Source organism: Cetobacterium sp. (assembly GCF_051653945.1).
Classification (GTDB): Bacteria; Fusobacteriota; Fusobacteriia; order Fusobacteriales; family Fusobacteriaceae; genus Cetobacterium_A.
In genome coordinates this window covers 1-57671 of the sequence record NZ_JBOFXD010000112.1, presented here as the reverse complement: position 1 = coordinate 57671, position 57671 = coordinate 1, and the positions used below count along the sequence as shown (strand labels likewise).

Sequence of the window (57671 nt, the reverse complement as noted above, 5' to 3'; positions counted from 1 at the left end):
AAGGGAGAGGAGTTGCCTCTCCCTATTTTAATGGAGGTGTCACAGAGATGTTTAAATTAAATTCAAAATATAGTCCAACAGGAGATCAGCCAGAAGCTATTAAAAAACTAATTAAAGGGCTAGATGAAGGTGTAAAGGATCAAACTTTATTAGGAGTAACTGGATCAGGAAAGACGTTTACAATAGCTAATATAATAAAAGAAAGTGGCAGACCAGCATTGATATTAGCTCCAAATAAAACATTGGCAGCACAGTTATTTGCAGAGTATAGAAGTTTTTTTCCAGAAAATGCGGTAGAATATTTTGTTTCATATTATGATTATTATCAACCAGAAGCCTATATAGCAACAACAGATACTTATATAGAGAAAGACTCCTCGATAAATGATGAGATAGATAAATTTAGAAATGCGACAACAGCTGCTTTGATAAATAGAAAAGATGTTATAATAGTTGCTTCAGTATCAGCAATTTATGGACTTGGATCACCAGAAACTTATAAAAATTTAACTATAGCAATTGATAAAAAAACAGGTTATAGTAGAAAAAAATTGATATCAAAGTTGATAGAGTTACGATATGAAAGAAATGATATTGCTTTTGAAAGAGGTAAGTTTAGGGTAAAAGGCGATGTAATAGATATATATCCATCTTATATGGAAAATGGTTATAGAATAGAGTTTTGGGGAGATGATATTGAGGAAATCTCTGAAATAAATACATTGACAGGTCAAAAGATAAAAAGAAATTTAGAGAGAGTTGCAATCTCTCCAGCTACTCACTATGTAACAGAAGAGGGGGAACAAGGAAGGATTATAGAGGAGATAAGAAAAGATTTAAAAAAAGAAGTTAAAGAGTTTGAAGAGAAAGGAAAACTTTTAGAAGCTCAAAGATTAAAGCAAAGAACGGATTATGATTTAGAGATGATAAGAGAAGTTGGGTATTGCAAGGGAATTGAGAATTATTCAAGATATTTGACTCATAAAAATCCTGGGGACAAACCAGATACTTTAATGGATTATTTTCCTAAAGATTTTATTGTTTATATAGATGAATCTCATATTGGTGTTCCTCAAATAAGAGGAATGTATAATGGAGATAGAGCAAGAAAGACAGCCTTAGTTGAAAATGGATTTAGATTAAAATCAGCCCTAGATAATAGACCTTTGACCTTTGAAGAGTTTAGAGAAAATTGTGGCCAAACAATTTTTGTTTCAGCTACTCCAGGAGATTTTGAGATAGAAAAATCCAATGGTCACATAGCTGAACAACTTATTAGACCAACAGGAATTTTAGATCCAATTATAGAGGTTAGAGAAACTAAAAATCAAGTAGATGATCTATTAGATGAGATTAGAAAAAATGCTTTAAAAAAGGAAAGAGTGTTGATAACTACTTTAACTAAAAAGATGGCTGAGGAATTAACAGAGTATTATATAACTTTAGGTGTTAAAGTAAAATATATGCATTCAGATATAGATACTTTAGAAAGAATTGAGATTATTAGAGGACTAAGAAAAGGTGAGTTTGACGTTTTAATTGGAATAAATTTATTGAGAGAGGGTCTTGATATACCAGAGGTATCATTAGTTGCTATTTTAGAAGCTGATAAAGAAGGGTTTTTAAGGAGTAAAAGATCTTTAGTTCAAACAATAGGAAGAGCAGCTAGAAATGTTGATGGAAGAGTAATATTGTATGGCGATGTTATGACTGATTCTATGAAATATGCTATTGAAGAAACTAAGAGAAGAAGAAGGAAACAAGGGGAATATAATTTATTAAATAATATAGAGCCTAAAACAATTATTAGAGAAGTTTCAGAATCTTTATTTAATTGGGAAGCTGAAGAGGAGAAAATAGTTGAAACTAAGCATTTCACAAGTAAAGAGGATATTGAAAAAGAGATAAAAAAATTAATCAAGGAGATTAAAGTATTATCTGAAGAGTTAAACTTTGAAAAAGCTATAGAGAAAAGAGATGAGATGAATAAATTAAAATTGATGTTATTAGAGATGTAGGAGTGAACTATGGAAGAGAAAATTTATAGTGTAACAGAGTTTAATAAAATGGTAAAAGGATATATGGATGAAAATCCAAACTTTCAAGAATTTTTTTTAAAAGGAGAGCTTTCAGGAGTAACATATTATAAAAGTGGTCATTTATATTTTACTTTAAAAGATAAGCAGAGTCAGATAAAATGTGCAGCGTTTAATTATAAATTTAAAAGAATATCTGAAGATTTAAAAGAGGGAGATTCTGTAAAGATATTTGGAGATGTTGGGTTTTATGAAGCTAGAGGAGATTTTCAGGTATTAGTTAGACATGTACAAAAAGAAGATAAGCTTGGTGAGATGTTTGCAAAGTTAGAAAAGTTAAAGAGGGATTTGGAAAGAGAGGGTTTATTTTCGCCATTATTTAAAAAAGTTTTACCTAAATATCCAAAGGCAATAGGAGTTGTAACGGCGTATACAGGGGCAGCATTTCATGATATAGTAAATACAACGAGAAAAAGATTTGAAAATGTAGATATTTATATCTACTCTGCTAAAGTTCAAGGTGTAGGAGCTAAAGAGGAGATTATAAAAGGTATTGAGACATTAAATAAAATACCAGAAATAGATTTAATTATTGCTGGTAGGGGTGGAGGAAGTGTTGAAGATTTATGGGCCTTTAATGAGGAAGAGGTAGCAAGAGCATTTTTTCAAAGTGAAAAGCCAATAATATCAGCTGTAGGACATGAGATAGATAATTTATTATCTGATTTAGTAGCAGATGTTAGAGCAGCAACTCCAACTCAAGCAATAGAAATATCTATCCCTGTAAAAAAAGAGATAGAAAAGCAGTTATCAGAAAAAGAAAAAAGAGTAAAGGATAGTATCAATAGAGTAGTAAAAAAGAAAAAGGATGAAATGGATCAATTGCAAAATAACTATGTATTAAAGAACTTTATAAAAACTGTAGAGGGAAAAAATCAAATCTTAATATCGAAAGAAGAAAGAATTGAAGATATTATGAAAAAAATATTTAAAAATAAAAGTCACGAATTAGAAGTATACACAGAAAAAATAATTGCTTTAAACCCCTTGAATGTTTTAAAAAGAGGTTATAGTATAACTAAAATAGATAATAAAGTAATAAAAGAAAGTTCACAAGTAAAAGTTGGAGATTTAGTTGAAACGACTATAAAGAATGGAAAAATAATTAGTAGAGTAGAGGAGATTATTTAAAATGAAAAAATTAATAGGAGTATTATTTCTTTTTTTTAGTTTAATAGCTTTAGGTGATCAAAGACCATCATATATTCAAAGTCTAGAAAGTCAAATAGCGAGAGAGGATGATAGGGATAAAGCAGCAGTTCTTTTAAAAGAGTATGAAAAATATTTTAAAAGTTATATAAACTCTATAAGTGGAAATGAAAATCAGGTTTTCTATTTGGGAGATCAATATTTTAGAAATAGAAAGTATGAAAGAGCAGCTCAAATTTTTAGTAGTAACATAGATAGTTCTAGAAATTTATTTGGAGCAGCGACAAGTTATAGATTTATTGGAGATTACAACAAGGCAATAGATTTTTATAGTGTTGCAATCAGTATTGAACCTAGTATGAAAGAAGCTTATCTAGGAAGAGGATTGTCGTATAGAAATTTAGGAAGATACAATAAAGCGATAGATGATATTCAAATATATATGAATTATGCACCTAGTATAGAAGGATTTTTAGCTTTAGGAGATATTTATTTAGCTGAAAAGAAGATTGATAGGGCAAGAGAAGTTTTACAAGAAGGAAGAAGATTATACCCACAGTCAAAAGAGATAAGTAACATGTTAACATCTACATATTCTAGATAAAAGAGGTGAAAGATGGAGTGGTATCGATTGAAATTAATGGGTTTAAAAAATAGTAAGATTAGAGCTTTGATGTCATATAATAAGCGATATAAAGATATTTTTACTGATTTAGATAAATTTACAAGTACGTTAAATTTAACCACAGAGGATACCAGCTTGATAGAAAATTCAAAATACTGTGAAAAATATTTGGAGGTTATGGATTATTTAGAAAGAAATAGGATAGGACTAATTAGTATTAATGATTGTAGGTATCCAGATAGTTTGAAAAATATAGCGAAACCTCCACTTTTTCTTTTTTATAAAGGAAATATAGAACTTTTAAGTAGAAATAAAATGATTTCTATTGTAGGAACAAGAAGAGCTACAAAATATGGAGAACTTTGTTGTGATAGAGCAGTTAAAGATTTAGTTGATGGAGAAGTAGTGGTTGTAAGCGGATTAGCTTTAGGAATAGATTCTATAGTTCATAAGGATGTATTGAAATATAAAGGGAATACTATTGCTGTTTTAGGATGCGGAATAGATGTACTTTATCCAAGAACAAATATCAAATTAAGAGAAGAAATAGAACGAAAAGGATTGGTAATATCAGAATTTCCCATAGGGATGAGACCAACACCTAAAAATTTTCCAATAAGAAATAGAATAATAGCTGGTTTATCCAAAGGAACTGCAGTTGTTGAAAGTTCTTTAAAAGGAGGAAGTTTAATAACTGCAAGTATATCTTTGGAAGAGGGAAGAGATGTTTTTGCTTTTCCAGGAGATATAACATATCCTCTATCAAAAGGATGTAATGAGCTAATAAAGTTATCCCAAGCTAAATTAATAGAATCTGGCGAAGATATATTAAAAGAGTATGGTTGGTTAAAAATAAATGAAGATGGAAAAAAATTAAATAAATTAATTGGGATAAAACTGAAAATATATAATGTATTAAAAACGAAAATGCATTTAGAGGAAATAAAGCAAGATGTTTCTTGTGAAACAAGTGAATTATTAAGTAATTTAATGGAGTTGGAAATAGAGGGTTACATTCAAAGCTTACCAGCAGGACACTACAGAAGACGTTTATAAATGGGAAACTTGATGCCCTTGGTTGATTTTTTTATTAATTTCTAATATAATTAAGAGCGAATAATGTATATAGAGAAAAAATTAGGGGTGAAAATAGTGGCGAAAAAAAATTTAGTAATAGTGGAATCACCTGCAAAAGCGAAGACTATTGAAAAAATATTGGGGAATAATTTTCATGTTACAGCTTCCTTTGGACATGTAAGAGATTTGCCAAAAAGTAAAATCGGAGTAGATGTGCAAGATGATTTCAAACCAAGCTATTCAACGATAAGAGGAAAGGGAGATGTAATAAAAACTTTAAAGGATCTTGCTAAAAAATCAGATAAAGTATATTTGGCATCAGACCCTGATAGAGAAGGGGAAGCTATTGCGTGGCACATAGCTCAAACATTAAAATTAGATGAAAATGAAGCTAATAGAATAGAGTTTAATGAGATAACAAATGGAGCAATAAGAGAAGCCATAAAAAATCCTAGAAAAGTGGATATAGATAGAGTTAATGCACAACAAGCAAGAAGAATACTTGATAGATTAGTTGGATATGAGATAAGCCCTCTTTTATGGAAGTCAATATCTTCAAATACAAGTGCTGGAAGAGTTCAATCGGTTGCTTTAAAATTAATATGTGATTTAGAAGATAAAATAAAAAAGTTTGTTCCTGAAAAGTTTTGGGATATAAAAGGTGAGTTTGAAAATAAAATGAATCTTTCTCTTTATAAGATAGAAGGAAAAAGATTTGAAAGAGTTACAGACGAGGATATTGTAAAAAATGTTCAATTAACATTGAATTCAGAATATGCAGTTATTAACTCTAAAGTAACTAAAAAATCTAAAAATCCACCACTGCCATTGAAAACAAGTACATTACAGCAATTATCATCATCATATTTAGGATTTTCAGCGTCAAAAACAATGTCTGTAGCCCAAGGGTTATATGAAGGTATAAGTATAGATGGAAACCAAAAAGGTTTGATAACTTATATGAGAACAGATTCAACAAGAATATCTGATGAAGCTAAAGAGATGGCAAAGAGCTATATAGTTGAGACTTTTGGAAAAGAATATTTAGGTAAAGAAGGGGTAAAAAAGAAAAAAGATGAAAAAATTCAGGATGCCCATGAAGCTGTCAGACCAACAGATATCTATTTAGAGCCTGATAAAATAAAGAAAGATTTAGCTCCAGATCAATATAAGTTATACAAATTGATATGGGAAAGGTTTATGATATCTCAATTAGCACCAATGCAATATGAGCAATTTGAAATAATTTTAGAAAATGGCGATTATCAATTTAGAGGGACTTTAAACAAAATAATATTTGATGGGTATTATAAAGTATTCAAGGATGAAGAGGAGTTACCTTTAGGAGAGTTTCCAACAATAAATGAGGGCGATTTCTTAAAGTTAAATAAATTGAATATAAAAGAGGATTGGACAAAAGCTCCTTCGAGGTTAACAGAGTCATCTTTAGTTAAGAAACTAGAAGCTGATGGAATAGGTAGACCATCTACATATGCCTCAATAATTGAAACTTTAAAGAAAAGAGAGTATGTTACAATTGAAGGTAAAAGTTTTATTCCAACAGAATTGGGATATGAAATAAAAACAATATTAGAGAAAAACTTTAAAGATATAATGGATGTTAAATTTACAGCCTCTTTAGAAGATGGTCTAGATTTAGTTGAAGAGGGAGAAAGGGATTGGATTGAGATATTAAAAGATTTCTATTCGAAACTTTCAAAAGATTTAGAACTTTATAAAATTAAAGTTGAAGAGGAATCAAGTAGAATAATAACTTCAGATGTTCCGTGCCCTTGTGGAACTGGGAATATGATTATGAAAAATGGAAGATTTGGAAGATACCTATGTTGTACAGATGAAAATTGTAAAGAGAAATACTCTTTAAAAGGGATTGAAATTCCATTAGAGGATATCAAAAATGGAGACATAAGAGTAAAAGAGTTATTAGAAGAGCAGCTAAGAGTTAAGCAAGGAAAATTAACAGATGTATTTTTAAGTAATGGAAGCAGATTACTTTTAAAGTTAGGACGTTTTGGTAGTTATTTAGAGAGTGAAAACTTTAAAGAGGATAATGAAAGAGTTTCTTTACCTGGAGAAGTAAAAAAACTTCTTATGAATGGGTCAATTGAAGAAAAAAATGGGATAGTTCAATTAAAATGGATTATGGATAAAATTCAGAAAGAAGAGGAAGAGATTCTAAAAAATGCTGGAAACTGTGAAAAGTGTGGAAAACCATTTAAAATAGGTAGAGGAAGATGGGGGAAATTCTTGGCTTGTACAGGATATCCTGACTGTAAAAATATAAAAAAATTAGAAAAAGATAAAAAAGAGTAAATAAAAGGACTCGCCTTTATAGGCGAGACTTTTGTATGTATAAAAAAAGGAGAACAGATGACAAATAAAGAAGTAGTAGTAATAGGAGCAGGATTAGCAGGATCAGAAGCAGCATATCAATTAGCAAAAAATGGAGTTAAGGTAAAATTATATGAAATGAGACCAAAAATTTCAACAGAAGCTCATAAAAGTGAGAAGTTTGCTGAATTAGTATGTAGTAACTCTTTAGGAGGGGATCATTTAGGAAATGCTTCTGGATTAATGAAAGAAGAGTTAAGAAGAATGGGTTCTTTACTTATTGAAATTGCAGATGAAGTTAAAGTTCCTGCAGGACAAGCTTTAGCCGTAGACAGAGAAGGATTTTCGGAGAAGGTAACACAAAAGTTACACTCTATGGAGAATATAGAAATAATAAATGAGGAGTTAAAAGAGATTCCAAAAGACAAAATAGTTATCGTTGCTAGTGGACCATTGACATCAGATGAACTATCTAAAAATATTGGGGAAATATTAGAGCAAGAATATCTTTATTTTTATGATGCAGCAGCACCAATTGTAACGTTAGAATCGATTGATAAAGATAAGGTGTTTTTCCAGTCAAGATATGATAAAGGAGAAGGGGAGTATATTAACTGCCCAATGAATAAAGAGGAGTATGAAGCTTTTTATGAAGCTTTAATATCGGCAGAAAGAGCACCTTTAAAAAAGTTTGAAGAGGAAAAACTATTTGAGGCATGTATGCCAGTTGAGAGAATAGCACAAAGAGGATTTAAGACCTTATTATTTGGACCATTAAAACCAAAAGGCTTAATAAACCCGAAAACTGGAAAAGAAGAGTTTGCAGTAGTTCAATTAAGACAAGATGATAAAGATGGAAAATTATATAATTTAGTAGGATTCCAGACGAGTTTAAAGTGGGGAGAGCAAAAAAGAGTATTCTCAATGATACCAGGACTTGAAAATGCAGAGTTTGTAAGATATGGAGTTATGCATAGAAATACATTTATAAACTCAACAAAATTATTGACACCAGCATTAAATTTAAAAAATAATGAAGATATCTATTTTGCAGGACAGATAACTGGTGGAGAAGGATATGTTTGTGCTATCGCTACTGGGTTAATGGCAGCAACTAATATTCTTAGAAAAATGGATGGAAAATCACCATTGATACTAGATGATAGAAGTTCAATTGGAGCAATTATTAAGTATATTACAGAGGAGAAGAAAAATTTCCAACCTATGGGGCCTAATTTCGGTGTAATAAAATCTTTAGATGAAAGAATAAGAGATAAAAAAGAAAAATATAATAAGATATCAAAGATAGCTTTAGAATATTTAGATGAAAAGTTAAATCAAGAGAAGTAAAAGGAGTTTGAGATGGATACTCTTAATTTATTAGGGGATATAAAAGAGTTTTTATATCATTGTGAGTTCGCAAAAGGAAAGAGTTTAAATACGATAAAGTCATTGAGAATAGATTTATATAGATTTAATGAATATATTATAAAATGTAATGATTTAAAAACAATTTCTGATATAGATGGATTTAATTTTAGAGAGTTTTTAGTAGAACTTCAAGGATGTGATATAGGAAAGAGGTCTTTAAACAGAAAGATTTCGTCTATAAAATCATTTTTTAAATATTTGAAGGATACGGGGAAAATAAAAAGTAATCCAGCTCAATTAATAATAGCACCAAGTTATGATAGAGGAATTCCTGAAGTTCTTGAATTAGAAGAAATAGTAAGATTTAGAAAGGCAATAGAATTAAAAAATTATCACAGTTTAAGAGATAGGTTGATTGTAGAACTTCTTTATTCAAGTGGAATAACATCACAGGAGTTGTTAGGTTTAGGAGAAGATGTTTTTAATTTACAAGATAGAGAGGTTGTTGTAACAAGCTTTAAAAAACATAGAACTGTATTTTTTAGTGAAAGAACAAAAAATTTTTTTAAAAGATATATAATGGCTAAAAAGGAAAAGTTAGGATCTAAATATAATAAAGAGATACTTTTTGTTAATGGATCTGGTGGAAGATTAACTGATCGTTCTTTAAGAAGACTTATAGATAGGTATGGTGTTAAAGCTGGAATAACAAAGGAGATAAGTCCGCATAGCTTTAGACATACATTTGCTGTTCATATGCTAGAGAACGGGGTAAGTTTATTACAGTTACAAAAATTATTGGGACATTCAAATTTAGATTCAACAAAAATATATTTGGAAGCTTTAGAGAAAAAAAGAAGAAAAGAACTGTCTAAAGAGATAGAAATCAAAGGATAGAAAATATTAATATTATAAATTGAAGGAGAGTTTATGACGAAAAAATGTATAGGGTGTGGAATTGAACTTCAAGGAGAGAATCCTAATTCCAATGGATATTTGCCGAAATCAGTTTTAGAAGGAGACAATAAAGAGTTACTTTGTCAAAGATGTTTTAAGATAAAAAATTATGGACAGTATATTCCTATAAAAATGACAAAAGAGGATTATAGACAAGAAGTTAAAAAAAGTTTAGCAGAGGCAGATGTAGCGATACCTGTTTTTGATATTATCGATTTTGAAGGTTCATTTGATGATGAAATTCTTGATATTTTAAGAGAGATGGAATCTATTGTCGTAATTAATAAATTAGATTTAATACCAGATGAAAAACATCCATCAGAAGTTGCAGATTGGGTTAAAGGAAGATTAGGGGAAGAGGGTGTTGCCCCATTAGATATAGCTATAGTAAGTTCTAAAAATGGATATGGAATAAATGGAATATTCAAGAAAATTAAGCATTTTTATCCTAATGGAGCGAAAGCTTTAGTTTTAGGAGTAACAAATGTTGGAAAATCAAGTATTATAAACAAGCTTATAGGTGCTAAGAGAGTAACAGTATCAAAATTCCCAGGAACAACTTTAAAAAGTGTTAAAACAGAGATTCCGTTCTCAAAAATAACTTTAATTGATACTCCAGGATTAATTCCTAGTGGAAGATTCTCTGATTTTGTATGCCAAGAGTGTAATCAGAATATAATTCCTGCAAATGAGATTTCAAGAAAGACATATAAAGTTCAAGAGGATAGAGTTATATTAATTGGTGGAATGATTCAAATGAGAGTTTTAAATGATGATGATTTAAAACCAATATTTTCATTATATGCATCTAAAGATGTAACGTTCCACGAAACAAATGTTGAGAAAGCAAAAGAGTTAATGCAAAAAGCAGACTTTTTAACACCGCCGTGTGAAAAATGTAGAGATGAATTCAACTCTTTAGAAAAAGATGTAGAAGTTTATACAGTAGAAACAGGAGAAGAGCTAGTTTTTAAAGGTCTAGGATGGTTATCTGTAAAAAGAGGTCCTTTAAAAGTGGAGATAACATCGCCAAAAGGTGGAGAAATAATCATCAGAGAAGCTTTTATAAAGCCAAAAAGATAAAAATGAGGTTCTAAAGGGATGGAAAAAGACGGAAGAATAACTACTCTAAATTGGATTATAAATATAGCAGTAACAATTTTATTTATCTATCTTGCTATGAGAGGAATTGACGATTTAACAGGGACATACAAAATTGATGAAACAGTGAGAAGTACAAAAGAACTTAGAATAGCTTTAGAGAAATACTATCAATTGACAGGGAGTTATCCTGAGTTAACAAAACCAGGGGTAAATATGAACTTACACCTTTTAGATTATGTGAATGAAAAAGGACAAAAAATATCTTTTGCAGATATTTATGGACGAAAAACTTTGGCTAAAACTTATGGTAGTAACTCAATAGTTGCATCAAATGAAGTTTATGATGTACAGGATTTTGAAAATACAAATAAAAATGGTGGTTGGAATTATAATTATTCTCAAAGAACAGGAGAGATTCATCCTAATTTACCTGAGGATATTTATATAGAAAAAGTAAACTGGATTAGACAGTAGAACATGAATGGAGGAAAACAAATGTACGATATTATATTTTTAGGTGGAGGACAAGCTGGGGTTTTTGGAGCTTACGAAGCAATTAAGAAAAATAAGGATTTAAAGATTTTAGTTTTAGATAAAGGTAGAATGTTAACACAAAGAGTTTGTCCAAAAGAAAAGTTAGGAATATGTGTAAAATGTCCAACTTGTGCAATAATTTATGGAGTTTCAGGAGCGGGAGCTTTCTCAGATTCTAAATTCAATATGGATTATAGAGTTGGTGGAGATGTTCATGTTTTAACTGGAAAAGTAATTGTAAATGAAACTATTCAATATGTAGCAGATATATATAAAGATTTTGGATTCGATGAAAAACCGTCTGGTTTAGAATACAACCAAGTTATGTTAGATTTAAAGAAAAGATGTATTGAAAATAATGTACAGTTAGTAGATACACCAACAATGCACTTAGGAACAGATGGATCAAGAGAACTATATACAAAATTAGTAAATTCTTTACTAGAAAAGGGTGTAGAGTTTGTAACTGAAAGATCAGCTGAAAGTTTGATAATAGAGAATGGTGAAATAAAAGGAGTAACTGTAAGAAATAAAAAAGATGAAGTAGAAAACTATTTTGCAAAGAATGTTGTAATTGGACTTGGAAGAAGTGGTGCAAAAAAACTGATGGAGATGTGTGAAGAATCAGGAGTATCATATGAGACAGGTGCAGTTGATTTAGGTGTAAGAGTAGAGATACCTGATTTAGTAATGAAAGATATCAATGAAAATTTCTATGAAGCAAAGATGATTTATCATACAACAAAATATAGAGATAAAATGAGAACTTTCTGTTCAAATCCAAGTGGATTTATAGCTGCAGAAAAGCATAGTGATGATGTAGTACTAGCAAATGGTCATGCATATAAGGATAAGAAATCTCAAAATACAAACTTAGCGTTGTTATGTACAAAAACATTTACACAACCATTTAAGCAACCATTCGAATATGCAACAGCTATAGCAAAGATGTCATCGATGCTAACTGGTGGTAAAATATTAATGCAATCTTATGGAGATTTAAAAGTAGGAAGAAGATCAACAGATGAATCTATAGCTAGATTAAATATAGTTCCAACAACAGAGGATTATGTAGCTGGAGATATAGCTTTAGCGTGTCCAAAGAGAATTTTAGATAATATTATAGAGTTTATAGAAGTTCATGACAAAATAACTCCTGGATTTGCATCAAGTGATTTATTACTATATTTCCCTGAGATAAAATTTAGAAGTACAAGAATAAAAATAGACGCTAATATGGAAACTAATATAAAAGGATTATATGCAGCAGGAGACAGTTCAGGATACGGAAGTGGATTAAATATAGCTGCAGTAATGGGGATACTGGCTGTAAGACATATAATTTCTAAATAATTTGGAGGACTATAATGGGATTTTTTAATAAACTTTTCGGTAGAAAAAAAGAGGATAAAATCGAAGAGCAAAAAGAAAAGTTAGAAAAAGAAGTGGTAAAAGAGGAGTTAGAATCTCTTGAGGAACAAAAAGAAGAAAAGATAGATGTAGAAGAGAAGATAGATGAAGCCGTAGAAAAAGCCATTGAGGACGAAGAAAAGGAAGAATCTATAATAGAAAGTGAAAAAGCAACAGATGAGGTAACGTATGTAGAAAAACCAAAAGTTGAAAAAAGAAGCTTTTTTACATCTTTAAAGGAAAAATTATTTAAATCAAGAGAGGGACTGTTTGGAACTTTAAAAAATATTTTTACAGGAAAATCAATAGTAGATGGTGAGATGTATGAAGAGTTAGAAGATACTTTAGTACAGTCAGATATTGGTATTGAGATGACTTTGAAGATAGTAAAAGATTTAAAAGCTGAAGTAAAAGCTAGAGGAGTTAAAAAACCTGAAGACGTATATCCAGTATTAAAAGATGTTTTAGAAGGGTATTTAATTACAGAAAATACTGAACTAGATATTCAACCTGGAAGAATGAATGTAATATTAATAGTTGGGGTAAACGGAGTTGGAAAAACAACAACTATTGGAAAAATTGCAGCTAAATTAGTTAAAGATGGTAAAAAAGTTGTAATAGGTGCAGCTGATACATTTAGAGCAGCAGCGGTTGAACAATTAGAAGAATGGGTAAAGAGAGCAGGTGCTGAAATTGTAAAGCATCCAGAAGGAGCAGATCCAGGAGCGGTTGTTTTTGATACTTTAAAGGCTGGAGAAGATAAAAATGCTGATGTTGTAATTATTGATACTGCAGGAAGATTACATAATAAAAACAATCTGATGAAAGAGTTAGAGAAAATAAATAATATTATAAAGAAAAAAATAGGAGATCAACCTTACGAATCAATTTTAGTTTTAGATGGAACTACAGGACAAAATGGATTGATTCAAGCAAGAGTATTTAATGAAGTGACAAAATTAACAGGGTTTATTGTTACTAAATTAGATGGAACAGCTAAGGGAGGAATACTATTTAGTATCTCTGAAGAGCTTAAAAAACCTATAAAGTATATAGGAGTAGGAGAGGGAATAGAAGATTTAAGAGAGTTTAATAGCAAAGAGTATATACAAGCGATTTTTGATTAATATATTAAAAAAAATAGAATTTCTGTTGTAAATATATATAAAATTTGTTAATATATAGTTGAAAATTATGAGCACTATTACAGTATAGTTAAAAATGTGCAATTTATTTAATAAAAATCAAGGAGGACTTAAAGTGAGCATTATAGTTCAAATTAAAGAAAAAGCAAAAACTTTAGGAAACAAAATAGTTCTTCCTGAGGCTACTGATGAGAGAGTAATCAGAGCAGCTGCAGGAGTAGTTGAGGAGAAGTTAGGAACTCCAGTATTAGTAGGAAATGAAGAAACAATAAAAACATTTGCTGCAAATTTAGGAGTATCTTTAGATGGTGTTGAAATTATCGATCCAAAAACTACTGATAAATTAGCTTCATATGTTGAGAAACTTTGTGAGTTAAGAGCAAAAAAAGGAATGACTCCAGAAGAAGCAGAAAGATTATTAACAACTGATGTTAACTTCTTTGGTGCTATGATGGTTAAAATGGGAGATGTATCTGGAATGGTTTCAGGATCAGATTCACCTACAGCAAACGTTTTAAGAGCTGGATTACAAGTTGTTGGAACAAAACCAGGAGTAAAAACAGTATCATCAGTATTCTTAATGGAGTTAAAGCATAATGTAGAAACTTACGGAGAGATCTTAGTATTTGGAGATTGTGCTGTTATTCCTGAGCCTACATCAGAGCAATTAGCTGATATCGCATCAGAAGCAGCTGTAACGGCAGCTACAGTAGCTGGATTAGATCCAAAAGTTGCACTTATGTCTTTCTCAACAAAAGGATCAGCAAAGCATGATTCAGTAGATGTTGTAAAAAGAGCAGGAGAAATCTTAAGAGAAAGAAATGCAGATTTCGCATTTGAAGAAGAGTTACAAGCAGATGCTGCTTTAGTAGCATCAGTAGGAGTTAAAAAAGCTCCAAATTCGAAAGTAGCTGGTCACGCTAATGTATTAATATTCCCTAACTTAGCAGCAGGAAATATTGGGTATAAGTTAGTTCAAAGATTAGCTAATGCAGAAGCATATGGTCCTTTAATTCAAGGATTAGCAGCTCCAATAAATGACTTATCAAGAGGATGTTCAGTTAAAGATATCGTAGATTTAGCTGCAATAACTTCAGTACAAGCTGGAAAGTAATACACGATAATTTAAATTAAGGTAAAAATTTGTAAGGAGTTTTAACTCCTTACAAGTCAAATATATTAAAATAAAAAATAAAATTAAGGTGGTAAATTTAATGAAAGTTTTAGTTATTAACTGTGGTAGTTCATCTCTAAAGTACCAATTATTAAATCCTGAATCAGGAGAGCTTTTTGCGATTGGACTTTGTGAAAGAATAGGAATCGAAGGATCAAAAATGGAGTATGAAACTCCAGCTAACGATTTTGAAATCGAAATGAAGCAAGATATGCCAACACATAAGGAAGCTTTAGAGTTAGTAATAAGTGCTATTACAAATCCAGAGTATGGAGTAATAAAATCAGTAGAAGAGATTGATGCAATTGGTCACAGAGTAGTACACGGTGGAGAGAAATTTGCTTCATCAGTATTAGTAACTCCAGAAGTTATGGCAGCTATGGAAGAGTGTTCAGAGTTAGCACCATTACATAACCCTGCAAACTTATTAGGAATCAGAACAATGCAAGAATTAATGCCAGGAAAGCCAAATGTTGGAGTATTTGATACATCATTCCACCAAACAATGCCAAAAGAAGCATACATGTATGCATTACCATATGAGGATTATACAGAATTAAAAGTTAGAAAGTATGGATTCCACGGAACATCTCATAAATTTGTTTCAGGAGTAGCTCAAGAGTTATTAGGAAATCCAGCTGAATCAAAAATAATCGTTTGTCACTTAGGAAACGGTGGATCAGTATCTGCAGTTAAAAATGGTAAATGTATTGACACAACTATGGGATTAACTCCATTACAAGGAATTATGATGGGAACTAGATGTGGAGATATCGATCCAGCAGCAGTTTTATTCATAAAGAACAAAAGAGGATTATCAGATAAAGAAATGGATGACAGAATGAATAAGCAATCTGGAATTTTAGGAGTATTTGGAGAGTCTTCAGACTGTAGAGATATGGAAATTGCAGCAGCAGCAGGAAACGAAAGAGCACTATTAGCTGAGAATATGTTCGCTTACAAAATAAGAGGATATGTTGGAAACTATGCAGCTCAAATGGGTGGAGTAGACGCAATTTGCTTCACAGGAGGAATTGGAGAGAATTCTGGAAAAGTTAGAGAAGATGTTTTAAGAGGATTAGAGTTTATCGGAGTTGAATTAGATAAAGAAGTTAACTCTAAGAGACAAAAAGGAAATGTTCTTTTAACAAAAGAAACATCTAAGGTAAAAGCATTTAAAATACCTACAAATGAAGAGTTAGTAATAGCTAGAGATACTTATGAAATTGTAAAATCTGCAAAGTAATAAGTGTTGAAAGCTGTTTAAAAAATAAACAGATTAGTCAGTAAAAAATTATATTTGGTTGAATTAGTTTAAAAATTTCTTAAAAAAATCGAGAACTTTAATTGACAATTAATAAGAATACTCGTAAAATAGAGTTAACTTTAGAGTCAATTAAAAAAGGGAGGACAATTCAAATGGCTAAAAAAATGCAAACTATGGATGGTAACCAAGCTGCAGCATATGCATCATATGCTTTTACAGAAGTAGCAGGTATTTATCCAATAACTCCATCATCGCCAATGGCTGAGTACACTGACGAGTGGGCATCAAGAGGAATGAAAAATATGTTTGGAGTTCCAGTAAAAGTAGTTGAAATGCAATCAGAGGCAGGAGCAGCTGGAACAGTTCACGGATCTTTACAAGCAGGAGCTTTAACTACAACATATACAGCATCACAAGGATTACTATTAAAAGTGCCTAATATGTATAAAATAGCAGGAGAACTTTTACCAGGAGTTATCCACGTATCAGCAAGAGCGTTAGCAGCACAAGCGTTATCAATATTTGGTGATCACCAAGACGTTTATGCAGCTAGACAAACTGGATTTGCTATGTTATTTGAGAGTTCAGTACAAGAAGTAATGGATTTATCAGGAGTTGCACACTTAGCAGCTATTAAATCAAGAGTTCCATTCATGAATATATTTGATGGATTTAGAACTTCACACGAAATTCAAAAAGTTGAAGTAATGGATTTTGATGTATTCAAGAGATTAGTTGATATGGATGCTATTAAAGCTTTCAGAGAAAGAGCTTTAAACCCAGAGCACCCAGTAACAAAAGGAACAGCTCAAAACGACGATATCTACTTCCAAACTAGAGAAGTACAAAACAAATTCTACGATGCAGTACCTGCAATTGTAGCTAATTACATGGAAGAGATTTCAAAAGTAACTGGAAGAGATTATAAGCCATTTAACTATTATGGAGCACCAGATGCAGAGCATATTGTTGTTGCTATGGGATCTGTTTGCGAAACATTAATAGAAACAGTTGATTATTTAGTAGGAAAAGGAGAAAAAGTAGGACTTATAAATGTTCACTTATACAGACCGTTCGCTGCTGAATACTTCTTCAACGTATTCCCTAAAACAGTTAAGAAAATTGCTGTATTAGATAGAACAAAAGAGCCTGGAGCATTAGGAGAGCCTTTATACATGGATATTAGAGGGTTATTCTACGGAAAAGAAAACGCTCCAGTAATCGTAGGTGGAAGATATGGATTATCTTCAAAAGATACAACACCAGCTCAAATGAAAGCTGTATTTGACAACTTAAAGCAAGCTGAGCCAAAAGATGGATTTGTAGTGGGAATCGTTGATGACGTTACTTATAAATCTCTTGAAGTTGGACCTCATATTGAAACAGGAGCAGAGGGAGTAAGAGAGTGCTTATTCTTCGGACTTGGATCAGATGGAACAGTTGGAGCTAACAAAAACTCAATTAAAATAATTGGAGACAAAACAGATTTATATGCACAAGGATATTTTGCATATGACTCAAAAAAATCTGGAGGATCAACAAGATCTCACCTAAGATTTGGTAAGCATCCAATTAAATCAACTTACTTAGTATCTGCACCAAACTTCGTGGCTTGTTCAGTACCTGCGTACTTAACTCAGTATGATATGATTGGTGGATTAAAGCAAGGTGGAACATTCTTATTAAACTGTGTATGGGATAAAGATGAGGTTATAGCTCATTTACCAAACTCAGTTAAGAAACAATTAGCAGAGAAAAATGCTAAGTTCTATATCATAAACGCTAATAAATTAGCAGCAGAAATTGGATTAGGAGGAAGAACTAACACAATAATGCAATCAGCATTCTTTAAATTAGCAGATGTTATTCCATTTGAAGATGCACAAACTTACATGAAGCAATATGCTGAAAAGTCATATTCTACAAAAGGTGACGCAATTGTTAAAATGAACTATGAGGCTATCGATAAAGGAGCTGGAGAATTAGTTCAAATTACAGTTGATCCTTCATGGGCTAACTTAACAACTGAAGTTGTTGAAGAAAAAGGAGCTTGTTCTTGTACAGGATGTGGATGTGGATCTACATCTAAATCTAAATTAGAGTCATTTGTAGAGAAAATTGCAAATCCTATAAATGCTTTAAAAGGAGAAGAGTTACCAGTTTCTACATTCTTAGGATATGAAGATGGAACATTTGAGAATGGAACAACAGCTTTCGAGAAAAGAGGAGTTGCAGTAAACGTTCCTGAGTGGAAATCTGAAAACTGTATCCAGTGTAACCAATGTTCTTATGTTTGTCCACACGCAGTTATAAGACCATTCTTAATGACAGCTGAGGAAAAAGCAGGAGCACCAAACGAGTTAAAAACAAAAGCTCCAATTGGAAAAGGGTTAGAAGGATTAGAGTATAAAATTCAAGTATCTCCATTAGATTGTACAGGATGTGGACTATGTGCTAACGTATGTCCAGCTAAAGAGAAAGCTTTAGTTATGGTACCTATTGGACAAGAGGTTGAAAAAGGAGAGCAAGAAAATGCTGATTACTTATTCAACGAAGTAACATATAAAGATGAGTTTATGCCTAAAACATCAGTAAAAGGATCACAATTTGCACAACCATTATTCGAGTTCCACGGAGCTTGTGGAGGATGTGGAGAAACTCCTTATATTAAAGCAATAACTCAATTATTTGGAGACAGAATGATGATAGCTAACGCTACAGGATGTTCTTCAATTTATGGAGGATCAGCACCATCAACTCCATATACAACAAATAGCTGTGGAGAAGGACCATCATGGGGTAACTCATTATTTGAGGATAACGCAGAGTTTGGATACGGAATGGCAACAGCTGTTGAAACAATGAGAGATAGAATTCAAACAATAATGGAAGAGAACATGGCAAATGTTTCTCCAGAAGTTGCAGCAATGTTTGCTGAGTGGATTGAAAATAGAGCAGATGGAAATAAAACTAAAGAAATTAGAAATAGATTAGTTCCAGCTTTAGAAGCATGTAACTGTGGAGTATCAACAGAAATTTTAGAGTTAAAGCAATATCTTGTTAAAAAATCACAATGGATATTTGGAGGAGACGGATGGGCTTATGACATCGGTTATGGAGGATTAGACCACGTTTTAGCTTCTTCAGATGATGTTAATGTTTTAGTAATGGATACTGAGATTTACTCTAACACAGGAGGACAAGCATCTAAGTCAACTCAAACAGGAGCAGTAGCAAAGTTCGCAGCTGCAGGAAAACCTAATAAGAAGAAAGATTTAGCTGCTATCGCAATGTCTTATGGACATATCTATGTTGCACAAGTATCTATGGGTGCTAACCAAGCTCAATACTTAAAAGCAATAGCTGAAGCTGAGGCGTATCCAGGACCATCATTAATCATAGCTTATGCACCATGTATAAGTCATGGATTAAAGAATGGAATGGGTAACAGTCAACTTGAGATGAAGAGAGCAACTGAGTGTGGATACTGGCCAATATTCAGATATAATCCATTATTAGAGAAGGAAGGAAAGAATCCTCTTCAAATCGATTGTAAAGAACCTAACTGGGATAATTATAACGATTACTTAATGGGAGAAGTTAGATATGCTACATTAGCAAAATCTAAGCCAGAGCATGCAAAAGATTTATTTGCTAAAAATAAATCAGAGTCTCAAAGAAGATGGAGACAATATCAAAGACTTGCATCATTAGACTTCACAGCTGAAGCTAAGTAATTCTTTGAAATTTAGAGATAAGGTAGAAATACCTTATCTCTTTTTTTGTTACAAAACTTTTTTGTAAATTAGCATATAATTTGGTATAATTAAGAGTGAAGAGTAAAAAAGGAAGGGTGAAAAAATGAAAATATCTGTTGCAATGATAACCTTTAATGAAGAAAAAATATTAAGAAAAACTTTAGAATCAGTTAGAGGATTGGCGGATGAAATAGTTATTGTAGACAGTGGGTCAACAGATGCTACAAAGAGTATAGCCGAAGAATTTGGTGCAAAATTTTATACAGAACCTTGGAAAGGTTATGGACCTCAAAGAAATTCAGCTATAGAAAAGTGTAAAAGTGAATGGATTTTAAATATAGATGCAGATGAAGAGATATCAAAAGAGCTGAAAAAAAAGATAGTAGAAATAACATCAAACGCAGATACTAAAAAAGAGATTTTTAAAATAAATAGATTATCAGTTTGTTTTGGAAAAGAGATAAAGTATGGTGGGTGGGGAACATCTTATGCTATAAGATTATTTAAAAAAGGATCTGGAATATTTAATGATAATATGGTTCATGAAGAGTTTAAAACAAATAAAGAGATTTTTAAAATAAAGGAGAATATATATCATCATTCATATTTAACTATGGAAGATTATTTTAATAGATTTAATAGATATACAACAGAAGGTGCAAAGGACTATTATAAAAAAAATAAAAAAGTAAGCATATTAGACATATTAATAAATCCATTATACAAATTTTTGAAAATGTACATCTTTAGATTAGGATTTTTAGATGGTATTGAAGGCTTTGTCATAGCATCAACGAGTTCGATGTATTCTATGATAAAATATTTTAAACTGAGGGAGATGTATAGGAATGGCTCATACTTACAAAAAAATAATAATAGCAAGAACGGATAAAATAGGTGACTTAATTCTATCAATTCCTAGTTTTTTTATGATTAGAAAAATGTATCCAGAAGCTGAAATAACTTTATTAGTGAGGGATTATAATTATAATATAGTAAAAAATCTACCATATATAAATAGAGTTGTTCAAATAGACAGATATAGACAAAAAGAACTTTTAGAGAAAATAAAATATTTTAATGCTGATGTTTTCATAGCATTATATGTTGATAATTTTGTAATGGAACTAGCAAAAGCAAGTAAAGCTAAAATAAAAATAGGACCATTATCAAAAATAAAATCTTTTTTTACATTTAATAAAGGGGTTTTGCAAAAAAGGTCTAAATCAATAAAACATGAAGCAGAATATAATTTAGATTTAATAAAAAAACTTGATAAAAAACTTTTTGAAGATAGAATTGAGATAAATACTCAGATTTTTTTGGATAAAAGTAATTTAGAGGCTGCTGAAAAGTTTTTCAAAGACAATAGTATTGGAGATAAAGCGTTAGTTGTAAATCCTTTCATGGGTGGTTCTGCAAAAAATATAACAGATGAGCAATATGCAGATATATTAAAAGAAGTTATAGATAGAGAAAAAAATGTTGATATAATTGTAACAGCACATATTTCAGATGAAGAGAGAGGGTTAAAACTATTAGAAAAAATAGGAAGAGAAAGAGTATACCTTTTTGCTAATGGAGGAGAACTTTTAAATATAGGAGCAGTAATAAATAAAGCTAAAGTTTATTTTGGTGGCTCAACAGGGCCAACTCATATAGCGGGTTCTTTACAAAAAAGTATAGTAGCTTTATATCCTAAAAAACCAACTCAAAGCCCTAAAAGATGGGGTATTTTTGGAAATGAAGATGTTACATATATAATACCAGATGAAAATGTAAAGGAAAATTATAAGCACAAAGATTTTGATTCTTATAATGAAAATGTCAAAGAAAAAATAGTTCAGGCAATAATAGATAGATTGGAGAGATAAGCGTGAAAATATTAGTAATACATACAGCTTTTATAGGAGATATTGTTTTATCAACACCGTTATTAAAAAGAATAAAAGAGGTATACCCAGAATCAAAAATTACTTATGTAACTACTCCTATTGGTGCCACTATTTTGAGAAATAATCCAAATATAACTGAGATAATAGAATATGATAAAAGAGGAAGTCATTCAGGAGTTAAAGGACTGTTAGCCTTAGGTAGAAGATTGAGATATGAAAATTTCAACTTGGTTCTAACACCTCATAGATATTTAAGAAGTTCTATTTTAGCATGGTTAACAAGATCTCCTAAGAGGGTTGGTTATGATATAGCAAGTGGATCTTGTTTATTCACTGATAAAATAAACTATGATAAGAGTAAACATGAAGTGGATAAATTATTGTCATTTATGGGAGAGGTTCCAGATAATTCAAGGGAAAAATATCCAATAGAGTTGTATCCAAATAAAAAAGATATTGATGTAGTCGATATGATTTGGAGGGAAAATAATTTTAATAATCAAGAGATTATAGCGGTAGCTCCTGGAAGTAAGTGGTTTACAAAAAAGTGGCCTTTAGAATACTTTAATGAAGTAATTGATTTGCTGGTAAAAAATGGAACTAAAGTTGTTGTTATTGGTGGTAGAGATGAGTTACATTTAAATGTAAATGTTCAGCAAGGTGTTTTAGACTTAAGAGGAAAAACAACATTACTAGAATTAGCAGAAGTTTTAAAAAGGGTAAAAATAGTTTTAACAAATGATTCGTCACCAATACACATAGCATCAGCTTTTAAGAGAACATCAATCCTTGCAATTTTTGGACCAACAGTAAAAGAATTTGGGTTTTTCCCATGGAGTGAAAATAGTGAGGTTTTAGAAGTTGAAAATCTTTCTTGTAGACCATGTGCAATACATGGAGGAGATAAGTGTCCAAAAGGTCATTTTAAATGTATGTTAGATATAAAGCCAAAACAAGTCTATGAAAAAATTCTACAAATTTTGAAGAGGGTGTAATGGAAAAAATATTATGTAATGGTGAAGTAGATTTTAATTTAGTTAATAAAATTAAAAGAGAAGAGTTTCAAATTATTAAAAATTTAAAAGATGATGATAGAAGTAAAGTTATATTAATTGATATTGATGGAAATAAATATGTTTATAAAATTCCTAAAGAAAAGAATAATCGTATATGGCAAAGAATAACGTCTCTAATTAGGGGAAGTGAAAGTAAACGAGAATATGAAAATTATTTAAGAATAAAAGAAAATGGTTTTAAAGGACCTATTCCTATAATGTATTGGGAAAGAAAAATTTTTGGAATATGTGTTGATTCATTTTTAGTGAGTTCATATTTATCTGGAAAACCAGCAACTCAAAAAGATTTAAAAATAGTGGAAAAAGAATTGAGAAAAATACATGCTAGAGGTTATTTACATGGAGATTCTCAATTGAGCAATTTTATAGTAGAGAATAATGAAATTTATTTAATAGATGCAAAATTAATGAAAAATAAATATGGAAAAGCAGGGGAGGCATACGAATTTATATATTTAGAAGAAAGTTGTCACAAAGAGATTGATATTTATGATAAAAATACTCTAAGTTATAAATTAGCAAAAAGTTTAAATAGTTACCTGCATTGGATTGGAAGAGTGAAAAAAGCAATTCGAGGAAAGGAAAGATAAATTGAGAGTTTTAATAATAAGACTTAGTTCTATAGGAGATGTGATATTGACTACTCCTGTTTTAAAGGAACTGAAAAAAAAGTATCCAGATATAGTTATAGATTTTTTAGTTATGGAAAATTTTAAAGATGCAATATCAGGATGTCCTTATATAGATAATTTAATTTTATTTAATAAAAAAAAGCATGATGGTTTAAAAAATATGATAGCATTTGGAAAAAAGCTAAAATTAAATAATTATGATTATGTATTTGATTTACATGCTAAAGTGAGATCAAAAGTTATAAGTAGTACAATTGGAAATAAAACATATACGTATAAAAAAAGAAGTTTATTAAAAAGTATTCTAGTTAAAACTAAAGCAATAAAATATAAAGTTGATGATACAATTATTAAAAATTATTTTGGTGCTTTTAAAGTTTTGGGATTGGAGTATAACGGTGAGGATTTAACTTTTAGTTTTGAAAAAAAAGATTTAGAAAAATTAGAAACACTTTGTATAGAATATGACAATGTTCCTATGATAGCCCCAGGAGCTTCAAAGGAAACTAAAAAATGGACTAAAGAAGGGTTTGCACAATTATCAAAACTACTTTATAATAAATATGGGAAGAAACCAATTATAATAGGATCAAATAGTGAATATGAAATGTGTGAGGAGATTAAAAATCTTGCAGATGGATTTGCTATAAATTTAGCTGGAAAATTAACTTTAAAAGAGAGTGGAGCATTGCTTTCGAAAGCTAGATTTTTGGTTACAAATGATTCTGGACCATTTCACATAGCAAGAGGAGTTAAGTGTCCAACTTTTGTTATCTTTGGTCCAACTAGTCCAGGGATGTTTGAATATGATGAAAAAAATGTACTAATCTATTTAAATGAACCTTGTTCACCTTGTAGTTTACATGGTGATAAAATATGCCCACAAAAACATTTTAATTGTATGAAAAAATTAAGTGCAGAAATGGTAATGGAAGTAATAGAAAAAAATGGGAGGTAATTGAATATGGCAAAAAAATCAGTAGATACAACAACAGATAAATCAAAAGCTCTAGAAACTGCGTTAAAACAGATAAGAAAAGATTTTGGAGAAGGATCAATAATGAAACTTGGAGAAAACCAAGGTATGAATATTGAAGTTATTCCAACAGGAAGTATAAATTTAGATTTAGCTCTTGGGTTGGGAGGAGTTCCTAGAGGGAGAATTATAGAAGTATATGGTGCAGAGAGTTCAGGAAAAACAACAATAGCACTACATATAGTAGCTCAAGCACAAAAAATGGGAGGAGTAGCTGCATTTATAGATGCTGAACATGCTTTAGATCCAGTTTATGCAAAAGCTTTAGGTGTAGATGTGGAAGAGTTATTAATTTCACAGCCAGATTTTGGAGAGCAAGCGTTAGAGATTGCAGATATGTTAGTTAGATCAGGGGCAATTGATGTCATAGTTGTTGACTCTGTAGCAGCTTTAGTTCCAAAAGCGGAGATTGATGGAGAGATGTCAGATCAGCAAATGGGACTTCAAGCTAGATTAATGTCAAAAGCTTTAAGAAAATTGACAGGTTCTATAAATAAATCAAAGACAACAATGATATTTATAAATCAAGTTAGAGATAAAATTGGTGGATTTAGTTTTGGACCTCAAACTACTACAACAGGTGGAAAAGCTCTTAAGTTCTACTCTTCAATAAGAATGGAAGTTAAAAGAATTGGAAGTGTAAAACAAGGTGAAGAAGCTATAGGTAATGAAACAGTAGTAAAAGTTACAAAAAATAAGGTAGCTCCTCCGTTTAAAGAAGCTAAATTCCAAATTATGTATGGTAAGGGAATTTCTAGAGTAGGAGAAATTTTAGATATGGCTTTAGATAATGATATAGTTGCAAAATCTGGAGCTTGGTTCAGTTTTGGTGATATTAGACTAGGTCAAGGAAAAGAAAATGTAAAGGCTAGATTAGAAACTGAGCCAGAATTATTAGCAGCGATTGAAGAAAAAATAAACCAACTTCTAGAAAAAAATACAATAGTACTTCATGCATCAGAGGAAGAAGAAATTGAAACTGAAGAGATTACTGAAGAATAAGTATCTTTTTGAAAATGGATTGAGTATAGGACTAAATAATGAAATAGTAAATAAATATGATTTAAAAAGGAGAGAGGAGCTATCTCACGAGGAATACTTACAAGTGTTAGAGTTAGCTGCTCTCTCTGCTTCATATTATTATTTAGCTAAAAGAGACTATACTAAAAAAGAGATATACAATAAATTATTACAAAAATATTGGGAGAAGAATCCAATAATAAAAGTTATAAAAAGATTAGAAGAAGCTGGTTATATTGATGATAAAGAGTTTGCTATATCATATATAAAAAATAAAAAGTGTGGAAAGAAAAAAATAGCATATGATTTAAAATTAAAAGGAATAACTTCTGAAATTATAGAAGAGGCACTAAGTTTTTATGAAGAGGAAGATGAATTGGAAGAGTTATCTAAAGCTTGGGATAAACTGGGAGAAAAAGAGGATCAGAAAAAAATAGCCTCTCTTATGAGAAAAGGGTTTTCATATGGCGATATAAAAAGAGTTATAATCAAAAAAAGGGAGGAAGAATGTTAACATTAATAAAAGTTACATTAGTAGCACTACTAAATTTTATATATTTAACGTTATTTAAAGCTAATAAAATAAAGAAAATGTCCAACGATAAAGCTCCGTTTGCCGCAAGAAAAGAGTTGAAAAAACTTTCTGAAAGAATAGTGAAGGCAGCTCAAATAGATTTAGAAGTAGTATATTTAGATGAGGTTGCATATAAAAAAATGAAGTTAGAGGATGGAATAGTAGTTGTAGCAAATCATGCCAGCAACTTAGATATCCCTGTTATAGTTACAGCTTTAAGTATTCCTGTAGGTTTTGTGGCTAAAAAAGAGATGGAAAATTGGCCTTTTTATTCAATGTGGATGAAAATGAGTAACTGCATATTTTTAGATAGATCTAATCCAAGAGAAGGGATAAAAAGTATAAGAAAAGCAGTGGAAATAGTTAAACAAGGATATCCAACTGTAATTTTTCCAGAAGGTGAAAGAACTTTAACAGGAGAGATAGGAAACTTTAAAAAAGGAAGTTTTAAATTAGCTACAGAAACCAATGGTATTATTTTACCGTTAACAATAGATGGAACCTTTTTTGTTCAAAATAGAAAAAGTATTCTGATGAAGCCAAATAGAAAAGTTAGATTAACTGTAGGAAAACCGATAGATTTGAGAAAAATAAATCAAGAAAATAATAAAAACATTAGTGAGATTGTTCGAGAATTGGTAGTTAAAGAAATGCAATAGAAAAATAAGTAAAAAATAACCACTAAATAAGTATAAAATTAATCGTTAAAAACTTGGGAAAAGTTTGACACTAATTATTATTTATGCTATAATCTCCTTGAAAATTAAGTTGAGCTTAACAGGGCTTAAACGAAAAATATAATTGGAATATATATTATTTATAATCCACTCAGGAGGAATAAAGATGGAAAACTTACAATCTTACTGGTCAGATTTCAAAGGGAACTTATGGAAGAAAGAAATCAATGTTAGAGATTTCATTCAGAACAACTACACACCATATACTGGGGATGAGTCATTCTTAGTTGGAGCTACTGAAAATACAAAAGCTGTTTGGTCAAAGTTAACAGAAATGTTCAAAGAAGAGATTGCAAAAGGTGTTTATGATGCAGAAACTAGAACTCCTCAATCAATAACTACTTATGGACCTGGTTACATTTCAAAGGACAACGAGTCAATCGTAGGACTACAAACAGATGCACCATTAAAGAGAGGAATCTATCCAAAAGGTGGATTAAGAATGGTTGAGAACTCTTTAAATGCATATGGATATGAAATTGATCCAATAACAAAAGAGATTTTTACAAAATATAGAAAAACTCACAATGAAGGAGTTTTCTCAGCATATACAGATGATATGAAGGCTGTAAGAAAATCAGGAATCGTAACTGGATTACCAGATGCTTACGGAAGAGGAAGAATAATCGGAGACTACAGAAGAGTAGCTCTATACGGAGTAGATAGATTAATCGAAGAGAGAAAATTCGAATTAAAGAAGGCTGAAGCTCCAGAATTAACTGAAGAAATCATCAGAAAAAGAGAAGAAATAACAGAGCAAATTGGTGCGTTAAAAGCATTTGTTAAAATGTGTGCTTCTTACGGATTTGACGTAACTAAGCCAGCTACAAACGCAAAAGAAGCTGTACAATGGGTATACTTTGCATACTTAGCAGCTACAAAAGATCAAGATGGAGCAGCAATGTCAGTTGGAAGAACTGCAACATTCTTAGATATCTATATTGAGAAAGATTTAGCAAAAGGATTAATCACTGAGACTGAAGCTCAGGATTTAATTGATCAATTTATCATAAAATTAAGAATTATCAGATTCTTAAGAACTCCAGAGTACAATGATTTATTCTCAGGAGATCCAACTTGGGTAACTGAAGCTTTAGGAGGAGAAGGAGTAGATGGAAGAACTTTAGTTTCTAAAACAGCGTTCAGATATTTAAATACTCTTTATAACTTAGGACCAGCTCCAGAACCAAACTTAACAGTATTATGGTCACAAAAATCTCCAGCAAACTGGAAGAGTTTCTGTGCTAAAGTTTCAATAGATACATCAGCAATCCAATACGAGAATGATGATTTAATGAGACCTGAGTTAGGAGACGACTATGGAATCGCATGTTGTGTTTCTCCAATGAAAATAGGAAAGCAAATGCAATTCTTCGGAGCTAGAGTAAACTTACCAAAAGCTTTATTATACACTATTAATGGTGGAAGAGATGAAAAATCAGGAGCACAAGTAGCACCGAAATTTGAAGGAATTACTTCCGAGTATTTAGATTTTGATGAAGTAATGGAAAAATATGACTTAATGTTAAAATGGTTAGCAGGAGTATATATCAACGCTCTAAAAGTTATCCACTACATGCACGATAAATATTCTTATGAGGCATTTGAAATGGCTCTTCATGATGTAGAAGTTTTAAGAACTCAAGCATCAGGAATCGCTGGATTATCAATTGTTGCTGACTCATTAGCAGCTATTAGAGATGCAAAAGTAAGAGTAATCAGAGATGAGAGAGGAATTGCTGTTGACTTCGTAAGAGAAGGAGAATATGTAGCATTCGGAAACAACGATGATAATACAGATAAATTAGCAGTTGAAGTAATGGAGAAATTCATGAACTACATCAGAACTCATGAAACTTACAGAAACTCAAAAGCTACACAATCAATCTTAACAATTACTTCAAACGTAGTTTATGGAAAGAAAACAGGAACTACTCCTTGTGGAAGACCAGCAGGAACTCCATTCTCTCCAGGAGCTAACCCAATGAACGGAAGAGATACAAGAGGAGCAGTAGCAGCACTTGCTTCAGTAGCTAAGTTACCATTCCACCATGCAGAAGATGGAATTTCTTACACATTCGCTATAACTCCAGGAGCTTTAGGAAAAACTAGAGAAGAAAGAGTAGCTAACTTAGTAGGATTAATGGATGGATACTTCTCAGCTGATGGAGGACAACACTTAAATGTTAACGTATTTGATAGAGCGTTATTAGAGGATGCAATGGCTAACCCTGAGAAGTACCCTCAATTAACAATCAGAGTATCTGGATATGCAGTTAACTTTGTAAGATTAACAAAAGAGCAACAATTAGACGTTATTTCAAGAACAATTAACGGAAATATGTAATAAAAAAGGATGTGCTAAGAAATGAAAAAGGGATTTATTCACTCACACGAGAGTTTTGGAACTGTAGATGGACCAGGTATTAGATATGTGGTGTTTACACAGGGGTGTCCTTTAAGATGTAAATATTGTCATAACTGTGATACTTGGAAAAGAGAGGATGCAAAATTCTTGGAAACTCCTGAACAAACTTTCTTAGAGATCTGTAGATATAAAAACTTTATTAAAACAGGAGGGGTAACGGTGACAGGTGGCGATCCGTTAACTCAACCTGAATATGTAAAGGAGCTATTGAGACTTTGTAAGCAGGAAGGTATACATACAGCAATTGATACTTCAGGGTATTTATTTAATGATAAGGTTAAAGAAGCTTTGGAGTATACAGATCTTGTTTTACTAGATATAAAGTCAATTGATCCAGTACAATATAAAGAGTTAACTGGTGTTGAATTAGAACCAACACTTCAGTTTGCAAAGTATTTAAAGGAGATAGGGAAACCAATGTGGGTAAGACATGTTGTAGTACCTGGAATCACTGATAATGATGAATTATTAGAAAAATTAGCTGATTACTTAAAAGATTTTGATAATCTTGAAAAAGTAGAAGTTTTACCATACCATTCATTAGGTGAATATAAATGGCAAAAGATTGGAATGGATTATCCTTTAAAAGGAGTTGAACAGCTTTCAGCTGAGAGATTTGAAAATGCAAAGAACATATTTAAAAGTAGAGGTTTATCAGTTAAATAATAAAGTTTTGGCTACCTTAGAACATAAAAGTTCTAAGGTAGTTTTTTATATATTTTAATAAAAAATATGATATAATTAAGGAAAAGTATAAAAGGAGAAATCAATGATTATATTAGGAATAGAAACATCTTGCGATGAAACATCGATAGCTGTTTTAAAAGATGGGAAAGAAGTTTTATCTAATACTATTTCTTCTCAAATAGATATACATAAAGAGTATGGAGGGGTGGTTCCTGAAATTGCTTCAAGACACCATATTAAAAATATAGCTACAATTTTAGAAGAGAGTTTAGAAGAAGCTAAAATAACAATGGATGATGTAGATTATATAGCTGTAACATATGCACCTGGATTAATAGGAGCACTGCTTGTGGGAATATCTTTTGCAAAAGGATTGGCATATGGACATGACATTCCTTTAATTCCAGTTCATCATATAAAAGCTCATATTTATGGTAACTTTATTGAGCATAGTATAGAATTACCATGTATAGCCCTAGTGGTATCTGGTGGACATACAAATATAGTATATATAGATGAAAAACATAATTTTATAAATTTAGGTGCAACTTTAGATGATGCAGTTGGAGAAAGTTATGATAAAGTAGCAAGAGTTATGGGAATTGGATATCCAGGTGGACCAATTGTAGATAAGCTTTATTATAAGGGAAATAAAGATGCTTTAAAAATACCAGAACCTAAAGTAGATGGATATGATTTTAGTTTTTCAGGAATTAAAACATCAGTTATAAACGCTGTGAATAAAGCTAGAATGAAGGGAGAAGAGTTTAAACCTGAAGATTTATCAGCTTCATTCCAAGAGAGAGTAGTAGATATACTTTGTAAGAAAACATTAAAAGCTGCTCAAGATAAAGGGGTTAAACAAATTGTAATAGCGGGTGGAGTTGCAGCAAACTCTTTATTAAGAAGTGAACTGAGTGCAAGAGCAAGTAGGATAGGAATAAAAGTAAACTATCCATCTATGACGTATTGCACTGATAACGCAGCAATGATAGCTGAAGCGGCATATTATAAATTGAAATATGGAAAAGAGCCTATTTTTGCAGATTTAACATTAAATGGAAAAGCAACATTAGATATAATGAAAGATTAAAAATACCCCAAATTTTGGGGTATTTTAAATTTTATGGTATAATTTTAGTGCAATAAAATAGAGTTATGATGACTCCCTCTACGAGGTATTTGACATTGAAAAACTCTTGAAAATATGGTAAAATTTTTAGATAGCAAAGTGTAATTTTGGAGGTAAAATGAAGATATATATTGCTCCTTTAGCAGGAGTTACAGACTATACATTTAGAGGAATTTTAGATGATTATAAACCAGATTTGATGTTTACAGAGATGGTTAGTATAAATGCATTAGAGATGGAAAACGAAAAGACTTTAAATCAAATTTTAAGAATAAGAGATGGTGAGGCTGTTCAAATCTTTGGTAAAGATGTGGAGAAGATGGTTTATAGTGCAAAGTATATAACAGAAAAATTAGGTGTAAAACATATAGATGTAAACGCAGGGTGTCCAGTGAATAAGATTATAAAAAATGGATATGGTGCAGCTTTATTAGAAGATCCTGATCAAATAAAAAGAATATTATGTGAAATAAGAGAAGCTATACCTGAGGATGTAGATTTATCTTTAAAAACTAGAGTAGGTTATAAAGGGTTAAAGCAACATAAACTAGTAGGTAAAATAGCTGAAGAAGCTGGATGTAAACACATCACAATCCATGGAAGAACAAGGGAGCAGATGTACAGTGGAACTGCAAATTGGGATCTTATAAAAGAAGTAAAAGAAAGCGTTAATATAGAGGTTATTGGAAATGGAGACATATTTACAGCTGAAGACGCTTACGAAAGAGTGAAGCATTCAGGAGTAGATGGAATAATGTTAGCCAGAGGAATATGTGGAAATCCATGGCTAATAAAGCAGATTAGAGAAAAGTTTGAAACAGGAGAGGTTATAACAGAAGTTACTCCAGAGATGAGATTAGACATGGCAATAAGACATGCACTTCAAGGGAAATTAGACAATCCAAATAAAAAGTTTTTATTTGAGCTTAGAAAACATCTTTGTTGGTATTTAAAAGGAATAAGAAATGGAGCGGCATTAAAGGGAGCGATAAATCAGATAGAAAGCTACGATGAGTTAATAGCACTATTAGAAAAAGCTAAGGAAAATTTAAAATAAAGGGACGTGATTTTTTGTCAGTAGATACACCATTAATGAGTCAATATAAAGAGATAAAAAAAGAAAATCAAGATAATATCCTATTTTTTAGGTTAGGGGATTTTTATGAGATGTTTTTTGAAGATGCAGTTATAGCTTCTAGAGAGCTTGGTTTAACATTAACAAGTAGAAATAAAGAAAAAGGAATAGAAGTTCCACTGGCGGGAATACCCTATCACTCTTCAGCTGGGTATATAGGTAAACTTGTAGCTAAAGGTTATAAAGTAGCGATATGTGAGCAAGTAGAAGATCCAAAAGCAACTAAAGGAATTGTAAAAAGAGAGGTTGTAAGAGTAATAACTCCTGGAACAATAATAGATACTGAATATTTAGATGAAAAAAGCAATAATTATTTGATGGGAATTGTTGTAAAAAAAGAAACGATAGGTTTAACATATATAGATATAACAACGGGAGAATTTGTAACCAGTGAGAAAAAGAAAACAGAAGATTACGTGTACAGAATATTAGGAGAAATAAATAAAATATCTCCGAGAGAAGTTTTGATAGATGAAAATTCGTATGTAGATTTAGAAAAGGAATTAAAACAATTTGCTCAATTAAATAAAATAAATATTAGTTCTTATTTAAAAGTAAAAAAAAGCGAAGAGTTTTTAAAAAAATATTTTAAAGTTATCTCTTTAGATAGTTTTGGTTTGAATAATAAAGTTGGAGCTATTGAAGCTGCTGCAATGGTTTTAGAATATGTATTAGAGTTACAAAAAGGAAATGAAATTCCTGTAGATAAGATAGTTTATACAGGAAGCGAAAATATAATGGAGTTAAATCTTACAACACAAAGAAATTTAGATGTTGTAGCATCAAATAGAGAAAATGGTGTTCTAGGAACTTTACAATGGATTTTAGATAGCTGTAGAAGTTCTATGGGAAGTAGATTATTAAAACATTTTTTAAAAAATCCTTCAACTTCAAAAGATGTAATTCTTGAAAGACAGGAAGATATCGAGTTTTTTTATAAAGGGGTTCTTTTAAGAGAAGAGGTAAGAGAAAGACTAAAAGATATATATGATATAGAAAGAATAATTGGAAAATTAGTTTTAGGAAATGAAAATGCAAGAGATTTAGTAGCTTTAAAAAAATCGATATTAAATAGCTTAGAGATATATAAAACTCTAAAGGGTAATCCTATTTTTGAGATAGCTTTAGATGAATTAATTGAAATATATAACTTAATAGAAAGTAGTATAAAAGATGAGGTTCCATTTTCTATTAGAGAAGGTGGAATGATAAAAAATGGTTACAATGCTGAGTTAGATGAACTGCACAATATATCAAATAATGGAAAAGATACAATTTTAGAGATTGAAAATAGAGAAAGAGAAAGAACAGGAATAAAAGGTTTAAAAATAAAATACAATAAAGTGTTTGGATATTTTATAGAAGTAACTAAAGCTAATATCCACTTAGTTCCTGCTGATTATATAAGAAAGCAAACTTTAGCTAATGCAGAGAGATATATTGTTGAAGATTTAAAAATTTATGAAGAAAAAGTTCTAAACGCTAAAGATAAAATAGAAAATTTAGAGTACCATCTTTTTAAAGAGATTTCTGAGAAAATAAAAAACTTTAGAAGTATACTTCATGAATTAGCATATAAGTTATCGTATTTAGATGTTGTAACAAATTTTGCACATATAGCAACAAAGAATGGTTATATAAAGCCTGAGATAACAACAGAGGGAGATATAGAAATAATAGGAGGAAGACATCCTATTGTAGAGCAATTAGTAGGAAGAGAAAATTTTGTTAAAAATAGTATCGTTTTAAATAATGATAAAAATTTAATAATTTTAACAGGACCAAATATGTCAGGAAAATCTACATATATGAAGCAAGTTGCATTAATTTTAATTATGGCACATATGGGTTGTTATGTTCCAGCAGAATATGCTAAAATAGGAATTGTAGATAAAATTTTTACAAGAATAGGAGCTAGCGACGATTTGGTTACTGGGCAATCAACATTTATGTTAGAGATGAGTGAAGTTGCTAATATCGTTAATAGTTCTACTAAAAATTCCTTTATTATATTAGATGAAATAGGAAGAGGAACATCAACATTTGATGGAATCTCAATTGCAACAGCAATAACAGAGTATATTCATGATAATATTCAAGCTAAAACAATTTTTGCAACACATTACCACGAATTGACTCAACTAGAATCAAAGCTAAATAAATCTGCAAACTTTAGAATAGAAGTTAAAGAGGATGAAAAAGAGATTCTATTTTTAAGAGAGATTGTAAAAGGTGGAGCAGATAAATCTTATGGAATAGAAGTTGCAAGACTAGCGGGATTACCAAAAGAAATCCTAGATAGAGCAAAAGAGATGCTAAGAGTTTTAGAAAATAGAAAAATGATAATAGAAAGAAAAGTAAAAAAAGAACAATTGATATTATTTGGAGAGTTTGAACCTGAAATAAAAGAGGAACCTATAAAAAAAGAAGAAGAGAATATTATACAGCTAGAAAATGAGGAAAAAATAGTATTACGTCTTTTAAGAGAGGCTGAACTGGATAAAATGACACCACTTGATGCCTTTTTAAAGTTAAATGAATTGAAACGTATTTTAAACTAGGAGGGCGGTATGAATAAAAAGAAAATAGCCTATAGAGTTATTATAGTGGCGGTATTGGTTTTAGGATATTTCAATTATTTCGGTAATGAGAAGAAAATAGAAAAAAAAGAAGAGGTAGTGGAAACTACTGGAGCTATTTATGATACTGATGGGTATCATATTGAAGCTGATAAACAGAAAGATTTTTTAAAGACTAATGAAACAACTTTTGAAAAAGCAAAAGCTATAATTGATGGAATGGTTCTAACTGGAGATAATGCTTTTTTAGATGCAGGAAAAAATTTGTTGTTAAAATCTAATATTCTGGGGAAAAGTTTAAATGGATGGGAGTTTGAAACTCAAGAAGCTAAGTATAATAAAGAAAATGGAGAGGTAGAATCTACGATAGGTGTTACAGCAATTAATAAAGCTGAGGGGATTGAGGTATCAGGGAAAAATTTTAAAAGTGATACTAAAATGGAAAATGTAGTTTTATCTGGAGATGTAAAATTTAAAACTAAAAATATGACATTATCAGCTGAGAATGCAAAATATAATGACAAGGATAAGGTTATAAATATAGAGGGGAATTCATTTTTATCTGGATCAAATTTTGGAAGTGAATCTGGGATACTAAGTGGAAACTTTAAAGGATTAAAATATGATACGAAAACAAATGTTTTAACTACTTCGAACTCATTTATGTTAGATTATAATGGTATTAAATTATATGGTGATGATTTAGTATTAAACGATAAGACAGAATCTTTTAAAATAAGTAAAAATGTATATGTACTAGCTGATGGTTATAAAATAGATATGGAAAGTATCACTTCAGACGGTGGAGATAATATTAATTTTAATGGAAAAATATTAGGAACTAACGGAGTATATTCTTTTAAAGGTGATGATGGAGTATACAATAAAGTCACTAGAAAATTTGTTTTAAAAGGTAATGTTCAAGGTAGCGATAAAAATGGCGGAAAACTTTTAACAGATATGGCAATATATGCAATAGATACAAAAGAGTTAGAATTGATTAGCGACAAAAATGTAGAATACACAAGTCCAGAAAATAAAATTTTAACAAAAAATTTGATCTATTTAACAGAAACAGGCGAACTATATTTAAAAGATGGATATACATATTTTAGTGAAAAATATAATAGTAAAGGAGAGAATTTCTTTTACAATAAAATTACAGGTAAAGGTTATGTATTGAAAGGAAGTATAAAAAATAATGTAGAAAATCAATATGCTTCAGGAAATAGAGTTGATTTCGATAGACAAGAGGATAGTTATTTAGTTGATGGAGATGCCTATTTTGAAAATGATAGCTATATTTTTGAAAGTCAAAAAATAGATTATTTAGGAAAAAAAGGTTATGTGTATTTACCGAATAAATATGTTTTAAAAAGAAAAAAGGAAAAGGATACTTTTGAAGGGTTAAAAGGAGAGTATAATTTAACAACTGAGGTATTTAAATCTTTTGGTCAATTTAAGTATGTAAGTACAGATAATGTTGTTGAAGGAGTAAATTTAGATTTTAATCAGAAAACAGGAGTAGGTTTAGTTGAAAAAGATTTAGTGGCTTTTGATAAAAAAGGTGAGACTAAAATAATATCAACGAGTGGTGAGTTTAAAGAAAACGAGTTTGTAAAAATAAAAGACAAAGTAGTTTTAAAAAGTGGAGATATAATAGCCAATGCTAATTCAGCAGACTATCAGATAAAAGATCAAAAAATATACATTCCAGGTGAGATTATATTTGAAGACACTGTTAAAAAAAGTTCTGGAAAAATGTATAACGGAGTGTACGAAACTGATAAAAAAGTATTCACTGGTGAAAAATTTAATGGAAAAGATGTGAAGAATACCTTAAAAAGTGATATAATAAAGTACTTTACTTCTCAAGGGAATTTTGTTTTAGAAAAGAATGCAGAAATTAAAGACGAAAAAACGACTTTAAAAGGAGATCAGTTAGAGTACAATAAAAATACAGAAATAGCAAAATCTCCAAAAGCTTTTGAAATAAAATATGGCGATTATGATATATTTGGGAATAGTGGAACTTTAGATAAAAAAACAAGTCATCTAACAGGGAGTAATGTATTAATAAAATCAAAATTAAATGAAGAGTTTAAAGGAGATCGTGTAGATGGAACTTTAGATAATATGAATTTAGATTTTATTGGAAATGTTTCTGGGAGAATCTATCAAGATGGGGTACCTGTAGAGTTTAAAGGAGATTTTGTAAGAGCGTACTTTAAAAAAGATGCTCAAGGTAAAAATCAAATTCAAAGGGTCGAGATTAGAAAGAATGCAATGGTTCAGAAAGAGGGGACAACTCTTTATTCAGATTACTTAGAGATACAACCAGAAAAAAAATTAGTTTTTGGAAAAGATAATACTAAAGCAGTTTTAAAAGATAAAGATGGAGTAGTAACAACGGTTACATCAAATATGATGACAGGAAATCTAAATACAGAGATTGTTGATTTAGTTGGAAAAGTAGTAATTGTTAGAAAAGATAAAGATAAAACTTTAAATGCAACATCAACAAAAGCTAAAATAAAAAATAAAGATAACATAATTGAATTAAGAGAGAATGTTGTTGTTGACGATGGTGAATCTGTAATAACATCTGATGAAGCAGATTATAATACAAAAACTAACAAAATAAAAGCTAGAGGAAATGTGTTTATAGATTATAAGACAAATGAGAAGAAAAGTGTAACAAATGCAAATGAAATAAATTCAGGATATAATAAAATCTTAAAAAAATAAGGAGAATCTATGAGAAGTATAGTTGCTCAAGGATTATGTAAAAGTTATAAAAAAAGACAAGTAGTTAAAGATGTGAGTTTAGAAGTAAAAAAAGGCGAAATTGTTGGTCTTTTAGGACCTAACGGAGCGGGAAAAACTACAACATTTTACATGATAACTGGAATAGTTAAGCCTGAAAAGGGTCAAGTTTTTATTAATGAAGTAGATATAACAGAGTATCCAATGTATAAAAGAGCAGATATGGGAATTGGATATCTTGCACAAGAACCATCAATTTTTAGAAATCTTTCTGTTGAAGATAATATATTAGCTATATTAGAGATGAAAGGACTACCAAAAGATGAGCAAGTAAAAAAAATGCAAGAATTACTGGAGGAGTTTAAATTGACACACGTAGCAAAGTCAATGGGATATTCTCTTTCTGGTGGAGAAAGAAGAAGAGTTGAAATAGCTAGAACAATAGCTAATGATCCAGATTTTATATTGCTAGATGAACCATTTGCTGGAGTTGATCCTATAGCTGTAGAGGATATACAACAGATAATAAAATATTTAAAACAAAGAGGACTAGGAATACTAATAACAGATCACTCAGTAAGAGAAACATTGTCTATAACTGAGAAAGCATATATAATGGCTAATGGAAAAGTATTAATAAGTGGAACTCCTGAAGAAATAGCTTCTAACCCGATGGCGAAGAAAGTATATTTAGGAGAAAACTTTAAATTAGATTAAATAAATTTTAAAAATATAGTGGAGGAAACAATAAGATGTTAACAGGTAACGAAATTAGAAGCAAATTTATAGAATTTTTCGAAAAGAAAAATCATAAGCACTTTGAAAGTGCATCACTTATTCCAGATGATCCAACTCTTTTATTAACAGTTGCTGGAATGGTTCCGTTTAAGCCATACTTTTTAGGACAAAAAGAGGCTCCAACACCAAGAGTAACAACTTATCAAAAATGTATCAGAACTAATGACTTAGAAAATGTTGGAAGAACAGCTAGACACCACACTTTTTTTGAAATGTTAGGAAACTTCTCTTTTGGTGATTATTTTAGAGAGGAAGCAATAATTTGGTCATGGGAATTTATAACGGAAGTTTTAAAATTAGATAAAGATAAATTATGGGTTTCAGTATTTACTACAGATGATGAAGCAGAAAAAATTTGGATTGAAAAATGTAATTTTCCAAAAGAAAGAATCGTAAGAATGGGGGAGTCTGAGAACTGGTGGGCAGCAGGACCAACAGGTTCATGTGGACCATGTTCAGAGATTCACGTGGATTTAGGACCAGCTTATGGAGGAGATGAAAATTCTAAATTAGGAGATGAAGGAACAGATAATAGATTTATTGAAATTTGGAATTTAGTTTTCACTGAGTGGAATAGAATGGAAGATGGATCATTACAACCACTTCCAAAGAAAAATATTGATACAGGAGCTGGACTTGAAAGAGTAGCAGCAATGGTACAAGGAAAATCGAATAACTTTGAAACAGACTTATTATTTCCAATTGTTGAAGAAGCTGGAAGACTTACAAATACAAAATATGGAACAGAAGCTGAAAAAGATTTCTCATTAAAAGTAATAACAGATCATGCAAGAGCAGTTACTTTCTTAGTTAATGATGGAGTTATACCATCTAACGAAGGAAGAGGATATGTTTTAAGAAGAATTTTAAGAAGAGCGGTAAGACATGGAAGACTTCTTGGAAGAAAAGAGTTATTTATGTATGAAATGGTAGATAAAGTTGTAGATATAATGGAAGAAGCGTATCCTGAATTAAGAAAAAATATAGAGCATATTAAGAAGGTTGTAAAGATTGAGGAGGAAAAGTTCTCAAATACTTTAGATCAAGGTATGCAATTAGTTATGAATGAAATAGAGATAGCAAAGTCAAAAGGTGAAACAAAATTATCTGGAGATATAACGTTTAAACTTTATGATACTTATGGATTCCCTTATGAATTAACAGAAGAGATTTGTGAAGAAAATGGAATTGAAGTTTCAAAAGATGAGTTCCTAGAAAAAATGGAAGAGCAAAGAGAGAAAGCTAGATCAGCAAGAGCAGTTGTTATGGAAAAAGGACAAGATAGCTTTATAGAGGAGTTCTATGATAAACATGGAAAAACAGAGTTTACAGGATACTGTGACTTAATGACTCCTGCAACTCTTTTAAGTGCAAGAGAGCTAGAAAACGGTAAGTATGCTCTTATCTTTGATCAGACACCATTCTATGCAGAATCTGGAGGACAAGAGGGCGATCAAGGTATTATAGAGGGAGAAAACTTAGTAGCAAAAGTATTAGATGTTCAAAAACAAAAAGAGATTTATACTCACATAGTTGAAATTGAAAGTGGGCTAGAGGAATTAGTAGAAGGTACATTATTAAATTTAACTGTAGATCCAGTTAGAAGAGAAGAGATTGCAAAAAATCATACAGCGACTCATTTATTACATCAAGCTTTGAAAGATGTATTAGGTACACATGTACAGCAAGCAGGATCATCATGTGGAGCAGAAAGATTAAGATTTGACTTTAATCACTATGAAGCTTTAACAGCAGAGGAGATTGAAAAAGTTGAAAAAGCAGTAAATGAAAGAGTGTTTATGGCTACATCTGTAAATGCTGAAGTAATGTCTATGGATGATGCAAAAGCAAAAGGAGCAACAGCTTTATTTGGAGATAAATATGGAGATGAAGTAAGAGTTGTTTCAATAGGGGATTATTCAATGGAACTTTGTGGAGGAACTCACATAAGTAACATTGGGAGAATAGGAATCTTTAAAATTGTTTCAGAAGCTGGAGTTGCAGCTGGAGTTAGAAGAATAGAAGCTCAAACTAGTTATAAAGCGTATTTAGCAGTTTTAGAGATGGAAAAAACTATGAAAAGAGTTGCTAAAAACTTAAAAACTGATTTACATAAAATTGAAGAAAGATCAGAAAAAGTAGTTGAAGAAACAAGAGAGTTATCAAAAGAAGTTGAAACTTTAAAAGCTAAAGTAGCATCATTTGAAGCAAACTCATTATTTGATGAGATTGAAGAAATAAATGGAGTTAAAGTTTTAGTAAAAGGCTTTAAAGATAAAGAGGCAGATTCGTTAAGAGAGATTGTAGATAAGGCAAAAGATAAGTTAGGAAGTTGTGTTATCGCATTAGGATCAGATAACGAAAAAGCTATATTTGCTATTGGAGTTACAAAAGATTTAATTGGAAAAGTTAAAGCTGGAGACTTAGTAAGAGAGGCTGCTAAGATAGCTGAAGGAAATGGTGGAGGAAGACCTGACTTTGCACAAGCTGGAGGAAAGAATGGAGCAAAAGTTAAGGAAGCACTGTCTGCTGTAAAGGAGATTTTAGCGAAATCATTATAATTGGAGGAAGATAATTATGTATAAAAGGTATCTTTCTTTAGATGTAGGAGATGTAAGAATAGGAGTGGCAAAATCGGATTTAATGGGAATGGTTGCCGCTCCCTTAGAAGTAATAGATAGAAGAAAGACTAAAGCTGTAAAAAGAATTGCTGAGCTGTGTAGACAAGAAAATACTAAATCGATAGTTATAGGAATACCTAAAAGTTTAGATGGAACAGAAAAACGTCAAGCAGAAAAAGTAAGAGAATTTATGGAGAAACTAAATAAGTCTATTGAAGGATTAGAGTTTTTTGAAATAGACGAAAGACTTTCCACTGTTTCAGCAGATAGAATGTTAAACGAAACAAATTTAAGGGGAGCCAAAGAAAAAAGAAAAGTGGTTGATAAGGTAGCAGCAGCTATTATACTACAGACTTTCTTAGACATGAAAAAATAACTAAGTGGAGGCTAGCATGAATTTTAAGGGGATGACAAAATTATTTTTTGTATTAGTTATACTAGTGTGTTCTTGGTGGTTAGCAGTTATGAAGCCAACAAAACTAGGACTAGACTTAAAAGGTGGGGTTTATGTAGTTTTACAAGCTCAACCAGAAAATGGGACAGAGCTAGATGATGATGCTATGAATAGACTTATAGAAGTTTTAGACAGAAGAATAAATGGTCTTGGAGTAGCAGAATCAGTTGTACAAAGGGCAGGAATGGATAGAGTTATTATAGAATTACCAGGAATTACAAACTCAGAGGATGCAGTAAAGATGATTGGAAAAACAGCTTTATTGGAGTTTAAAATAATGAATGACGACGGTTCTTTAGGTGAGACACTGTTAACAGGTGGAGCATTAAAGAAAGCAGAAGTTTCATATGATAACTTAGGAAGACCTCAAATTCAATTTGAAATGAGTATAGAGGGAGCAAAAGAGTTTGCTAGAATAACTAGAGAAAATATTGGAAAAAGGTTAGCTATAACACTTGATGGAGAAGTTCAAACAGCACCATCGATTAACAGTGAAATTCCAAGTGGAAATGGAGTTATAACAGGAAGTTACACTCCAGATGAAGCTAAAAAAACAGCAACATTATTAAATGCAGGAGCGTTACCAGTTAAAGCTGAAATAATTGAAACAAGAATTGTTGGAGCATCTTTAGGAGATGAGTCAATAGCTCAGAGTAAAACTGCAGCTATGGTAGCAGTTGGATTAATTGCAACATTCATGTTAATTATGTATAGACTGCCTGGATTTGTAGCAGATTTAGCATTATTAAGTTTTGGACTTGTGATGTTTGCAATGTTGAACTTTATTGATGCAACATTAACATTACCAGGAATAGCAGGTATGATATTATCTGCAGGTATGGCGGTTGATGCCAATGTAATCATATTTGAAAGAATAAAAGATGAATTAAAACTAGGAAGTACAATCAATGGTGCTATAAAGCTTGGATTTAGTAAAGGAATAGCTTCGATTATAGATTCTAACGTTACAACATTATTAACAGCTTTAGTACTATTTATGTTTGGAACAGGAACTGTAAAAGGATTTGCAGTAACTTTAACAATTGGAACTGTAGCATCAATGCTTACAGCAATTTTCATAACAAAGGTTCTGTTAACAACAACAGTGGATTTATTTAAAATAAAAAGAACAGAGTTCTTCGGTGTGAAAAGGGGGTAAGTAAATGTATATTGAGGTAATAAAGCACAGTAAAAAATGGATAACATTATCAACAATATCTTTTATAATATTCCTAGGAATGTTTTTAGTAAAAGGATTGAACTATGGAATAGATTTTACAGGTGGAAATTTAATTCAGCTAAATTATACTAATAATATAACATTAACAGATATAAATAGAGAGCTAGATGTGTTAGCAGTTGAGATTCCACAACTTTCGTCAACTGCAAGAAAAGTACAAGTTTCTCAAGCCGATAATAACGTTATCATTAGAACTGCTGAAATGAGTGATGGAGAAACAGAAAAATTATTAACAAATCTTCAAACATTAGGAGATTATAAATTAGAAAGAGCTGAAAAAGTAGGAGCAACAATAGGTGAAGAGCTAAAAACATCAGCAATCTATGCTCTTACAATTGGTGGATTATTAATAGTTTTATATATAACAATGAGATATGAATTTAAATTTGCAATAGCTGGAATTTTAACATTATTACATGACGTTACTGCAGCTTTGGGAGTTATAGCATTGTTGGGATATGAGGTTGATACACCATTTATAGCGGCTATTCTAACAATATTAGGATACTCTATCAACGATACAATTATAATATATGATAGAATCAGAGAGAGTTTACGAAAAAAATCAGATTTAACTTTTGGAGAAGTACTAAATAAAAGTTTAAATCAAGTTTTAGTGAGATCAATTAATACTTCAGTTACAACATTATTAGCATTAGTTGCAATATTAGTTTTTGGTGGAGATAGTTTAAGAACATTTACAACAACACTTTTAGTGGGAATTGGAGTGGGAACTTACTCATCAATATATATTTCAACACCTTTAGTGTATCTTTTTGAAAAGAAAAGAGATGATAAGTATGAACCTAAAAAAGATGACGATGATGATAATTCACATCCTGAAGAAAAAATTGTAGTATAACAAAAAAGCCACCTGAAAAAGGTGGCTTAATCTACTTAATAAGAGTTGGAGGAAAAAATGAGAACGTGGGCAGAGATAGATCTAGATAACTTAGAATACAACATAAAAAAAATAAAAGAACTATCTCATGACAGAGACATAATGGCCATTATAAAAGCAGATGCCTATGGAATGGGAGCAGTCACAATAGCAAAAGAACTTTCAAAAATGGGGGTAAAAATATTTGGAGTTTCATCTCTAGAAGAGGGGATAGAACTAAGGAATAACGACATTGATGATGAGATTTTAATCTTAGCGGGAATTTTTAACGAAGAGTTAGAAGAAGCAGAGAAAAAAAATCTACAGGTTACTTTGACTGATCTTTCTCAAATAAAATATATTAATGAAAAGGGACTTTCCTTAAAAGTACATATAAAAGTAGATACAGGAATGGGTAGAGTTGGGTTTACAGTGGAGGAAGGAAAAGCGGCTATAGACATATGTAGGGAAAAAAATATAGAAGTAGTTGGAGTTTATTCACACTTATCAGTATCAGATGAATCAGATGAAGAATCAATAAGCTATACAAAAAAGCAGTTAGAAAAATTTAGAGATTTTGAAAAGTTAGAAGAGATAAAATATATCCATATTCTTAATAGTGGAGGGATATTAAAATTTTCTGAAATTCCTCAAAGTAATTTAGTTAGAGCTGGAATAATTATGTATGGTGTTTATGGAGAGGGAGTTATAGAAAATTTAAAAAGAGTTTTCACTTTAAAAAGTAGAATACTTTTTTTAAAAGAGCTAAAAGAGGATATAGATATATCTTATGGAAGAGTAGGTAAAGGATATAAAAACGATTTAATTGCAACAATAACAGTTGGATACGCAGATGGTTTCAGAAGAGAACTTTCAAATAAGGGGACAATTGAAATTCATGGCGTTCCTTGTAAAATAGTGGGGAAGGTTTGTATGGATATGCTTATGGTAAGAATACCAGACGAACTAAAAGGTAAAGTAAAAGCAGGAGATGAAGTAACTGTAATGGGAGAGGACATTTTTGATAAATCAATAATGGTAGGTTCTTCTATTTATGAGTTATTTACTGGACTAAGTAGAAGGGTTAGCAGAGTTTATTTAAAACATGGAAAGCCATACTTAGTGAATAGCTTAATAGGAAAATTATAAAGGAGAGTTTAATGGCAAAAGTAATATTAGAATCAGGAAAAGAGAAGAAAATTAGGAATTTTTATCCAAATGTATTTAAAGATGAGATAAAAGATATTTTAGGAGATGTTTCTAACGGAGATATAGTTGAAGTTTGTACTACAGATGGAGAGCTTGTAGCAAAAGGATATGTGGCAGAATCAACAAACGCATTTGTTAGAGTTTTAACAACAAAAGATATACCAGTTGATAAAACATTAATATTAGAAAAAATAAAAAGAGCTTACGAAAAGAGAAAGCATATTTTAGCAGAAACTAATTGTGTTAGAGCTTTTTATTCTGAAGCAGATGGAATTCCAGGATTAATAATTGATAAATTTGATAAATATGTGTCAGTACAATTCAGAAATTCAGGATTGGAAGTAGCTTTCAGACAAGAGATAATAAATGCTATAAAAAAAGTTATGAAACCAAAAGGAATATATGAAAGAAGTGATGTTGAAAATAGAACTCACGAAGGTGTAGAACAACAAACTGGAATAATATATGGTGAGATTCCAGAAAGAATTGTAATGGAAGATAATGGATTAAAATATTATGTGGATATTATAGATGGTCAAAAGACAGGATTTTTCTTAGATCAAAGAGATTCTAGAAAGTTTATAAGACCATTTTTAAATGAAAACACAAGATTTTTAGATGTATTCTCAAGTAGTGGTGGATTTTCAGTTGCAGCACTAAAAGAAGGATGTAAAAAAGTTATAGCAATTGATAAAGAACCGCATGCATTAGAGTTATGCAAAGAAAACTACGAATTAAATGAATTTACAAATGATTTTGAAACAGCTGAGGGAGATGCATTTTTAATGTTAAAAATCTTAGCTAATAGAGGAGAAAAGTTTGATGTAATAACATTGGATCCGCCATCATTAATAAAGAAGAAAATTGATATTCATAGAGGAAGAGATATGTTCTTCAGTTTATGTGATGAAAGTTTTAAATTGATTGAGGATGGAGGAATAGTTGGAATTATAACTTGTGCTTATCATATGAGTCTTCAAGATTTAATAGAAGTAACAAGAATGGCTGCTTCAAAAAATGGGAAGTTATTACAAGTTATAGGAGTAAATTATCAACCAGAAGATCATCCATGGATTTTACATGTTCCAGAAACATTATACTTAAAAGCTTTATGGGTTAGAGTAGTAAATAATTAATTTAAGGGGGAATAATTATGTACTTAGATATTTTAATAGCAGTAATACTTATATTTGCAGTAATTGAAGGATTAAAAGATGGATTTTTACTACAATTCTTCTCAATCTTTGGAATTTTTATTGACTTTATTATAGCTCAAAAATTTACTCCAATTGTAATAGAAAAATTAGCTATGAGTAACAATGAAAGTAACTACTTGTTAACATATATAGGTGTATTTATAGCTTCATATTTTGCTATTGCTATTTTAATGTTTTTTATAGGAATTATTTTAAAAAATCAAAATAAAGGGTTCTTATCTAGAGGGTTAGGTGGAGCGTTTGGATTAGTAAAAGGACTTATAATTTCATTAATAATTTTATTTATTTTTAATTATACTGCTCAAAAATATACAGTTTTAAAAAAGTATGGAATTGACAGTAAAACTAATGCAATATTTTTAGAGAAATCTCATCATATTGACGAGTATTTACCAAAAGAGTTAAAATCAGAATTAAACTACATAAAAGGAAAAGAGCTAGTTGAAAAGTACTTTAATAAAATGTTTTAGGAGAGAAAAATGAAAATAATTGAAAAATATATATTGGAAGATGTGAAGATGCCAATAATATTTGGAGTATCGCTATTTACATTTATTTTCTTAATAGAGATTATTGTATCTCTTATGGAAAATATAATTGTAAAGGGAATCTCGTTAATTGATGTATTAAGAATATTGTCATTTTATCTGCCCCCAATTTTATCACAAACAATACCAATGGGTGTATTTTTAGGAGTTATGATAACTTTTTCTAAATTTACAAGAACAAGTGAAGCTACAGCAATGAGTTCAATAGGAATGTCTTTAAAAGATATATTGAAGCCAATAGTAATATTGGCTTCAATAATTACTATTTTTATATTTTTTTTACAAGAAAGTATTATTCCTAGATCTTTTAGTAAATTAGAAGAGATAACAATGAAGATAGCATATGAAAATCCAGTATTTCAACTAAAAGAGAGAATATTGATTGATGAAGTTGATGAGTATAGTTTATATATTGAAAAAATTGATAGAAAAACTAATGAAGCTGAAAATGTTTTGATTTTTCAAAAGGAAGATAAAAATACTTTTCCTACTATTTTGTTAGGAGATAAAGCTTATTGGAAAAATGTAAATATGGTATTAGAGGACTCTAAGTTTTATACTTTTAATCCAGATGGAACAATAAAATTAGAGGGCGAATTTAAGCAGAAAAAAATACCTTTAAGTTCATATTTCCAAGAGGTTAACATAGAAGTAAAAGATATTGAAGCTATGGGAATAATTACTCTTTTAAAAAATCTAAAGGGGAAAATATATCAAGAAAAAATTCCATATTTAGTAGAAATAAATAGAAAAATAGCGATTCCATTATCAACTATTGTATTAGCTATCTTAGGAGTTCTTTTATCAATAGGGCATCACAGAAGTGGAAAAGGGGCTAGTTTTGGAGTGAGTTTAGGAGTTATATTTACCTATATTGTATTTTTGAATGTAGGAATGGTAATGGCAAATAAAGGTGTAGTATCACCATATATGGGAGTTTGGCTACCAAATTTATTATTAGTTGGTGGAACAGCTTTACTATATAAAAGAAAAGCAGGTGGTGCTAAATGAAAAAATTAGATATCTATATAAGTAAAAGCTTTATAAAATCATTTTTATTGAGTTTAATAGCATTTATAAATATTTTTATATTAAGTCAGCTGTTCAAAATAATAAGATATATAACAGCTGGAAGAATGAGTGTTTCAGAATCAATAACATATATATTATATTTACTACCTAAAATTTTTATAGAGGTTACTCCTTTGGCAGTACTTTTAGGTTCGTTAATGTGTATTAATAGAATGGCTTCAAATTTAGAAATTATATCTTTAAAGACTTCAGGAATAAGTTTTAGAAGAATAGTAAGATATCCTATAATAATATCATTTTTGATATCTTTAATAGTTTTCCAAGTGATGAATTATATTCATCCTATGGCTTTGACTAAGAGTAGAGCCTTAAGAGCTGGAAGGAAAATATCAGAAAGAGTATTACCAGTAACTAAAAATAATGCATTTTTAAGGACAGAGGATAATATTGTTTATTATATAAAGCAGGTAGATAGAATTGGAAATACAGGTACTCTTTTAGAGATAATAAAATTAAATGAAGATTTCAATAAAATAGAGGAGATAATAACAGCTAAAAGTGGTGAGTTTGATTTAAATAAAAAACAATGGATACTAAAAGATGCTGTTGTAAATAACTTTACTAATAAAACTCAAAAAAGTTATAAAGTATATTCTAATGAAACTTTAGATAAAGGACCATCAGACTTTATAACAATTCAAGGGGATCCAGATGAGTTGACAAATGCTGAAATAGCAAGATCAATTAGAGATATTAGGATAACAGGTGGAGATATAAAAGAACCACTATCTGTTTTAGGAAAAAGATACTCATTTCCTTTTGCTAGTTTTATAGTGTCATTTTTAGGATTAGCTTTAGGAAGTAGGTATGTAAGAGGAGCTTCAGCAATAAGTATTGCTTTAAGTGTTGGATTAGGATACTCATACTATATAGTACAAGCATCTTTTGAAGCTCTGAGTGTTAATGGATTATTAAATCCATTTATAAGTGGTTGGATTCCAAATGTGATATTTTTATGTTTAGGGATTTACTTTATGAGGGAAGCAGAATATTAAGGAGGAAAATGAGCATAACTACTAAGAGGTTAGATAATGGTATAATGTTGTTAATGGAAGATATAAAAAGTATAAATACAGCTAGTTTAGGTTTTTTTGTTAGAGCTGGAGTAAAAAATGAGTTGCCTGGAGAAGAGGGAATATCTCATTTTATAGAACATCTATTATTTAAAGGAACAACTAATCGTTCAGCAAAAGAGATATCAGAAGAGATTGATGATCAAGGTGGAATGATAAATGCCTATACAAGCGTTGAAAAAACAGCATACTATATTCAAATGACCTCAAATACATTAGAAATTGGAATTGATATTTTAAATGATATGTTTTTAAATTCTACATTTACAGATGAAAATATTGAAAAAGAAAGAAATGTAATAATAGAAGAGATAAGAATGTATGAAGATATTCCAGAAGAAGTTGTACATGAAGAAAACCTTGAATTTGCAATAACTGGTGCACAAAGTCAAAAAGTAGCTGGAACAATAGAGAGCTTAAAGGGAATAAATAGAGAGAAAATACTAAAATATTTCTATGATATGTATAAACCTGAAAACATAGTTGTTGCAGTGGCAGGAAATATTGAAGAAGATAAAATATTTGAGCAATTAAATAAAGGGATTGGACAATTAAAAGATAGAAGTACAAAGAGAGTTTATAATGGAGAGATGGTTATAAACTCAGGAGAGAAAATAATAGTTCAAGAAACCAATCAAATTCATCTATGTATTAATACTTTAGGTACGTCAAGTACTGATAAAGATAGAGTTGAAACATCTGTAATATCAAATGTTTTAGGTGGAAATATGAGCTCAAGACTTTTCCAAAAGATTAGAGAAGAAAGAGGGTTAGCTTATTCGGTTTATTCTTATACATCTAATTTTGATGAGGGAGGATTATTTACTGTATATGCAGGAACTACTCATGAAGACTATAAAGAAGTAATCTCTTTAATAGAGGAAGAATTAAAAGAATTAAAAGAGAATGGAATCACTGAAAAGGAACTTCAAAGAGCAAAAAATCAATTTTTAAGTATGGTAACTTTTGGTTTAGAGAGTAGCAAAGGTAAAATGACAAGAATGGCAGGATCATATTTAGTATATGGTTATGTAAGAGATATAGAAACCGTAATAAAAGAGATTGAAGATGTAAACTTAAATGATATTAAAAGAGTTGCCAAAAAAATATTTGACGAAAAGTATATATCTAAAACAATTTTAGGGAATATATAGAGGGGAAAAAATGGAAAAAGTTATTGTTAAATTAGTACTAGAAAATGGAGTAGAATTACCAAAATATATGACAGAGGGTGCGGCTGGAATGGATGTAAAAGCAAACATAACAGAGCCTGTTACATTAAAAACTTTAGAAAGAAAATTAATTCCAACTGGAATTAAAATGGAAATACCTTATGGGTATGAAGTACAGGTAAGACCAAGAAGTGGATTAGCCCTAAAGCATGGAATAACTTTAGTTAATACTCCTGGAACTATTGATTCAGATTATAGAGGTGAAGTTGGAGTTATTCTAATAAATTTAAGTAATGAAGAGTTTATAGTAAATCCAGGAGAAAGAATTGGGCAACTAGTTCTTCAAAAAGTTTACAAAATGGAGTTTGAAGAGGTGGTAGAGTTATCAACAACTGTGAGAGCTGAAGGTGGATTTGGTCACACAGGAAAATAGGAGAAGTTAATGGGAAAAAATCATGATTTAGTAGTTACTATAAAAAGAATAAAAAAAATGAAAAATATGATTTTATATATTGCACTATGCATAGTTTTAATAAGTTTGTTAACTGTATATAGTGCAACAATCCATAAAGGCACTTCGTTTTTTTACAAAGAAATTGTTTGGATAGGACTTGGTGTTTTAACATATTTTATATTTTCATTTATAGATTATAGAGTATATGGAAAATATTATAAAATTATATATCTTGTGAATGTCATTTTATTACTATTGGTATTTGTTATAGGGGATAAAAGATTAGGAGCTCAGAGGTGGATTGACTTAGGATTTATAACAATTCAACCTTCTGAATTTTCGAAACTATTTATTGTTTTAACTTTTGCAGAAGTTTTGGCTACAAAGTACAATAATAAATTTTCAGGGTTTAAAAGTATTTTAGCAACTAGTATACATGTTTTACCCATATTTTTATTAATAGCGGCTCAACCAGATTTAGGAACATCGTTAGTTATAATATTTCTATACTTAATTTTAATTTTTATAAATGGGATAGATTGGAAAACTATAATAATTTTAGCAATTATAGGGGTTTCAATGGCTCCAATCGGATACTTTTTTCTATTGAAAGATTATCAGAGAGAGAGAGTTTTAACGTTTTTAAATCCAGAGGCAGATTTATTAGGTAGTGGATGGAACGTAACTCAATCAATGATTGCAGTGGGATCAGGTGGAGTTTTTGGAAAAGGATTTTTACAAGGAACTCAAAGTAAATTGAGGTTTTTACCAGAATCTCATACAGATTTTATAGTAGCTGTATTTTTAGAGGAGAGAGGATTAATTGGAGGATGTGTTTTACTGATTCTTTATATTTTACTTTTGTGGGGAATATTGAGAATAGGAGATAAATTTGAAGGTTATGGAAAACTTATATGTTATGGAATATCAGCTATATTCTTTTTCCATATAGTTATAAATGTGGGAATGGTAACAGGAATAATGCCAGTTACAGGACTACCTCTTCTTCTTATGAGTTATGGTGGGACATCATTTTTATTTGCATTTGCAATGCTAGGAATAGTTCAAAGTATAAATATATATAGGGAGTAAGAAATGGAATATATTATAGATTCTAGTTTTCATGAAGTTAGATTAGATCGGTTTTTAAGAAAAAAATACGAAAACACTCCATTAACAGAGATTTTTAAAGGAATAAGAACTGGAAAAATAAAAGTTAATGGAAAAAAATCTAAAGAAAACTATAGATTAAAAGAGGGCGATATTGTAAAAGTTTTAATAGCTGGTGGAGAAACAGTGACAAAAGATTTTATAAAAATATCACCTCAAGATATGAACATTCTAAAAAATGGGATTGTTTATGAGGATGAAAAAGTTGTTATCTTTAATAAAGAAGCTAATGTAGTTATGCATAAAGGAAGTGGTCATGAATATGGACTTTCTGAACTTTTTAAAAGTTACTATAAAACTGATGAATTTAATTTTGTAAATAGAATAGATAAATCTACATCAGGATTGGTTATAGGAGCTAAAAGTTTAGCAGTAACTAGAGAGTTGGCTGAAGAAGTTAGAGAGGGAAAAACAGATAAAAAGTATTATATATTAGTTGATGGGATCATTACTAAAAAAGAGTTCACTTTAAAAACATATCTAAAAAAAGAGGAAACAAAAGTAATAGAGTTAGATTCTTATGAAGATGGTGCAAAAGAGAGTATATCTTATTTTAAAGTTTTAAAAATTGGTAAGAGAAAAACTATTCTAGAAGGAAAACTTGAAACGGGAAGAACACATCAATTAAGAGTGCAGTTATCAAACTTAGGACATCCTATTGTTGGGGATGGAAAATATGGAAAAGGTGGAAAAAATATGTTTTTATTTTCATATTATTGTGAAATACCAAAATATAAAATAAAAATAGAATTACCTTTGCCAGAAGAGTTCTTAAAAACTTTAGATTAAAAAAACGGTTTTATTTCAAAACCGTTTTTTTATTACTATTATTTATTCAAGAAAGAGTTTGCGATTAAAATAACTTTGATTTTATCATCAGAGTTTTCATCGATAGAAACTCCAAATAAAACATCATCAATTTCAGCACGGCACTCTTTTTTTATTGTTTCGACAATAATGCTAGATTCCATCAAATTTAAATTTTTAGGTCCAATAATATTTATTAAAAATTTAGTTGCACCTAAAATTGTTCTTTCAAAAAGAGAGGAATCAACAGCAGCAATAGCAGCTTTTTCTGCTCTCTTTTCACCCTCACCCTCACCAAATCCTAAGATAGCTTCTCCTGAATTTAATAAAAGTGATTTTATATCAGCAAAATCTAAATTAATTAGACCTTTAGCTAACATAAGGTCTGTCATACCTTTAACAGCAGTAAATAAAACAAAATTACTTTTTTTAAAGGCCTCCTGAACTGTTATATTAGGGGTTGAGTTATCTAAAAGTTTATCATTAGGGATAACAATGAGAGAATCAACAAAAGGTTTAAGATTTTTAATACCTGTTTCAGCAATTTTCATTCTTCTTTTTCCTTCGAAAGAAAAAGGTTTTGTTACAATTGCGATAGTCAAAATATTCATTTCTTTGGCTAATTTTGCAATTAAAGCTGTGGCAGCACTACCTGTTCCACCTCCCATAGTAGAGGTTAAAAATAAAAAATCAGTACCTCTCAAAATATTTTTAATAAAAGGTAAACTTTCTTTTGTAGCTTTTTCTCCTAACTCAATATTTCCACCGCAACCAAGTCCTTTCGTACTTGACGGTCCTAATTGAATTTTATGAGGAGTTTTAGAATTGTTTAAATCTTGTAAATCAGTATTGAGTGCGAAAAAAGCAACGTCGTCAATATTTGAAGAAACAATCTCCTCAAGGGCGTTTATACCACCACCACCAATACCCATAACTTTTATATTAACATTAAAGTTATCTCCCAAAAAAACTCACCCCCTAAATAAAATAGATAGCAATATATAACATTAGTACTTTAATACTATAAGATTTCCTTTGTGTCAACAATAAAAAAATTATTTTAAATGTTCAGTGTCAGAAAATTTAATAATTTTAAATACATTTGAATCATATTCAACAATAGTTGTACTCGTATTTTCGGGAACAGGTTGTTTAGAAAATTCATCAATCCCCTTTTCATTAATAATATTGAAGATAGCTTTTAGTGTAACACCATGACTGATAACTAAGATATCTCCATTATCATTTTCTTTAATGATTTTTTCTAATCCAAGTTTAACTCTATCTAATATCTCATCATAACTTTCTCCACTATAAGCACTAGGATTGTATTCCATAGCATTATTCCAAAAATTATGGTATTCAATTGGATAGTTTTTTTCAAACTCTTCCCTTGGAATCCCTTCAACTTTCCCCATATTTATCTCTTGGAATTCATCAATGGTAGTTATCTCCATATCTTTATCTCCAAGTAAAAGTCTAGTTGTTTGTAGTGCTCTATCTTGAGGTGATGAGTAAACTTTTTTAAAATTAATATCTTTTAAGTGTTGAGAAAGTTTTTTAGCTTGTTCAACTCCTAGTTCTGTCAATGGAGAGTTAGATCTTCCTTGAAAAATTTTCAGTGTATTCCAAACAGTTTCACCATGTCTTACAAAATAAATACGTAGCATAATTTTCTCCTTTTTAAGTATAAAAACTCTTTTTTTTAATATGATATTCTTGTATAATCTTATTATACATTGAATTTTGGAGGTTGTAAAATGAAGTTTTTAGGAGTAATTCCAGCAAGATATGAATCAACAAGATTACCGAGAAAGCCATTAAAAGATATTTGTGGGCATTCAATGATTGAATGGGTTTATAAAAGAGCTATGAAATCTAATTTAGATAAGGTAGTTGTAGCTACAGATTCTCAAGAAGTTTTTGATGCAGTTAAATCATTTGGAGGAGAAGTTATACTAACAGATGTAAATCATTTAAATGGAACTAGTAGAATAGCTGAGGTTTGTGAAAAAATAACTGATTATGATGTAATTATAAATATTCAAGGAGATGAACCTTTAATAGAGCCAGATATGATAAACTCTTTGATTGATGTATTTAAAGATGAAGAGAATCTGAAAATGGCAACATTAAAACATAAACTTTTAAAAAAAGAGGATATTGAAAATCCAAATTATGTAAAAGTTGTAACTGATAAAAAAGATTATGCAATATATTTTTCAAGAAGTGTAATACCATATCCAAGAAATGAAAATTTAGATATATATTTTAAGCACGTTGGAATTTATGGTTACAAAAGAGAGTTTGTTTTAGAGTACTCTAAGTTAGAAAGTACACCTCTAGAAAATTCCGAGTCATTGGAACAACTTAGAGTTTTAGAAAATGGATATAAAATAAAAGTTTTAGAAACACCATTTGAAATAATAGGAGTGGATACTCAAGAGGAGCTTGAAAAAGTAAGAAAGTATATAAGTGAAAAAGGAATAGAGTTATAATGAAAAAGCAAAATATAAAAAACATAGTAGCTATAGGTATTTGTTTATTAGTTTTTGCTGGATGTAGTAGTAGTTCAAAAAAAGATTATTATGAAAGGCCGACAAGTTCTTTATCCAATTTAAAAGGAGATAGGGTTGACCTATATGGAAACTATTCTAAAGATAAGATACCAGTAGCAAGACCGATACCATATTTAAAATATGTAAATGATATGGAATCTCCAAAAGTTCCAATTAAGTATTATAAAGAAAAAGAATTTTTAGATTTTTATAAAAATACTAAAGTTAAGGGGCACGGAGATAATTCGAACTACTGGAGATGGAAGGTTAGTTTAACAAAAAAAGAGATGAGTAGTGTATTAAATAAGAATTTAGTAACTTTAAGCTCAAGAAGACCCAAAGAGGTATTAACTTATCAAAATGGAGAGTGGATATCCAAGAAGGTTCCTTTAAATCCAGTTGGGGAAGTGATTAACTTAAGGGTTTTAGAAAGAGGAAAATCAGGATTAGTGACAAAATTATTGGTAAAAGGAACTAAAGGTGAATATATAGTTGCAAAAGAAGGAAATATAAGAAATCTTTTAGGTTTAAGTAAAAGCAGTGTAAATGGTGTAATAAATCTCTACGGAGCTAAGGGTGGAAGCGGTACTTACAATGAAAAACCAATATTAAAAAATCCAAGTATGTTGCCATCAGCATTTATAGGAATAGAAAAATTAGGGAATGGTGGATTTAATATTTATGGTGGTGGATTTGGACATGGTTCTGGTATACCTCAATGGTCTGCTATGGATTTAACTAAAAACAAAGGATATTCATATAAACAAGTTTTACAAAGATATTATTCAAATACAAAGTTAAAAAATATGAAATCAGTGGATGGAATAGGGGATAAAATAAGAGTTGGTATAATGAATAGTGGATTTTCAACTCTTAATCACACAAAAATTTCAATGTCTTCTTTAGGAACTATAAAAATAAAAAGTAAAGATGGAAGTGTAAATATAAATCCAAGAACTTCAGTTGATTTTATAGTAAAAGATGGATATACACAAGTGATTGTTCAAAATAAATTAAGATTGAAGACAAGAAACTTTATAAATATTACATCTAACAAAATGATTTCATTAACAAATATAAAAAGAAATGTAAAAAATTATAAATATCCAACATATAGAGGTGAATTTGAAATAAGATTAACTCAAGGTGGAAAAAGCTTGAATTTAATTAACGAAATAAATATAGAGGATTATTTATTACAAGTTGTACCAAGTGAAATGCCACAAAGTTTTGGATTAGAAGCACTTAAAGTCCAAGCAATTGCTGCAAGAACCTATGCAGCAAAAGATATTCTAAGAAATAGATATGCAAAGCAAGGGTTTCATATAGTAGATAGTACTCAAAGTCAAGTGTACAATAATTTAGATGAAAATGAACTATCTACACAGGGAGTGAAATCAACTAAAGGTTTAATATTAATATATGAAGATAAGCCAATAGATGCGAAATATTACTCTACTTCGTCCGGATTTAACTCAAATGCTCACAATGTGTGGTAAAATATAAAAAAAGCATTGACTAAATAGTCATTATAGATTAGAATACTCTGTGACTATTTAGTCATTATTAAATTAAAGTTCAATAAGGGGGCAGAATGCTGAAGGAGGGAAAAAAAGAACAGATTTTAGAGGCAGCAAAAGATGTTTTATTAAAAAAAGGGATATTTAAAACAAGAGTTGAGGATATAACTACTCATTTGGGGATTGCAAAAGGTAGTTTCTATACATACTTCAAATCAAAAGATCAACTTTTAGAAGCGATTATTGATAGAGTGTACCAAATTAGAAATTCTGAACTAGAAGATCTTTTGAAAAGTGAATATGACTATAGAGAGAAAATAAAAATCTTTATAATAAAAAGATTTATGATATCAACAGACAATTTAAACTCTCATTTAATATTGATAAATTTAACAAGAAACTTAGAGCATTTAACACCTGTTCTTAGAGAAAAACTTTTAAAAATAGAGCTTTTAAATAGAAAGTATCTAAAAGAAATAATAAAAAATATTCCAAATATAGATTACTTAGAAAACGAGATAGACACGATTATAATATTTATTTTGGGTGGAATAAAATCATATAGGTTAGATAGATTATTTTATAAAAATACAGATGACTACTTTATAAGTGATATAGATGAATTTAGAGAAAGACTAAAGAATATAAACTTAGAAAAAGAAGTCGAATTGGTAGTGAGTGGAATTTTAAAATTATTAGTAGGAGGAAATAAATGAAAAAGTTATTAGGATTACTGGTATTGCTTTCAACAGCAGCCTTTTCAAGAGAGTTGACACTAGAAAGTGCAATTGATTTAGCTTTAGAAAACGGAAAAACTATAAAAACATCAGAGTTGTCAAAAGAAAATGCAAAGTTAAATGTAAGAAGAGCATTTAAAACAGCTTTACCTACAGTTACATATAATGGTCAGTATCAAAGGGCAGAGCACGAAACAAGAAACATGATAGAAACGATTGATTCTAATGGAACAGTAGGTTTAAAATCAAAAAGTGGGTATTCACAAACAATAGGTCTTTATCAACCTCTGTTTAGAGGAGGAGCTATAACAGGTGGAATTTTGGGAGCAGAGGCATCTAAAAGTATAGCAGATATCTATCTTTTATCTGAAAAAAGAGATGTAAGATTAGATATTATTTCTCTAT

At 30.3% G+C, this 57671-nt stretch carries 48 protein-coding genes; 46 read left to right on the top strand and 2 right to left on the bottom strand.

The features are described from left to right. The first annotated feature begins 47 nt into the window (after positions 1-47). The 42 genes from uvrB (at position 48) to ACRC8M_RS11265 (ending at position 52433) form a co-directional block, all read left to right on the top strand. Positions 48-2018, top strand: coding sequence for an excinuclease ABC subunit UvrB (uvrB, locus tag ACRC8M_RS11470; RefSeq protein WP_438529254.1), 1971 nt, complete (start codon positions 48-50; stop codon positions 2016-2018). A gap of 9 nt (positions 2019-2027) precedes the next feature. Then, entirely contained in the window at positions 2028-3227 is a 1200-nt protein-coding gene (gene xseA, locus ACRC8M_RS11465; protein WP_438529253.1) for an exodeoxyribonuclease VII large subunit, read from the top strand. 1 nt (position 3228) lies between these two features. Then, positions 3229-3849 (top strand): tetratricopeptide repeat protein, encoded by a 621-nt coding sequence (locus ACRC8M_RS11460; protein ID WP_438529252.1) that lies wholly within the window; start codon positions 3229-3231, stop codon positions 3847-3849. Positions 3850-3861: 12 nt separating this feature from the next. Beyond that, positions 3862-4926: a DNA-processing protein DprA gene (dprA, locus tag ACRC8M_RS11455; protein ID WP_438529251.1), complete on the top strand. Its 1065-nt coding sequence runs from the start codon at positions 3862-3864 to the stop codon at positions 4924-4926. Positions 4927-4989: 63 nt separating this feature from the next. After that, entirely contained in the window at positions 4990-7281 is a 2292-nt protein-coding gene (topA, locus tag ACRC8M_RS11450) for a type I DNA topoisomerase (RefSeq protein ID WP_438529250.1), read from the top strand. Positions 7282-7338: 57 nt separating this feature from the next. Further along, on the top strand, positions 7339-8649 hold the full coding sequence (gene trmFO / locus ACRC8M_RS11445; RefSeq protein WP_438529249.1) for a methylenetetrahydrofolate--tRNA-(uracil(54)-C(5))-methyltransferase (FADH(2)-oxidizing) TrmFO: 1311 nt from the start codon (positions 7339-7341) through the stop codon (positions 8647-8649). Between the two features lie 12 nt (positions 8650-8661). Continuing rightward, positions 8662-9567 carry a tyrosine-type recombinase/integrase gene (locus ACRC8M_RS11440; protein ID WP_438529248.1) on the top strand — a complete coding sequence of 302 codons (906 nt, stop codon included), beginning with the start codon at positions 8662-8664 and terminating at the stop codon, positions 9565-9567. A gap of 33 nt (positions 9568-9600) precedes the next feature. Next, positions 9601-10710: a ribosome biogenesis GTPase YqeH gene (gene yqeH, locus ACRC8M_RS11435; RefSeq protein ID WP_438529247.1), complete on the top strand. Its 1110-nt coding sequence runs from the start codon at positions 9601-9603 to the stop codon at positions 10708-10710. An 18-nt stretch (positions 10711-10728) separates the two neighbouring features. Continuing rightward, a complete protein-coding gene (locus tag ACRC8M_RS11430) occupies positions 10729-11205 on the top strand; it encodes a hypothetical protein (RefSeq protein WP_438529246.1) in 477 nt (158 codons plus the stop codon). Between the two features lie 21 nt (positions 11206-11226). Continuing rightward, positions 11227-12618: an NAD(P)/FAD-dependent oxidoreductase gene (locus ACRC8M_RS11425; protein WP_438529245.1), complete on the top strand. Its 1392-nt coding sequence runs from the start codon at positions 11227-11229 to the stop codon at positions 12616-12618. 14 nt (positions 12619-12632) lie between these two features. Beyond that, positions 12633-13802, top strand: coding sequence for a signal recognition particle-docking protein FtsY (ftsY, locus tag ACRC8M_RS11420; RefSeq protein WP_438529244.1), 1170 nt, complete (start codon positions 12633-12635; stop codon positions 13800-13802). Positions 13803-13935: 133 nt separating this feature from the next. After that, positions 13936-14934 (top strand): phosphate acetyltransferase, encoded by a 999-nt coding sequence (gene pta, locus ACRC8M_RS11415; RefSeq protein WP_438529243.1) that lies wholly within the window; start codon positions 13936-13938, stop codon positions 14932-14934. 100 nt (positions 14935-15034) lie between these two features. Beyond that, entirely contained in the window at positions 15035-16240 is a 1206-nt protein-coding gene (locus tag ACRC8M_RS11410; protein WP_438529242.1) for an acetate/propionate family kinase, read from the top strand. Positions 16241-16413: 173 nt separating this feature from the next. Then, positions 16414-19998, top strand: a complete 3585-nt coding sequence (gene nifJ, locus ACRC8M_RS11405; RefSeq protein ID WP_438529241.1) for a pyruvate:ferredoxin (flavodoxin) oxidoreductase — start codon at positions 16414-16416, stop codon at positions 19996-19998. 124 nt (positions 19999-20122) lie between these two features. Beyond that, positions 20123-20911 (top strand): glycosyltransferase family 2 protein, encoded by a 789-nt coding sequence (locus tag ACRC8M_RS11400; protein WP_438529240.1) that lies wholly within the window; start codon positions 20123-20125, stop codon positions 20909-20911. Beyond that, complete coding sequence (locus tag ACRC8M_RS11395) at positions 20868-21893, top strand: glycosyltransferase family 9 protein (protein ID WP_438529239.1); 1026 nt, start codon at positions 20868-20870, stop codon at positions 21891-21893. Before ACRC8M_RS11400 ends, ACRC8M_RS11395 begins: the two co-directional genes overlap by 44 nt. A 2-nt stretch (positions 21894-21895) precedes the next feature. Next, positions 21896-22909: a glycosyltransferase family 9 protein gene (locus ACRC8M_RS11390; protein WP_438529238.1), complete on the top strand. Its 1014-nt coding sequence runs from the start codon at positions 21896-21898 to the stop codon at positions 22907-22909. Then, entirely contained in the window at positions 22909-23580 is a 672-nt protein-coding gene (locus ACRC8M_RS11385; protein ID WP_438529237.1) for a lipopolysaccharide core heptose(II) kinase RfaY, read from the top strand. The genes ACRC8M_RS11390 and ACRC8M_RS11385 overlap by 1 nt, the downstream gene beginning before the upstream one ends. 1 nt (position 23581) lies before the next feature. Then, entirely contained in the window at positions 23582-24580 is a 999-nt protein-coding gene (locus ACRC8M_RS11380; protein ID WP_438529236.1) for a glycosyltransferase family 9 protein, read from the top strand. A 6-nt stretch (positions 24581-24586) separates the two neighbouring features. Then, positions 24587-25660 (top strand): recombinase RecA, encoded by a 1074-nt coding sequence (recA, locus tag ACRC8M_RS11375; protein WP_438529235.1) that lies wholly within the window; start codon positions 24587-24589, stop codon positions 25658-25660. Then, positions 25632-26192 (top strand): regulatory protein RecX, encoded by a 561-nt coding sequence (locus tag ACRC8M_RS11370; RefSeq protein ID WP_438529234.1) that lies wholly within the window; start codon positions 25632-25634, stop codon positions 26190-26192. The genes recA and ACRC8M_RS11370 overlap by 29 nt, the downstream gene beginning before the upstream one ends. Beyond that, entirely contained in the window at positions 26186-26911 is a 726-nt protein-coding gene (locus ACRC8M_RS11365; RefSeq protein WP_438529233.1) for a lysophospholipid acyltransferase family protein, read from the top strand. The genes ACRC8M_RS11370 and ACRC8M_RS11365 overlap by 7 nt, the downstream gene beginning before the upstream one ends. 184 nt (positions 26912-27095) lie before the next feature. Beyond that, positions 27096-29336 (top strand): formate C-acetyltransferase, encoded by a 2241-nt coding sequence (pflB, locus tag ACRC8M_RS11360; protein WP_438529232.1) that lies wholly within the window; start codon positions 27096-27098, stop codon positions 29334-29336. Between the two features lie 21 nt (positions 29337-29357). Continuing rightward, positions 29358-30083 (top strand): pyruvate formate-lyase-activating protein, encoded by a 726-nt coding sequence (gene pflA, locus ACRC8M_RS11355; protein ID WP_438529231.1) that lies wholly within the window; start codon positions 29358-29360, stop codon positions 30081-30083. Between the two features lie 103 nt (positions 30084-30186). After that, positions 30187-31197, top strand: coding sequence for a tRNA (adenosine(37)-N6)-threonylcarbamoyltransferase complex transferase subunit TsaD (gene tsaD / locus ACRC8M_RS11350; protein ID WP_438529230.1), 1011 nt, complete (start codon positions 30187-30189; stop codon positions 31195-31197). A gap of 157 nt (positions 31198-31354) precedes the next feature. Beyond that, positions 31355-32293 (top strand): tRNA dihydrouridine synthase DusB, encoded by a 939-nt coding sequence (gene dusB, locus ACRC8M_RS11345; RefSeq protein ID WP_438529229.1) that lies wholly within the window; start codon positions 31355-31357, stop codon positions 32291-32293. 14 nt (positions 32294-32307) lie between these two features. Then, positions 32308-34932, top strand: coding sequence for a DNA mismatch repair protein MutS (gene mutS, locus ACRC8M_RS11340; protein WP_438529228.1), 2625 nt, complete (start codon positions 32308-32310; stop codon positions 34930-34932). A 9-nt stretch (positions 34933-34941) separates the two neighbouring features. Beyond that, positions 34942-37698, top strand: coding sequence for an LPS export ABC transporter periplasmic protein LptC (lptC, locus tag ACRC8M_RS11335; protein ID WP_438529227.1), 2757 nt, complete (start codon positions 34942-34944; stop codon positions 37696-37698). A gap of 9 nt (positions 37699-37707) precedes the next feature. Then, a complete protein-coding gene (gene lptB / locus ACRC8M_RS11330; protein ID WP_438529226.1) occupies positions 37708-38433 on the top strand; it encodes an LPS export ABC transporter ATP-binding protein in 726 nt (241 codons plus the stop codon). Between the two features lie 35 nt (positions 38434-38468). After that, positions 38469-41075, top strand: coding sequence for an alanine--tRNA ligase (gene alaS / locus ACRC8M_RS11325; RefSeq protein WP_438529225.1), 2607 nt, complete (start codon positions 38469-38471; stop codon positions 41073-41075). A gap of 16 nt (positions 41076-41091) precedes the next feature. Next, positions 41092-41511: a Holliday junction resolvase RuvX gene (ruvX, locus tag ACRC8M_RS11320; protein WP_438529224.1), complete on the top strand. Its 420-nt coding sequence runs from the start codon at positions 41092-41094 to the stop codon at positions 41509-41511. Positions 41512-41527: 16 nt separating this feature from the next. After that, positions 41528-42748 carry a protein translocase subunit SecD gene (gene secD, locus ACRC8M_RS11315; protein ID WP_438529223.1) on the top strand — a complete coding sequence of 407 codons (1221 nt, stop codon included), beginning with the start codon at positions 41528-41530 and terminating at the stop codon, positions 42746-42748. Positions 42749-42752: 4 nt separating this feature from the next. Continuing rightward, entirely contained in the window at positions 42753-43691 is a 939-nt protein-coding gene (gene secF / locus ACRC8M_RS11310) for a protein translocase subunit SecF (RefSeq protein WP_438529222.1), read from the top strand. Between the two features lie 57 nt (positions 43692-43748). Next, positions 43749-44858, top strand: coding sequence for an alanine racemase (gene alr / locus ACRC8M_RS11305; protein WP_438529221.1), 1110 nt, complete (start codon positions 43749-43751; stop codon positions 44856-44858). Between the two features lie 11 nt (positions 44859-44869). Beyond that, positions 44870-46054, top strand: a complete 1185-nt coding sequence (locus ACRC8M_RS11300; RefSeq protein ID WP_438529220.1) for a class I SAM-dependent rRNA methyltransferase — start codon at positions 44870-44872, stop codon at positions 46052-46054. A 17-nt stretch (positions 46055-46071) separates the two neighbouring features. Continuing rightward, a complete protein-coding gene (locus ACRC8M_RS11295) occupies positions 46072-46605 on the top strand; it encodes a CvpA family protein (RefSeq protein WP_438529219.1) in 534 nt (177 codons plus the stop codon). 9 nt (positions 46606-46614) lie between these two features. Further along, positions 46615-47694: an LptF/LptG family permease gene (locus ACRC8M_RS11290; protein ID WP_438529218.1), complete on the top strand. Its 1080-nt coding sequence runs from the start codon at positions 46615-46617 to the stop codon at positions 47692-47694. Continuing rightward, complete coding sequence (locus ACRC8M_RS11285) at positions 47691-48770, top strand: LptF/LptG family permease (RefSeq protein WP_438529217.1); 1080 nt, start codon at positions 47691-47693, stop codon at positions 48768-48770. The genes ACRC8M_RS11290 and ACRC8M_RS11285 overlap by 4 nt, the downstream gene beginning before the upstream one ends. 8 nt (positions 48771-48778) lie before the next feature. After that, on the top strand, positions 48779-50002 hold the full coding sequence (locus ACRC8M_RS11280) for a M16 family metallopeptidase (RefSeq protein ID WP_438529216.1): 1224 nt from the start codon (positions 48779-48781) through the stop codon (positions 50000-50002). A gap of 10 nt (positions 50003-50012) precedes the next feature. Further along, positions 50013-50453, top strand: coding sequence for a dUTP diphosphatase (dut, locus tag ACRC8M_RS11275; RefSeq protein ID WP_438529215.1), 441 nt, complete (start codon positions 50013-50015; stop codon positions 50451-50453). Between the two features lie 9 nt (positions 50454-50462). Further along, positions 50463-51566: a rod shape-determining protein RodA gene (rodA, locus tag ACRC8M_RS11270; RefSeq protein ID WP_438529214.1), complete on the top strand. Its 1104-nt coding sequence runs from the start codon at positions 50463-50465 to the stop codon at positions 51564-51566. A 3-nt stretch (positions 51567-51569) separates the two neighbouring features. After that, positions 51570-52433, top strand: a complete 864-nt coding sequence (locus ACRC8M_RS11265) for an RluA family pseudouridine synthase (protein ID WP_438529213.1) — start codon at positions 51570-51572, stop codon at positions 52431-52433. A gap of 38 nt (positions 52434-52471) precedes the next feature. Here ACRC8M_RS11265 and ftsZ read toward each other — a convergent pair whose 3' ends face one another. Together ftsZ and ACRC8M_RS11255 are read right to left on the bottom strand one after the other, a co-directional pair. Further along, positions 52472-53416 (bottom strand): cell division protein FtsZ, encoded by a 945-nt coding sequence (gene ftsZ, locus ACRC8M_RS11260; protein WP_438529212.1) that lies wholly within the window; start codon positions 53414-53416, stop codon positions 52472-52474. 90 nt (positions 53417-53506) lie between these two features. Beyond that, a complete protein-coding gene (locus ACRC8M_RS11255; protein WP_438529211.1) occupies positions 53507-54121 on the bottom strand; it encodes a histidine phosphatase family protein in 615 nt (204 codons plus the stop codon). A gap of 90 nt (positions 54122-54211) precedes the next feature. Between ACRC8M_RS11255 and kdsB the strand changes: the two genes are divergently transcribed. From kdsB to ACRC8M_RS11235, 4 genes are all read left to right on the top strand, one after another. Next, the gene (gene kdsB, locus ACRC8M_RS11250; RefSeq protein ID WP_438529210.1) at positions 54212-54949 is read left to right on the top strand and encodes a 3-deoxy-manno-octulosonate cytidylyltransferase; all 738 of its coding nucleotides are present in this window, start codon (positions 54212-54214) and stop codon (positions 54947-54949) included. After that, positions 54949-56508, top strand: a complete 1560-nt coding sequence (locus ACRC8M_RS11245; protein ID WP_438529209.1) for a SpoIID/LytB domain-containing protein — start codon at positions 54949-54951, stop codon at positions 56506-56508. Before kdsB ends, ACRC8M_RS11245 begins: the two co-directional genes overlap by 1 nt. A gap of 95 nt (positions 56509-56603) precedes the next feature. Then, a complete protein-coding gene (locus ACRC8M_RS11240; protein WP_438529208.1) occupies positions 56604-57245 on the top strand; it encodes a TetR/AcrR family transcriptional regulator in 642 nt (213 codons plus the stop codon). Further along, on the top strand, positions 57242-57671 hold a 430-nt coding region (locus ACRC8M_RS11235), incomplete at its 3' end, for a TolC family protein (RefSeq protein ID WP_438529207.1). The genes ACRC8M_RS11240 and ACRC8M_RS11235, both read left to right, overlap by 4 nt.

Excerpts from the sequence above, each read along its gene's own strand:
- ACRC8M_RS11295 (WP_438529219.1), top strand. The coding sequence starts at position 46,072 with ATGTACTTAGATATTTTAATAGCAGTAATACTTATATTTGCAGTAATT.
- ACRC8M_RS11285 (WP_438529217.1), top strand. The coding sequence starts at position 47,691 with ATGAAAAAATTAGATATCTATATAAGTAAAAGCTTTATAAAATCATTT.
- nifJ (WP_438529241.1), top strand. The coding sequence starts at position 16,414 with ATGGCTAAAAAAATGCAAACTATGGATGGTAACCAAGCTGCAGCATAT.
- ACRC8M_RS11365 (WP_438529233.1), top strand. The coding sequence starts at position 26,186 with ATGTTAACATTAATAAAAGTTACATTAGTAGCACTACTAAATTTTATA.
- ACRC8M_RS11240 (WP_438529208.1), top strand. The coding sequence starts at position 56,604 with ATGCTGAAGGAGGGAAAAAAAGAACAGATTTTAGAGGCAGCAAAAGAT.
- secF (WP_438529222.1), top strand. The coding sequence starts at position 42,753 with ATGTATATTGAGGTAATAAAGCACAGTAAAAAATGGATAACATTATCA.
- xseA (WP_438529253.1), top strand. The coding sequence starts at position 2,028 with ATGGAAGAGAAAATTTATAGTGTAACAGAGTTTAATAAAATGGTAAAA.
- ACRC8M_RS11410 (WP_438529242.1), top strand. The coding sequence starts at position 15,035 with ATGAAAGTTTTAGTTATTAACTGTGGTAGTTCATCTCTAAAGTACCAA.
- dusB (WP_438529229.1), top strand. The coding sequence starts at position 31,355 with ATGAAGATATATATTGCTCCTTTAGCAGGAGTTACAGACTATACATTT.
- ACRC8M_RS11300 (WP_438529220.1), top strand. The coding sequence starts at position 44,870 with ATGGCAAAAGTAATATTAGAATCAGGAAAAGAGAAGAAAATTAGGAAT.
- tsaD (WP_438529230.1), top strand. The coding sequence starts at position 30,187 with ATGATTATATTAGGAATAGAAACATCTTGCGATGAAACATCGATAGCT.
- dut (WP_438529215.1), top strand. The coding sequence starts at position 50,013 with ATGGAAAAAGTTATTGTTAAATTAGTACTAGAAAATGGAGTAGAATTA.
- rodA (WP_438529214.1), top strand. The coding sequence starts at position 50,463 with ATGGGAAAAAATCATGATTTAGTAGTTACTATAAAAAGAATAAAAAAA.
- uvrB (WP_438529254.1), top strand. The coding sequence starts at position 48 with ATGTTTAAATTAAATTCAAAATATAGTCCAACAGGAGATCAGCCAGAA.
- pflA (WP_438529231.1), top strand. The coding sequence starts at position 29,358 with ATGAAAAAGGGATTTATTCACTCACACGAGAGTTTTGGAACTGTAGAT.
- ACRC8M_RS11280 (WP_438529216.1), top strand. The coding sequence starts at position 48,779 with ATGAGCATAACTACTAAGAGGTTAGATAATGGTATAATGTTGTTAATG.
- pflB (WP_438529232.1), top strand. The coding sequence starts at position 27,096 with ATGGAAAACTTACAATCTTACTGGTCAGATTTCAAAGGGAACTTATGG.
- recA (WP_438529235.1), top strand. The coding sequence starts at position 24,587 with ATGGCAAAAAAATCAGTAGATACAACAACAGATAAATCAAAAGCTCTA.
- ACRC8M_RS11385 (WP_438529237.1), top strand. The coding sequence starts at position 22,909 with ATGGAAAAAATATTATGTAATGGTGAAGTAGATTTTAATTTAGTTAAT.
- ACRC8M_RS11395 (WP_438529239.1), top strand. The coding sequence starts at position 20,868 with ATGGCTCATACTTACAAAAAAATAATAATAGCAAGAACGGATAAAATA.
- alr (WP_438529221.1), top strand. The coding sequence starts at position 43,749 with ATGAGAACGTGGGCAGAGATAGATCTAGATAACTTAGAATACAACATA.
- ACRC8M_RS11290 (WP_438529218.1), top strand. The coding sequence starts at position 46,615 with ATGAAAATAATTGAAAAATATATATTGGAAGATGTGAAGATGCCAATA.
- topA (WP_438529250.1), top strand. The coding sequence starts at position 4,990 with ATGTATATAGAGAAAAAATTAGGGGTGAAAATAGTGGCGAAAAAAAAT.
- lptB (WP_438529226.1), top strand. The coding sequence starts at position 37,708 with ATGAGAAGTATAGTTGCTCAAGGATTATGTAAAAGTTATAAAAAAAGA.
- ACRC8M_RS11440 (WP_438529248.1), top strand. The coding sequence starts at position 8,662 with ATGGATACTCTTAATTTATTAGGGGATATAAAAGAGTTTTTATATCAT.
- ACRC8M_RS11460 (WP_438529252.1), top strand. The coding sequence starts at position 3,229 with ATGAAAAAATTAATAGGAGTATTATTTCTTTTTTTTAGTTTAATAGCT.
- yqeH (WP_438529247.1), top strand. The coding sequence starts at position 9,601 with ATGACGAAAAAATGTATAGGGTGTGGAATTGAACTTCAAGGAGAGAAT.
- ACRC8M_RS11430 (WP_438529246.1), top strand. The coding sequence starts at position 10,729 with ATGGAAAAAGACGGAAGAATAACTACTCTAAATTGGATTATAAATATA.
- trmFO (WP_438529249.1), top strand. The coding sequence starts at position 7,339 with ATGACAAATAAAGAAGTAGTAGTAATAGGAGCAGGATTAGCAGGATCA.
- secD (WP_438529223.1), top strand. The coding sequence starts at position 41,528 with ATGAATTTTAAGGGGATGACAAAATTATTTTTTGTATTAGTTATACTA.
- ACRC8M_RS11425 (WP_438529245.1), top strand. The coding sequence starts at position 11,227 with ATGTACGATATTATATTTTTAGGTGGAGGACAAGCTGGGGTTTTTGGA.
- lptC (WP_438529227.1), top strand. The coding sequence starts at position 34,942 with ATGAATAAAAAGAAAATAGCCTATAGAGTTATTATAGTGGCGGTATTG.
- ACRC8M_RS11255 (WP_438529211.1), bottom strand. The coding sequence starts at position 54,121 with ATGCTACGTATTTATTTTGTAAGACATGGTGAAACTGTTTGGAATACA.
- ruvX (WP_438529224.1), top strand. The coding sequence starts at position 41,092 with ATGTATAAAAGGTATCTTTCTTTAGATGTAGGAGATGTAAGAATAGGA.
- ACRC8M_RS11265 (WP_438529213.1), top strand. The coding sequence starts at position 51,570 with ATGGAATATATTATAGATTCTAGTTTTCATGAAGTTAGATTAGATCGG.
- alaS (WP_438529225.1), top strand. The coding sequence starts at position 38,469 with ATGTTAACAGGTAACGAAATTAGAAGCAAATTTATAGAATTTTTCGAA.
- ACRC8M_RS11400 (WP_438529240.1), top strand. The coding sequence starts at position 20,123 with ATGAAAATATCTGTTGCAATGATAACCTTTAATGAAGAAAAAATATTA.
- ftsY (WP_438529244.1), top strand. The coding sequence starts at position 12,633 with ATGGGATTTTTTAATAAACTTTTCGGTAGAAAAAAAGAGGATAAAATC.
- kdsB (WP_438529210.1), top strand. The coding sequence starts at position 54,212 with ATGAAGTTTTTAGGAGTAATTCCAGCAAGATATGAATCAACAAGATTA.
- dprA (WP_438529251.1), top strand. The coding sequence starts at position 3,862 with ATGGAGTGGTATCGATTGAAATTAATGGGTTTAAAAAATAGTAAGATT.
- ACRC8M_RS11245 (WP_438529209.1), top strand. The coding sequence starts at position 54,949 with ATGAAAAAGCAAAATATAAAAAACATAGTAGCTATAGGTATTTGTTTA.